This window comes from Bacteroides sp. LFL-34, from assembly GCF_027257075.1.
Lineage (GTDB): Bacteria > Bacteroidota > Bacteroidia > Bacteroidales > Bacteroidaceae > Bacteroides > Bacteroides ovatus.
This window is the reverse complement of sequence record NZ_JAPQKZ010000037.1, coordinates 1-57,671: the sequence shown is the minus strand read 5'-3', so window position 1 is coordinate 57,671 and position 57,671 is coordinate 1. Positions and strand designations below refer to the sequence as shown.

General features: G+C 41.3%; 34 protein-coding genes, 1 tRNA gene and 1 pseudogene (1 of these 36 running past the window's edge). 6 read left to right on the top strand and 30 right to left on the bottom strand.

Translation table 11 applies throughout. The annotated features are described in order from the left end of the window. The 6 genes from N5O98_RS19780 to N5O98_RS19755 all read right to left on the bottom strand — a co-directional run. Positions 1-712, bottom strand: partial view of a SusC/RagA family TonB-linked outer membrane protein gene (locus N5O98_RS19780; RefSeq protein WP_004304364.1) — the start only. 2,609 nt of this gene lie to the left of the window's left edge; only the first 712 of its 3,321 coding nucleotides appear in the window; it begins with the start codon at positions 710-712; its stop codon lies beyond the left edge, outside the window. 31 nt (positions 713-743) lie between these two features. Then, positions 744-2,384: a glycosyl hydrolase family 18 protein gene (locus N5O98_RS19775; protein ID WP_004304365.1), complete on the bottom strand. Its 1,641-nt coding sequence runs from the start codon at positions 2,382-2,384 to the stop codon at positions 744-746. Positions 2,385-2,669: 285 nt separating this feature from the next. Continuing rightward, positions 2,670-3,092, bottom strand: coding sequence for a hypothetical protein (locus N5O98_RS19770; protein WP_008648815.1), 423 nt, complete (start codon positions 3,090-3,092; stop codon positions 2,670-2,672). A gap of 809 nt (positions 3,093-3,901) precedes the next feature. Beyond that, complete coding sequence (locus N5O98_RS19765; RefSeq protein WP_118161347.1) at positions 3,902-5,884, bottom strand: hybrid sensor histidine kinase/response regulator; 1,983 nt, start codon at positions 5,882-5,884, stop codon at positions 3,902-3,904. A 108-nt stretch (positions 5,885-5,992) separates the two neighbouring features. Next, on the bottom strand, positions 5,993-6,742 hold the full coding sequence (locus N5O98_RS19760; RefSeq protein WP_004311428.1) for a nucleotidyltransferase family protein: 750 nt from the start codon (positions 6,740-6,742) through the stop codon (positions 5,993-5,995). Between the two features lie 36 nt (positions 6,743-6,778). Continuing rightward, positions 6,779-8,209: a RapZ C-terminal domain-containing protein gene (locus N5O98_RS19755; protein WP_004300822.1), complete on the bottom strand. Its 1,431-nt coding sequence runs from the start codon at positions 8,207-8,209 to the stop codon at positions 6,779-6,781. 508 nt (positions 8,210-8,717) lie between these two features. On the opposite strand from N5O98_RS19755, the gene N5O98_RS19750 reads away from it, so the two are divergent. Beyond that, a complete protein-coding gene (locus tag N5O98_RS19750) occupies positions 8,718-12,665 on the top strand; it encodes a hybrid sensor histidine kinase/response regulator transcription factor (RefSeq protein ID WP_004300823.1) in 3,948 nt (1,315 codons plus the stop codon). A 107-nt stretch (positions 12,666-12,772) separates the two neighbouring features. On the opposite strand, the gene fsa is transcribed toward N5O98_RS19750, so the two are convergent. The 8 genes and pseudogenes from fsa to N5O98_RS19705 form a co-directional block, all read right to left on the bottom strand. After that, a complete protein-coding gene (gene fsa, locus N5O98_RS19745) occupies positions 12,773-13,429 on the bottom strand; it encodes a fructose-6-phosphate aldolase (protein ID WP_004300824.1) in 657 nt (218 codons plus the stop codon). Positions 13,430-13,496: 67 nt separating this feature from the next. Beyond that, on the bottom strand, positions 13,497-14,549 hold the full coding sequence (locus tag N5O98_RS19740) for a class I fructose-bisphosphate aldolase (RefSeq protein ID WP_004300825.1): 1,053 nt from the start codon (positions 14,547-14,549) through the stop codon (positions 13,497-13,499). Positions 14,550-14,576: 27 nt separating this feature from the next. Beyond that, positions 14,577-15,323, bottom strand: coding sequence for a 2,3-diphosphoglycerate-dependent phosphoglycerate mutase (gpmA, locus tag N5O98_RS19735; RefSeq protein WP_004300826.1), 747 nt, complete (start codon positions 15,321-15,323; stop codon positions 14,577-14,579). Positions 15,324-15,629: 306 nt separating this feature from the next. After that, positions 15,630-18,133: pseudogene (locus N5O98_RS27515) on the bottom strand (zinc-dependent metalloprotease). A gap of 19 nt (positions 18,134-18,152) precedes the next feature. After that, a complete protein-coding gene (locus N5O98_RS19720) occupies positions 18,153-19,580 on the bottom strand; it encodes a RagB/SusD family nutrient uptake outer membrane protein (RefSeq protein ID WP_004311426.1) in 1,428 nt (475 codons plus the stop codon). A gap of 20 nt (positions 19,581-19,600) precedes the next feature. Continuing rightward, the gene (locus tag N5O98_RS19715) at positions 19,601-23,197 is read right to left on the bottom strand and encodes a SusC/RagA family TonB-linked outer membrane protein (protein ID WP_004311425.1); all 3,597 of its coding nucleotides are present in this window, start codon (positions 23,195-23,197) and stop codon (positions 19,601-19,603) included. A gap of 19 nt (positions 23,198-23,216) precedes the next feature. Continuing rightward, entirely contained in the window at positions 23,217-24,284 is a 1,068-nt protein-coding gene (locus N5O98_RS19710; protein WP_061447815.1) for a FecR family protein, read from the bottom strand. Between the two features lie 66 nt (positions 24,285-24,350). Further along, positions 24,351-24,854, bottom strand: a complete 504-nt coding sequence (locus N5O98_RS19705) for an RNA polymerase sigma factor (protein ID WP_004300832.1) — start codon at positions 24,852-24,854, stop codon at positions 24,351-24,353. 492 nt (positions 24,855-25,346) lie between these two features. On the opposite strand from N5O98_RS19705, the gene N5O98_RS19700 reads away from it, so the two are divergent. Next, positions 25,347-27,167: a PAS domain-containing sensor histidine kinase gene (locus N5O98_RS19700; protein ID WP_182423465.1), complete on the top strand. Its 1,821-nt coding sequence runs from the start codon at positions 25,347-25,349 to the stop codon at positions 27,165-27,167. Positions 27,168-27,202: 35 nt separating this feature from the next. Here the strand turns inward: N5O98_RS19700 and N5O98_RS19695 are convergent, their stop codons facing one another. From N5O98_RS19695 to N5O98_RS19650, 10 genes are all read right to left on the bottom strand, one after another. After that, positions 27,203-28,657 (bottom strand): ATP-binding cassette domain-containing protein, encoded by a 1,455-nt coding sequence (locus tag N5O98_RS19695; protein ID WP_004304375.1) that lies wholly within the window; start codon positions 28,655-28,657, stop codon positions 27,203-27,205. A gap of 107 nt (positions 28,658-28,764) precedes the next feature. Continuing rightward, positions 28,765-30,903, bottom strand: coding sequence for an alpha-glucuronidase family glycosyl hydrolase (locus N5O98_RS19690; RefSeq protein ID WP_004311421.1), 2,139 nt, complete (start codon positions 30,901-30,903; stop codon positions 28,765-28,767). A 37-nt stretch (positions 30,904-30,940) separates the two neighbouring features. Continuing rightward, positions 30,941-31,918 (bottom strand): glycoside hydrolase family 43 protein, encoded by a 978-nt coding sequence (locus tag N5O98_RS19685; RefSeq protein WP_004311420.1) that lies wholly within the window; start codon positions 31,916-31,918, stop codon positions 30,941-30,943. A 26-nt stretch (positions 31,919-31,944) separates the two neighbouring features. Beyond that, the gene (locus N5O98_RS19680) at positions 31,945-33,075 is read right to left on the bottom strand and encodes an endo-1,4-beta-xylanase (protein WP_004311419.1); all 1,131 of its coding nucleotides are present in this window, start codon (positions 33,073-33,075) and stop codon (positions 31,945-31,947) included. A gap of 39 nt (positions 33,076-33,114) precedes the next feature. Then, positions 33,115-34,530, bottom strand: coding sequence for an MFS transporter (locus tag N5O98_RS19675; RefSeq protein WP_004311418.1), 1,416 nt, complete (start codon positions 34,528-34,530; stop codon positions 33,115-33,117). A gap of 16 nt (positions 34,531-34,546) precedes the next feature. Continuing rightward, a complete protein-coding gene (locus N5O98_RS19670) occupies positions 34,547-36,205 on the bottom strand; it encodes a sialate O-acetylesterase (protein ID WP_004304379.1) in 1,659 nt (552 codons plus the stop codon). A gap of 332 nt (positions 36,206-36,537) precedes the next feature. Then, a complete protein-coding gene (locus N5O98_RS19665) occupies positions 36,538-38,760 on the bottom strand; it encodes an endo-1,4-beta-xylanase (RefSeq protein ID WP_118161346.1) in 2,223 nt (740 codons plus the stop codon). A 24-nt stretch (positions 38,761-38,784) separates the two neighbouring features. Then, positions 38,785-40,161 carry a glycan-binding surface protein gene (locus N5O98_RS19660; RefSeq protein WP_032844685.1) on the bottom strand — a complete coding sequence of 459 codons (1,377 nt, stop codon included), beginning with the start codon at positions 40,159-40,161 and terminating at the stop codon, positions 38,785-38,787. Between the two features lie 41 nt (positions 40,162-40,202). Continuing rightward, on the bottom strand, positions 40,203-41,849 hold the full coding sequence (locus N5O98_RS19655; protein WP_004300844.1) for a RagB/SusD family nutrient uptake outer membrane protein: 1,647 nt from the start codon (positions 41,847-41,849) through the stop codon (positions 40,203-40,205). Between the two features lie 19 nt (positions 41,850-41,868). Continuing rightward, positions 41,869-45,042, bottom strand: coding sequence for a SusC/RagA family TonB-linked outer membrane protein (locus N5O98_RS19650; protein ID WP_004311414.1), 3,174 nt, complete (start codon positions 45,040-45,042; stop codon positions 41,869-41,871). Between the two features lie 395 nt (positions 45,043-45,437). Here N5O98_RS19650 and N5O98_RS19645 point away from each other — a divergent pair, with 395 nt between their 5' ends. After that, positions 45,438-49,571, top strand: a complete 4,134-nt coding sequence (locus N5O98_RS19645) for a hybrid sensor histidine kinase/response regulator transcription factor (RefSeq protein ID WP_061447808.1) — start codon at positions 45,438-45,440, stop codon at positions 49,569-49,571. 80 nt (positions 49,572-49,651) lie between these two features. On the opposite strand, the gene pulA is transcribed toward N5O98_RS19645, so the two are convergent. Genes pulA through N5O98_RS19630 form a run of 3 tightly spaced genes read right to left on the bottom strand, consistent with a single transcriptional unit; the run spans position 49,652 to position 52,575 of the window. Continuing rightward, entirely contained in the window at positions 49,652-51,658 is a 2,007-nt protein-coding gene (pulA, locus tag N5O98_RS19640; protein WP_061447807.1) for a type I pullulanase, read from the bottom strand. Between the two features lie 51 nt (positions 51,659-51,709). Continuing rightward, the gene (gene ruvC / locus N5O98_RS19635) at positions 51,710-52,276 is read right to left on the bottom strand and encodes a crossover junction endodeoxyribonuclease RuvC (RefSeq protein WP_004300848.1); all 567 of its coding nucleotides are present in this window, start codon (positions 52,274-52,276) and stop codon (positions 51,710-51,712) included. Next, the gene (locus N5O98_RS19630; RefSeq protein WP_004304386.1) at positions 52,273-52,575 is read right to left on the bottom strand and encodes a DUF4286 family protein; all 303 of its coding nucleotides are present in this window, start codon (positions 52,573-52,575) and stop codon (positions 52,273-52,275) included. The genes ruvC and N5O98_RS19630 overlap by 4 nt, the downstream gene beginning before the upstream one ends. A gap of 115 nt (positions 52,576-52,690) precedes the next feature. Here N5O98_RS19630 and N5O98_RS19625 point away from each other — a divergent pair. From N5O98_RS19625 to N5O98_RS19615, 3 genes are all read left to right on the top strand, one after another. Then, positions 52,691-52,764, top strand: a tRNA-Ala gene (locus tag N5O98_RS19625). Positions 52,765-52,861: 97 nt separating this feature from the next. Next, a complete protein-coding gene (locus N5O98_RS19620) occupies positions 52,862-53,860 on the top strand; it encodes an AAA family ATPase (RefSeq protein WP_004311410.1) in 999 nt (332 codons plus the stop codon). A 1-nt stretch (position 53,861) separates the two neighbouring features. Beyond that, entirely contained in the window at positions 53,862-54,281 is a 420-nt protein-coding gene (locus N5O98_RS19615) for a hypothetical protein (RefSeq protein ID WP_004304388.1), read from the top strand. A gap of 55 nt (positions 54,282-54,336) precedes the next feature. On the opposite strand, the gene N5O98_RS19610 is transcribed toward N5O98_RS19615, so the two are convergent. The 3 genes from N5O98_RS19610 to N5O98_RS19600 form a co-directional block, all read right to left on the bottom strand. Continuing rightward, positions 54,337-54,549, bottom strand: a complete 213-nt coding sequence (locus N5O98_RS19610; protein ID WP_004304389.1) for a hypothetical protein — start codon at positions 54,547-54,549, stop codon at positions 54,337-54,339. A gap of 128 nt (positions 54,550-54,677) precedes the next feature. Then, positions 54,678-55,544, bottom strand: coding sequence for a hypothetical protein (locus N5O98_RS19605; protein ID WP_074705423.1), 867 nt, complete (start codon positions 55,542-55,544; stop codon positions 54,678-54,680). Positions 55,545-56,435: 891 nt separating this feature from the next. After that, positions 56,436-57,452, bottom strand: a complete 1,017-nt coding sequence (locus tag N5O98_RS19600) for an energy transducer TonB (protein WP_004304392.1) — start codon at positions 57,450-57,452, stop codon at positions 56,436-56,438. Positions 57,453-57,671 lie beyond the last annotated feature (219 nt).

Sequence of the window (57,671 nt, the reverse complement as noted above, 5' to 3'; positions counted from 1 at the left end):
TGGTAGTGACGATAACCACACCATAGGCGGCACGTGCACCATAAACGGCAGCAGCAGAAGCATCTTTCAAAACACTGATGGTTTCAATGTCGGCAGGATTCACATTCTGCAAACTTTGCTCCACTCCGTCTACCAATACATAAGGTTCGCCTCCATTGATAGAACCGATACCACGAATATTGAATTTAATTTCGGCACCGGTCTCACCGCCTACCCCATTAGCAACCGCATCAGAAGAGAAGTTTAAACCGGCTACATTACCCTGAAGGGCACTCGTGAGGTCAGTAACCGGACGGTTGACAATAGCATCGGAACCTACAGTAGCCACCGCCGCCGTAATGGTGCTTCGTTTCTGTTTATCCATACCTACTACTACCACTTCATCCAAGACTTTTGTATCCTCTTTTAACGTAAATCGGTTGCCTTCTGCTTTTGTCACCTTTATTTCAAGGGGAGTAAAACCGACATAAGAAATAACCAATGTGTTACCTACTTTCCCTTTCACGGAAAAGTTACCGTCAATGTCAGTCAGCGTCCCATCTTTAGAACCTTTCACCATCACTGTGGCGCCGATAATGGTTTCACCTTTATCATCTACCACTTGTCCTTTTATCATTTGTTGCTGTGCCAACGCACTCAAAGGAAAGGATAGCAGGAGTATCAGAAACAGAATCAAAAATTTCTGTACTCGCATGAACTTCTTTTTTTCCATAATATTGTATTTGATTAATTTAGATTCTCTTTTATTCCGTCGGATTCGCATAATATTCAAACTCTTCTTTTATGGCCTTCAACAAAGACTTATTATTGGTTACGTCAATATCCGTTGCCAAATCCCAACTCATAATACCTGCAAAGCCTTCTTCACACACATATCTCGCTTTCTTGCGAATCGTTTCTACACTGTTGAAAGTATATGTATTTCCTTTATATGTATATGTATCCTCAATCGTAGTAGCCAGACCGTCATTCACGAAATCATAATAGGCAGCAATCAGACTACCCGTAGAACCATAGAAAGGGACTCCCATCACTAGTTTATTCTTAGGAATTCCATATGTTATAGCCATTTCTCCATCTTTTACAAATTGCTCATAAGGAAAACGCATCACTGCAGGGCCATAACATTGATAAGAGATAAAATCCAGTGCATCAATAGCTTCCGGAGATATTTTAAAAGAAACCGGATGCAAAGACGCAGTGAAGTAAACATACTTTCCTAATGTAGAACGCATTTGGATAACTGTTGCACTATAATTATTAAATTCATTCGTATTTGTAGGCCATTCAAAATCAAAATCAACTCCATCAAAATCATATTGTTCGATAATCTTCTTCACCTCGGAAGCAAATCTTGTGCGAGCAGTGGCATCAGCCATCATCTTTTTCCATTCTCCACCGGCAATGCCCAAGCGCAATCTTCTATCTCCCTGTTGTCCCTGTAAAGCGGTACGTATATTATTCAAACGCCCCAGCCAGGAATGTGAATCCTTGCCAGGTTTCGTGGCATCATCGTATTTCCAGTAAGCAAGTATTTTGGAATTATTCCAATTGTCAAAGGTGATAGGATTTCTACCTGATGTACCTACTACCAGACTGCTTACAAAAGTTTCATCTAAATAACCTTTAAATTTATCTCCAATCAAAAAATCAGTACGTGTATTAGGTACTTCATTAGGGAGAGCACCTACAAAACTTATTGCAGTATTGTTTGTATCCACATAAAGTTTCGCCGTTCCCTGTTCATAAGTCAGCCCAATATAGTGCCAGCCTGTTGCCAGATCAGGAGTGGTAACGGTTGCAACCGAACTTCCAATAGACAGTTTCAAACTATTAGCTGTCGCACCCATTTGAAAAGCAATGATCGTGGAGTTTCCATCCATTTTCTTAAAGAGAAAAGCTCCGTCCACCCATTCACTTATATATATATAGGTACCAAAGGTGAATTTATTAAAGGCCCCATCAGCAGAGTGAAGTAATCCATCACCACCATTCATAAAACTTGTTCCTTCAAATTTAACCACTCCATTACGACCTTGAAAAGTGCCTGTATGAGATACGTTTGTCATCGTCGCATCATTCAACGGCAATTCAAAAGCTACCTCACCATTTGCATAAGGACGCGCTGCCAAATAAATCAAATCCGTACAAGCACCCATACTGGCTGCCGAAATACGGTTTATTTCAAAAAAATCCCCCCGAATGTAAGAGCAATTAATGAATGATTTTACAGTAGGATCATCCGGTTCTTCCGGTTCACCAGGTTTTCCTGTGATTGCACCTTCAGGAGGAGTACCAGTTGGAACGTCTACCCATTTTGTGTCTTTACAAGCTGTCAACGTTCCAAAAAGGAAGAGACAAAGAAATAGGAATTTGTTTCTCATAAATTTAATAATTAAGATTAGCTTTATTTAATAATTGTGCTGTCCCTTTTGACAATCACGATCACAAATGTAGGCTATATTAAAGGCAAAGAATGTTCTATTTTAGCTACGATTCTTCCAAATTTGTCTAAAATCGTCCATTTCATCGATATATCTAAACATCATAGACATTGTTGGACATCTTACGAATCAAAAAAAGAAAGCGGAAGTATTCATTCCTGAATATTCCCGCCTCTTTTATATTTTATCCTAATATAACTACAACAATTTTCCTACGAAGATATATTATAGGTTTTCTATATCAGAAGATTGAAGACCCGTGTATTTGATAATTGTATCAATGGATATTCCGTCCTCCCTCATCTTTCGAGCAATTTCAATTTGCTTCTTTTGCTCTCCTTTCTCCATCCCTTTCTCCATTCCTTCCTTTATTCCTTCTCTTATCCCTTCCTTTAGCCCTTCTTTCATCCCTTCTTCAGCCGCTTTTCTCCGCATCTCTTCGTTTTTGCGCCGTTCATCCTCCTCTACGATTTGATTGACTCTATATCGATCTAATGCCTTATCATAAGCGATACGATTTTCTTCCGAAAGATCGGCAACTGCTGCCAATCTCGCCAGATGTTCAAACACTTGTTCTTTAATTGATTGATCACAACCATGAAAGCCAACAACAAGATTAGAACGACGTGAGTATAATGTTTCTTTCATCTATAAATTTTGGTAAGTTCACCTGATTTAGAGACTATTCCAGCTTTTTTTAGAAAAGATTGGGCATTCCTTTTATTAGCTGTAATTTTCTTCACTACCTCAACTCTAAGTTCTTCCCGAGTTTTTATTTTCTTTGTAGCAGTCATTATATACCTCCTTTCTTGTACAAAGATAACTATTTAAATCCATAAACATAAAAAACAATCCCAAACTTTACGGATTTATAGCCTTTTATAGTAAGCCGTCTCCCTTTCAATTCCTCCAAACAAACAAGAGAAATGTTCTATTTTTCAGATTAAGAAAGAAAACAAAACTATTGAAGATGGTAATCCGGAATTAAAAGCATCCATATTATCACATATATATGCATATTACTACCACAATACAGCATATATTTTCAGATGATATGCGTTTTCTTTAAAGAAATAAATGATTTTCCTCGGTGAGCAATAAGCCATTCCTCGGTGAGGAACACATCCTTCCTCACCGAGAAAGCCTTCCATACTCACCGACCAAGTTATAAAAGCCCTCGGAAAAGCCTGTTTATAGGCTAGTTCATCATCATATACGCACCAAAAAAGAATGATAAAACAAACTACATACGGGCAAACAGTAAGCATATAGATAGCAATACAGAGGAATTATTTATTTTTAGACAGGAATTATCCAGGATAACAAACAATCCTACATTCTTTCATCCAAAATGCAGAGCGTTTTTTCCTTCACCACAAACAAGTGACTGATATATTAAAAACAGAAAGAATAGAATATACCCTTTTTCAGATCAGCACATTTCTAATCCCATCCTTTCAACAACCATACTCTTTCAGAGTCTGCATCAACTTCGCGCCATTGATCGGCTTCACCAGATAATCATCACAACCGGCTTTCAACGCAGCTACCCGGTCAGCATCAAAGGCATGAGCAGTCAGGGCGATAATTGGAATTTCAGCATTGAACTTCCGGATCTCCGAGGTTGCAGTACGTCCGTCCATAACAGGCATCTTCATATCCATCAGTACCAAATCCACCGGTTGGGTACGGACAATCTCAACTGCCTCCAGTCCATTCGGTGCGTGTAACAACTGGCATTTGTTTTTCAAGATAGAAGATACCAAAAAGAAGTTACTTTGTATATCTTCAACGACCAGTACTCTTTTAGGTACTTTTTTTGTTTCTTCGGAGTCAAGAATATTTTCTTTATTCGCATCCTTCTCATTGTTCCGACGTGAAGAAGTCGGTTCGCTGTTAACCGATTCGAACTGGCATGGCAAAACCGCCCAAAATAAAGACCCTTTATCAAATTCTGACTCAAAGCCTATCTCTCCTCTGCAAGCCTCAACAATGGCTTTACAAATGGACAATCCCAATCCGGTTCCCTGTGCAAATTCATCCAGTTTCTCAAAACGATGAAATACTTTATCTTTTTTATCCTCCGGTATGCCGATACCTGTATCGCGAACGTAAAGACGAATATTTTCGTCTATCTTCTCATACCCCATTTCAATAGTTCCTTTGGAGGTATATTTGATAGCATTAGTTACAAAGTTAGTGAGAATCTGCGCTAACCGGTTTTTATCCAAACGAACGGTACAGGCTTCATAAGGATTCACGGGAACTAACCGAACCTGCGGATTTACTACACGACGATGCATCGAAGCAGCTAATTCGTTGAAATAAACAGCCAAATCAAAATTTTCGTATTTCAGTTCTACCGAGCCGGCTTCTATTTTCGAAAGATCCAGTATGTCGTTAATCAGCTTCAAAAGCAACTCATTGTTGGCATTGATAATCTGAATAAATTCTTCTTTTTCTTCTTGATCTTCCGTCACCATCAATAAGTCGGAAAAACCAACGATAGCATTTAACGGTGTACGAATTTCATGGCTCATATTTGCCAGAAAGGCGGATTTCAACTTATCGGATTGTTCAGCGCGGCTCCTTGCCTTTTCAAGTTCACCAATCATGTGCTGCCGCTCGGTAACATCATCTACACGAATCACGACACCGTCAACATCTCCCTGTTCATTAAATATGGGAGTAGCAAAGACTTCTATGACATGCTTGTTATCCAGATTAAACAAGATAGACTCTACCTGACCGGATTTCTGGGCACGTTGCATCACACAATTCTCACAAGGAGTGGTGCGATTATGGGCTGTCAGATAGCAAGGTTCTCCTTTTTTGTAAGCCTCATAAGAAAGGCTTTTACTACAAAGCGAGATATTCTCCCATTGTACGATATAGTCGTTCGCAATATATGCCAATCCCGAATTAATATTGTTCAATACCAATTCATTCTGACGAATCAAATGGATCATTCTTTGTTCGCTCTCAAGAAGTTCTTTTTTCGAACGCACAACCTCTTCGTAAAGATTGTCATATTTGTTTTGCCACAAAACACGTTCGGTGATATCTTGAGTTATCACCATATAATTGGTAATTTCAGACTTATCATTATGTACAAAAGAAACGGTAATCTCGAAGAATTTTATACCGGACAGATTAGTAGGAAAAAGACGGCACAAGTCATCAAAATCATATTTTGCCATGAAACGCACTGTTTCTCCTTTTCTGATCTGTTCCTTGATTTCATCAGAGAAACTGGTGTAGTTGAATAGATTATAGCCCAAAATATCCTTTTTGTCTTTTATCCCCATTGATCTCAACCGTGAATAATTGACATCTATCATGAGACCGTCCTTATCATACAATTCCAAGCCTACAGACAAGTCATTAAAGATATTATGCAATAAGTTATCAGCTATCCCATTTACCAAAGTCTGTTCCATGCAGCAAAATTTGTATAGTATTACAATATTGATTGTTTATCCAAGCAAAGTTACTTTAATATTTTGTTACATAGAAAGAAAGAGGCCTTTTAGCCTCTTTCAGTATCTTTATTTCGCATTTTGGTATAAGAAGCCTTCTGCTTTCGCTAATGTTTCCGGTTTGCCTATATCAATCAGATGCAACTTTTCTGTCAAGTAACCACCATAGTTTACTTGCCGGCAAGTGGCAAGATAGAAATCCATGATAGAGAATTTTCCATCCCATGAGGGAGAGGTCATCCATTGAAAAATAGCGGGCGAAAGTACATGGATGCCACTGAATGCATATTCCCGATAAAGGGAAGAATCATACTGAAAACCTTCCGGTTTCACTTGTTCCGTATCCTTGTTTATCCATCCGCAAAGTCTCTTATCTGTATCAAAAAGAAGATAGCGGGAGGTTTTACGTTGGCTGGCCAGTAAAGTGGCAACAGCACCGCTTCGTAAATGGTAGTCATATAATTCTTTCAGATTCACGTCTGAAAGAATATCGACATTGTGTATCAGGAAAGGCTCATCGGAGTTTTCAAAGAAAGAACGGGCTTTCTTAATTCCCCCACCGGTGTCGAGCAACAGATCGCGTTCATCGGAAATATGTATGATAAGCCCAAAATTCTCATTGGCTTCTAAGAAATCAAGTATTTGTTCGCCAAAATGATGGATATTAATCACTATTTCTGTGAATCCGGCAGCTTTCAGTTTTAAGATCACATGTTCCAACATCGGATGTCCGGCTATGGGAACCAAAGCCTTCGGCATGGTATCGGTGAGCGGCTTCAGCCGGCTACCCAAACCGGCTGCAAATATCATTGCTTTCATTCTTTCGGTTACTTTCTTCTTTAATATTTACTCTTCTTAGATTGTTGCCTCAAACGTATGTTCGATATTCTGTTCCCGATGCACCAGTTCGACTTTCACACCAAATTTCTGATTCAGGTGCTCTGCCAGATGCTGGGCAGAATAAACAGAACGATGCTGTCCGCCGGTGCAACCGAAGCAGACGGACAAATTGCTGAATCCGCGTTCCATATAACGTTGCACGGAGGCATCCACCAAAGCATAGACATGATCGAGGAAACGGAGTATTTCTCCATCTTCTTCCAAGAAAGTGATTACAGGTTCATCCAGTCCGGTGAAAGGTTTGTAACGCTCATACTTACCGGGATTATTCACGGCGCGACAGTCGAATACATAACCTCCTCCATTGCCGGTAGAGTCATCAGGAATTCCTTTCTTATAGGCAAAACTCATTACTTTGACGGTTAACTGCCGCTTTTTCAGATCGTCCGTAAATTGTTTCAGTCCGGTAAGCTCTCGCAAAACGTTACAGAGATACGGATATTCCGGATATTCTTCTTTCAACAATTCACGCAGGTTTTCGATGGCATAAGGAACACTTTGGATAAAATGCGGTTTCTTTTCAAAGTAACCACGGAAACCATAAGCTCCCAGCACTTGCAGCGTACGGAAAAGGACAAAGTGACGAAGCTGGCTATAAAAATAGGATTCGTCAATCGGTTGGTATTTGCGAAGAGCTTCCATATACTCTTGCAGCAGTTCTTTACGAAGACTATCGGGATATTTCGCTTTCGCTTGCCACAGGAAAGAGGCTATGTCATAATAGAACGGGCCTTTGCGTCCGCCCTGAAAGTCGATAAACCATGGTTCGCCATCTTTTATCATCACATTACGGCTCTGAAAATCACGATACATAAAAGTAGCGGAAGAACTACGAAGCAAGACATCACTCATTTTCTGGAAATCATCTTCCAGTTTATCCTCCTGAAACTCCATACCGGTAGCTTTCAGGAAGCAATATTTAAAGTAATTCAAATCCCACAAAATGGAACGTTGATTGAACTCCGGTTGAGGATAACAACGGGAAAAATCAAATCCATCGGCCCCGGCAAACTGAATGGCAGGAAGCAAACGAATCGTTTTGCGAAGCAACTCTTTTTCCTCTTCTGAAAAGACGCTGGTAGCACGTCCTTTCTCTATGGCATGGAACAACAGAGTATCGCCCAAATCCTCCTGCAAATAATAGGTCTTATCTTCCGAAACGATGCGCACTTCGGGAACAGGCAGTCCACATTTGTGGAAGTGTCCTGCCATATAAAGAAATGCTTCATTCTCATCGATAGAAGCTCCGTAAACTCCAATCAATGTTTCTATACCCGTCAGCCGAAAATAACGGCGGTTGGAACCGGAAGACGGTAATTCTGTTATGTTTTCAGCGGGAACGCCCGTATATGACTGATAAAGTTTCTGTAGTTCTTCGGTAATCATAGTCGTATATTTTCGAGCAAAGATAGAGAATCTAGCTAAATAATACTATCTTCCCGCTGATAAAAACCGGCTACTTTACCTAATCTGCTGTGTACAGGCCTTTACTTCCAATAAGCCGGTTATTTAAAAAAGTTGTTGGAATGGCTCCCTATGAATATAAGATGAAGAATTAGCAATTCTCATTGTATTCAAGGATTTTCAGTGCAGAGATTAAAGATTTTCAGTACAGAAATTTATAATAGTTTATGCAGTCGAGTAGTCATCCCCTTATAAGGTGACAATAATCATTTTGTAAAGTGATAAATAGCACCCTATAAGATGACTATTATCCCATTACAAGGGGACAACTTATCTTTAGAAGGACGGAAAGCTTTAAAGATACAAAATTAAATAGAAAAAAGCAACTATATATAACTCTTTTACCTGAAGGAATACAAAATAAGTTTGCTTTTCAACAAACATTCATCCGAATGTATTATCTTTGTTTTAGTTTAACTGACCTAATCTCATGAGAAGAAAGACCTTTTTACTACTATGCATCGCATTTATCGCACTGTTTATCGGCATCTCCCCTCTTCAAGCCGGTCATTATTACTATAAGCAAATCTCACTAAAAGACGGACTGCCTTCTACCGTACGATGCATCTTAACGGATGAACAAGGTTTTGTATGGATTGGAACCCGCTCCGGACTGGGACGATATGACGGACATGAACTTAAAAAGTATGTCCATCAGTCAAACAACCCTCATTCCATTCCTCACAATTTAATCTACCAGCTGATAGAAGATGTACAAAACAATATATGGATTCTGACAGATAAGGGAGTGGCACGTTATCAGCGGCAAAGCGATGACTTTCTTATACCGACTGATGAAACAGGAAATAATATCATCGCCTATTCCGTCTGCCTGACTGATGATGGAGTGTTATTCGGTTCGAAAAATAAAATCTTTTTCTATAATTATCAGGATGCCACTTTCCGCCTCCTGCAAACGTTTGACCTAGAGCCCAATTATAATGTGACTCTGCTAAGTCTATGGGATAAACGAACATTACTTTGTTGTAGTCGCTGGCAAGGACTACTCCTGCTCGACCTGAATACCGGAAAATGCCGCCGTCCTCCTTTCGATTGCGGAAAGGAAATAATGAACGTACTCATAGACTCACAAAAAAGAATCTGGGTAGCCCCTTACAACGGAGGGCTGAACTGCCTGACACACGACGGTAAACTACTGGCTACATATACTACCCACAACTCTTCTCTAAGTAACAATGTTGTACTAAGTCTCGCCGAACGGGAAGGAGAAATCTGGATTGGAACAGACGGAGGAGGCATTAATATTCTCGACCCGGAAACCGGACATTTTTCTCTGCTGGAACATGTGCCCGGAAGTGACAACTATTCACTTCCCGCCAACTCTATCTTATGCCTATACAACGACTACAACAACAATATATGGGCAGGCAGCATCCGCAACGGACTAATCAGCATCCGGGAAGTTTCCATGAAAACATATACAGACGTACCACCCGGCAACGACCGGGGACTTAGCAACAATACCGTTCTAAGTCTTTTCCAGGAATCTCAAGATCAAATCTGGGTAGGCACGGACGGAGGAGGTATCAACAACTTTAATCCGCTCACAGAGAAATTTACTCATTATCCCTCAACCTGGGAAGACAAAGTTGCCTCTATTTGTCAGTTTACTCCCGGTAAATTATTAATTTCTATTTTCTCACAAGGAGTATTTATTTTCAATCCGGCAACTGGAGAAAAACAACCTTTCACCATTGTCGACGCTGAAACAACAGCACTCTTATGCAATCGAGGCAAGGCTGTAAATCTACTCCGGAACACTCATCACAGCATTCTGTTCCTTGGAGAACATATCTATATATATGATTTGAATACACGTACTTTCAGTACCGCTATAGAACAGGAAGAACAAGATATTATCGGTGCTCTCCTGCCAATCGGCAATTATAGGAACACCACTTATCTAAATGATACGAAGCACATATATGAACTGGACAACCATACAAACCGGCTGAAAGCCCTATACAGATGCTGGAAAGACACGACCATCAACTCCGTTTCAAGAGACGAAGAGGGAAACTTCTGGATTGGGAACAATTACGGATTGGTACACTACAATCCCGCCACCAAAATACAGACTCCGATCCCGACCTCTCTATTTAGTGAAATCACTTTGATCGTATGCGACCAGCAAGGAAAAGTATGGATAGGAGCTGACAGCATGCTTTTCGCTTGGCTTATCAAAGAAAAAAAGTTCGTTCTATTCGGCGAATCAGACGGCGTAATCCAGAACGAATATCTTTCCAAACCCCGCCTGTTAAGTATGCAGGGAGACGTCTATATGGGTGGAGTAAAAGGTTTACTGCACATTAACTGCAAAATACCATTAACAACTTCTGAACTTCCCCAACTCCAATTATCCGATGTCATCATCAATGGAGAATCCGTGAATAACGAATTAACCAATCGACCAACAGGGATCTCCGCTCCCTGGAACAGTAATATCACTATCCGGATCATGTCGAAAGAGAAGGACATTTTCCGACAGAAAGTGTACAGATACCAGATAGAAGGGCTGAATGACCAGCAAATCGAATCGTACAATCCCGAACTGGCTATACGTTCACTTCCTCCGGGAAGTTATAAGATTATGGCTTCATGTACAGCTAAAGATGGCAGTTGGATTCCCAGTCAGGAAGTACTGGAACTAACCATTCTCCCTCCCTGGTATCGGACATGGTGGTTTATTCTTAGCTGTACCGTTCTTACTGCTGCCGCTATTATTGAAACTTTCCGAAGAACTCTAAAGCGTAAGGAAGAAAAACTGAAATGGGCAATGAAGGAACATGAACAACAGGTATATGAAGAAAAAGTACGTTTCCTTATTAATATCAGTCATGAGCTGCGCACACCTTTAACGCTCATACACGCACCGCTTAGCCGGATACTGAAATCGCTTTCTGCCGAAGATACACAATATTTACCTATAAAAGCAATCTATCGCCAGTCACAGCGAATGAAAAACCTTATTAATATGGTACTCGATGTACGCAAAATGGAGGTTGGGGAAAGTAAATTGCAGATACAGCCGTATGCTCTCAATCAATGGATTGAACATGTATCCCAAGATTTCGTCAGCGAAGGTGAAGCTAAAAACGTCCGTATCCGCTATCAGCTTGACCCACAGGTCAATACTGTAAGTTTCGATAAAGATAAGTGTGAGATTATTCTAAGCAATCTGCTTATCAATGCCTTGAAACACAGTCCACAAGATGCAGAAATAACAATTACATCGGAGTTGCTTTCCGAGAAAAATAGCGTACGTATCTCCATCATTGACCGGGGAAACGGATTGAAACAAGTAAATACACAAAAACTCTTCACCCGTTTCTATCAAGGTACAGGAGAGCAAAGCGGCACAGGTATCGGATTATCTTATTCCAGGATTCTGGTAGAACTACACGGAGGCTCCATCGGTGCACGGGATAATCAGGAAGCTGGTGCAACATTCTTCTTTGAACTACCCTTGAGACAACAATCGGAAGAGATCGTCTGTCAGCCGAAGGCATATCTGAACGAATTGATGAACGATGATAGCAAAGAACAGTTACCGGAGGAAAATACGTTCGATACGAGTCCTTACAGTATTCTAGTGGTGGATGACAATCCGGATTTGACGGATTTTCTGAAAAAGTCACTGGGAGAATATTTCAAACGGGTAGTGATTGCTTCCGATGGTGTGGAAGCCCTTCAACTGACCAGAAATCATGCTCCGGATATTATCGTCAGTGACGTGATGATGCCGAGAATGAATGGATATGAACTTTGCAAAAATATAAAGGAAGATATTACGATCAGTCACATTCCTATCATTCTGCTGACAGCAAGAGATGATAAACAAAGTCAGTTGAGTGGCTACAAGAACGGGGCGGACGCTTATCTGACTAAGCCCTTTGAGATAGAAATGCTAATGGAAATCATTCGCAACCGATTGAAAAACCGCGAATCTATCAAGAAAAGATATTTGAATACAGGATTAGTCCCTGCGCCGGAAGAGAGCACTTTCAGCCAGGCAGATGAAACATTTCTGCTGAAACTGAATAAAATTATTCAGGAACATCTGGATAGCAGCAATCTGGACGTCACTTTTATCTGCAAGGAGATAGGTATGAGCCGGGCTTCCCTTTACAATAAGCTAAAAGCTCTGACCGATATGGGAGCCAATGATTACATTAATAAATTCCGGATGGAGAAAGCGATCACATTAATCACCAGTACGGACATGTCGTTCACGGAAATTGCCGAGAAGGTCGGCTTCACTACTTCACGCTATTTCAGTACGGCTTTCAAACAATATACAGGAGAAACGCCAACTCAATATAAGGAGAAGAGAAAACAGGAACGGAAAAAAGAGTAATGAGCAGCTACCCGAAAAAACAAATATTCTTTAGGCACGGAATTCTAAGACCTGAGCAAATAATCCGTGCCTAAAAATTTTAATATACTGCAAGTTTCATTACTTACTCAACCATTGACTTTTTTATAGTCTTCCAGAAACTTCTTCAATCCCGAATCCGTCAACGGATGATTCAATAAACCCTTGATAGCACTCAACGGACAAGTAGCAACGTCTGCTCCCACTTCCACACATTCGATAATATGTTTCGTATTGCGGATAGAAGCAGCGAGCACTTGTGTCTTGTAATCATAGGTACGATACATACGTACAATATCTCCCACAAGCCCTACTCCATCTTCACAAATATCGTCCAGACGACCGACAAAAGGCGAAACATAGGTAGCTCCGGCTTTAGCTGCCAGTAATGCCTGTCCTACTGAAAAGACTAATGTACAGTTAGTACGGATTCCCTTTTCCGTGAAATGTTTGATCGCTTTAATGCCATCGGCAATACAGGGGACTTTTACTACAATATGCGGATTGAGCGCGGCAAGTTCTTCACCTTCACGAATCATTCCTTCATAATCGGTTGCTATCACTTCGGCACTGACATCTCCGTTGACAATCTTACATATCTTGATATAATGTTCACGCTGATTCTGCGTTCCTTTGATACCTTCTTTCGCCATCAGCGAAGGGTTGGTAGTCACTCCGTCAAGTACTCCGAGGTCATAAGCCTCCTGAATTTGCTCCAAATTAGCTGTGTCAATAAAAAATTTCATATTCTTAATTTTTAATGGTTAACGATCTAATAGTCAAAGATAATAATTTATTTCCATTCATCTCTGATTATGCAATCGTTATTGACGAATCAAGATATACATCCTGAATAGTATTCAATAATTCCACCCCTTCGTTCATTGGTTTCTGGAACGCTTTACGTCCGCTAATCAATCCCATACCTCCTGCACGTTTGTTGACTACAGCTGTAATGACGGCATCACGCAAATCGGAAGAACCGTGAGATTCTCCACCGGAGTTAATCAAACCAACGCGTCCCATATAGCCGTTGGCTACCTGGTAGCGGCAAAGGTCAATCGGATGTTCGGAAGCAAGTTCGGTATACATACGCTCGTCGATCTTTCCGAAACCGATAGCTTTGAAGCCACCATTATTAGTCGGAAGTTTCTGTTTCACAATATCAGCTTTGATAGTCACTCCCAAACGGTCGGCCTGTCCTGTCAGGTCGGCGGCAGCATGATAATCGACAGCACCTTTCTTGAAATCATTATTGCGCAGGTAACACCAAAGAATGGTTGCCATCCCCAGTTCGTGAGCATATTCAAAAGCTTCGGCTATCTCCACGAGCTGACGGCGACTCTGTTCCGAACCGAAATAGATAGTGGCGCCTACCGCTACTGCTCCCATATTCCAGGCTTCTTTAACGGTACCAAACAATACTTGGTCGAAACTGTTAGGATAAGAAAGTAATTCATTGTGATTCAACTTAACGATAAAAGGTATTTTATGGGCATATTTACGTGCTACGGATCCAAGAATCCCAAAGGTAGAAGCTACTCCATTACAGCCTCCTTCAATAGCCAGTTTTACGATATTTTCCGGATCGAAATAGATCGGATTGGGGGCAAACGATGCTCCGGCAGTATGTTCGATGTCCTGATCGACAGGAAGTATAGACACATAACCGGTATTTGCCAGGCGGCCATGTCCCAACAACGTTTGCAGACTGTTCAATACTCTGATGCTCCGGTCCGAATCAATCCAGATTTTATCTATTGTATCGGGAGACGGAACATGAATCAATGATTTATCAATGGTTTCGCAAGTGTGGTCCAGGTAATAACAGGCCTTATCTCTTAATAATTCTACTACTTTACTCATAACTTCTTTTTTTAATGTGTAACTTTTCTATTTTTTCTTTCCCTGATTGGCTACTGCTTCCATCAGTTTTTTGATCTCTTCCGGGTTTCCCAGGAAATAGTCATTAGCAACGTTCAGGTTTTCATCAAACTCAAATACGTAAGGCACAGCCGTAGGTAGATTCAGCTTGACAATATCTTCATCGGAGATGTTTTTTAGATGCTTGATGATGCCTCTCAAACTATTGCCATGAGCGACCACCAACAGCGTATGAGCTGTTTTCAGACTAGGAAATATATCACTTTCCCAATAAGGCATAATACGTTCAATGGTATCTTTCAACGATTCAGTACGAGGCAACTCCGCATCGGGTACTTCATGATAACGGTAATCAAAACGGGGATTTCTCAAATCACTTTCTGAAAGAGGATGGGGAGCTATATCATAGCTACGACGCCACACTAGCACTTGTTCTTCTCCATATTTCTCGGCAGTCTCGGCTTTATTCAATCCCTGCAATTCACCATAATGCTTTTCATTCAAGCGCCAGCTTTTCTCTACAGGTATCCAGTCCAGATTCATCTTATCGAGAACACAGTTCAAGGTTTTCACCGCACGCTTCAAATAGGAAGTATAAGCCTTATCAAAATTGAAACCATATTCTTTCAATGTCTCTCCGGCTTTTTCAGCTTCGGCAACTCCCTTTTCTGTCAGATCTACATCTGTCCAGCCCGTAAAACGATTTTCTTTATTCCATGCACTCTCTCCGTGACGAAGTAATACTATCTTTTTCATTTCTAAAATTCTCCTTTCTTCTTTTTATATATACAACAGATTGTTTCTTCACAAAGTTCACTAGAAAATAAATAGTTGTCAATACCCAGAAATAATGATTCTTTCTACAAAGAAGCGGGATGCAGTAATCAGGGATATAAAAAAATACCCTCCTCTAATTCTAAGCTTGCATTATGGATGATGATTCATCAAAGCAAGGTTATCATTAGAGAAGAGTAAGTCTGTAAAAGTAATAAGAGAGAGTTTATATATACAAGAAAATCTGTTCTACTTTTCTATTTTTTCTATTCTTCGTTTTCCTCAAAGCTATTTATCAGAAGACCGCGTATCAGCATCTTTTCCATAATATCCTTCTTTTATTTTCTGAACGTTGCGCAGCAATGCCGCATAATGCCGGTAATTGAGATCTCCCTCCTTAGAAGCAGCAAGTTGCTCTTTTACTGACTCTTCAATCTTATCTAAATGCTGTTCTACAAAAAGCTGAATATCAGAACGGCTGATTGCCAGATTTGCATTGGCACCATCTTTGCTACTAGGTTTAATCATTCCTTCGACAAACCCCAGATAAGTCCGGTGCAACTGACGGCGGAAATTATTCTCCAGTTCACTGGGATCATTCAACGGTTTCCATATTGCAGTAAATACATCGTTCAAATAATCATCGAGTGCATACGATTCCGAAGAACACAATGAGGTTGAGTAAATATTATACAACATTCCCGGTGCAAGTAGCAAAGCTACAACAGAGCTTTGGCGGTCACGAATCTCATCCACCGGCTTGACTCCGGTACGACTCACCACTTCATCAGGATAGAGCCAGAGCGGAGCTACAAACAAATTGCGTCCCAACCATTCAACAGCTTCTTTCTGCAAACTGCGTGGCAGATAATCATGCACTTTGAGATCCGGCAAATTATTGGTATAGCGTCCTCCTATGTTCTTCTGCACTTGCAGGGTATACTTCAGATGTTGGGCACGAACCGAATTATAAATGGTGGTTAAGTCAGTGTACTCTCCGTCAGGCTGTGCTGTCCAGGTCAGTATGTTTTCCATCACTCTTTTCAGGTTCTTTATACCGTATTCATTGGCTTTCATATTATTGTCGCCCAAGTCCTCACTCTGGCTACGGGGATCAAATCCCTTTCCTTCATCACCAACAAACCACAAGCGATGATCTCCCCGCAGTTTTTTGGTTACTTCGGCACGTAATACGTCTTTTCTTTATAAGGATCCTTAAATTCCGGACGATAGCGATATCCCCATTGGATAGCCCATTTGTCATAAACACCGATACGAGGGAACAATCCTTTTTCGGAAATCCGATCTTCCGGTTGGGCTACATAATTGAACCGCGCATAATCCATGATTGATACCGTATGACCATTGGCTTCTACCCAAGCTTTATCACGCAGTTTCTCTACCGGAGTAGCCGAACTGGCTGCCATATTGTGCCGTAAGCCGATACTATGCCCCACTTCATGTGAAGAGACAAACTGAATCAGACTGCCCATTAATTTGTCGTCAAAAGTCATCGTGCGTGCGCGCTTATCCAGTGGCCCGCACTGCACCATATACCACTTTTTGAGTAAGTTCATTACGTTGTGATACCAACAAATATGACTTTCCATAATTTCTCCACTACGCGGATCGACAATACGCGGACCGTAAGCATTCTCCGTTTCGGAGGATAGATAACGTATCACACTATAACGCGCATCGTCCAAACTCATATTGGGATCGTTCGGCCATTCTTTAGCTATTATAGCGTTCTTGAATCCGGCAGCTTCAAATGCTGTATTCCAGTCTTCGACACCTGCTTTAAGATAAGGTATCCACTTCTTCGGTGTTGCCGGATCAATGTAGTAGATAATGGGATTTTTCGGTTCGGAGAGTTGTCCCCGACGGTAACGTTCCGGATCTTTCGGTTCCAACCGATAGCGCTGGATGATGGCTCCACGATCGGTAGTCTGCTGGTCGTCCGAAAATTCGGTCAACGAGTTTTGGAAAAATCCCACCCGGTCATCGGCAAACCGTGGCTGCATCGGTTCTTTGGGTAACATCACGATGCTTGTATTCAGTTTCACAGTCACCGAACCAGTCTGTGCAGCCGGTAGTCTACCAGCACTAATACTATAAGTACGCAAAGTCACTGCCTCCACGTTGATAGGATAAGTTTTTATCGTATCCATAAATGTGCGGTCCTGGGCTAAAGTACCGATGCCAAGAATGGAACGGTCGCTTGAGGTAAAGCCACACAATTTATTATCACCTAAAAAGAGTTTTGATACATCAATGAGCTGTGCCTGAGTCTCCGGATTTCTACCGATTACATCAAATTTATAGATTACAGGATCTACAGTCGATTGTTTCAATGCCTCGGCAATGTTATCACCCGGACGGGCAAACTGTGATTGCACATATTCGCGTAAAAAGAGAGTCTTATCATCATGCTGTTCCCAATAAACAACGCTCCGGTTCACCTCTTCTCCGCTAAGCATTTTGAAACCCTGTGGCACTGCTTTAAACCGGGTCACAGCCAACAACAACCGTCCTAAAAGAGTATCCGGCACTTCAAAATACCAGTTATCTTTGATGTGGCGTACCGTAAACATACCCTCACATTCACTTCCTCCATCTTTCAACAGTTTTTCATAAGCCGTTACTTTCTTAACAGTGTCTTTCTTGACCGTATCTTCCTGTGCTACCAGTTTCTTCTTTCCACTTTCCAGAAGAGATATACCACTGGCACGAGCTCCCACACCTTGCAAGGACAGGAACGCCAACACAGCCATCATCAAAATCTTTCGCATAGTTTTCTCTTTATTTTTTTTATTCGTTAGTGTTCATTGTCAGGTTCGGATTTTTTTCACGGGCAGCCAACGGGAATGGAATGATATACAACCGTGAATCCGGCTTCAACGTATATGTCTTTTTCTCGACATCCGTAGATACCAGCGGAAAAGTACGGGTGATTGTCTTTGCGTAATCAGCTTCCGTATTGTATCGTTTCAAATCCCAGAAGCGACTAAATCCGGAGATTAACTCCTTACGGCGCTCATCAATGACTGCCTGCACCATCGCACGTTCGGTAGCAGGTTCCGGCAATACAGCTTCGGCTCCCTTGATTCGTTTTTCACGCAACTGATTCAATGTTTGAACAGCTCCCGGTATATCTTTCAGCCGTGCTTTCGCTTCTGCCAGAATCAGGTAAACTTCGGCAGTACGCATTCCCACAGACATAGGCTGAAACTTAGAATAAGTAATCGAAGTATTCCACAAAGCAGCTCCTGAACCTTCGTCAAAGTAGTATATACTGTTGTCACTCGTTTTAAAGAATTGGTTCAAACGTTCATCATTCTGCCCGAAAAGTTGTACCATCTCCGGGCTAAGCATACCATAACAAAAGGCCAAAACTTCAGTAGGACCACCCATATAAGCATAGTTCAGCACTTCCGGGTTACCGCCTTTGGCATAAGTAGTAACCTTAGTCGGACCTCCTTTAGCTCCCAAATCAATATAATCAATCAGGGTATTATTCAACTTCAATGATTCTTCGGCAGCTTCTTTCGCTTTTTTCCAATCTCGATGGAACAGATAAACACGGGCAGCCAACGCATATCCAAAAGCTTTTGACGGATGATATACATTCACCGGCTCTTCCTGTAAATAAGGAAGCGCTTCTTCTATATCCTTAATAATAAAATCGTATACTTGAGCAACCGTAGATTTGGTTGGAGTAGCCTCCAAATCATATTTATCAATGATAGCAACTCCACCGTCAGTGGCTGCAGTTTCCGGATTATATGCTTTCGCAAATGTATTTATCAGAATAAAGTGATCCCAGGCACGCATGATCTTTGCTTCCGCTTTTGCCAATTCCTTAACATCTTTATCACCCAGACTAGCATCAACCAATGAAATTACGATATTTGACCGTAGGATATATGTATAACAATTTTCATATAAATTGTTATCACTTAGCTCTTTCCGGTTAGCTGCCTCATTAAAAGTCATGTTAATACCATCCCATGAAATAAATTCATTACCTATGATATTCGATTCTTTCGACCAGACATTATCGCTCAACAAGGCAAAAGCTGCCGGATGGTAGGCCCGGTTGGGCAGGGCTATCAATTCATAATAAGTATCAGTAGAATCCACCGTTTTCTTGCCTGTAGGAGTAATATCCACATAGTTTTCACAGGCTGCAAAACCCAATATGAGAATAACTGGCAATATATAAAGTAATTTACGCATATCTTATATCTTTTAAATGGTTAGAAACTTGTTGATAATCCGATGGAGTAAGTCTTGGGAGAAGCGATGCCACGTGTACCGTCATTCATTCCATAGCTTTCCGGATCAATATCACTTCCTGCCTTACACCAGGTAAACAGATTATTTACCTGCACTTTCACTTTCAGAGAAGAGAGGCGGAGGTGTTGGCAAACCGTAAACGGTAAGTTATACCCTACACTCAAGCTACGCAATTTTACATAACCTGCATCTTTCACATTGATGTCACCGTATTGCCACCAATCTTGGAAAGTGCTGGCATAAGTTTTCACCTGTGCCGGTATATCGAGGCACATACGTACCTGTGCATTCGAATCATCCGCAGTCCAACGGTTGGCAATTCCTTTCAAGGTTTGAGTACCTAACTGGTCATCCATTTTTAATACACTGTTACGCAGCTTATTACCACCAGCATACACAAAGAATGCATTCAAATCAAAATTCTTATAGTTGAATCTTAACCCCACTGACCCGCTGAATTTCGGAGTCAGCGAACCAAGGTTCACCAAGTCATCAGTACCTTTGAGCGAAGAACCAGAAGTGATACTGGCTACCGTGCCGTCTTCATTAAATTTCACCAGATCATTTCCATCTTTATCCACTGCTACCGGATATCCATTCTCGATACGATGTATACGGTAAGCCCATAACGTATTATAACTAGTACCTTCCATAAAATAATTCAGCGGACTCTTTATAAAGAGGCTCGCATTATCAGATTCACTATGATCGACTTTCAACATTTTGTTCTTATTATAGTCAAAGTTAAAATCTACAGCGAAGTTCCAGTCTTTCTTACGTATGATATTGGCTGAAAGGGAAAGCTCTACACCACGATTACGCATCTCACCATTATTTACTACACGTGAGCCAGCTCCTAAAGTCGGATCCATATATCGGCGTACCAACAAATCAGATGAGTGACGATTATAATACTCCAGAGTACCACTTATCAGATTCTTGAAAAGACGGAAATCTAATCCTATATTGTAAGTAGCCGTTTTCTCCCAGCGAAGCTTCGGATTCGGCAGATCATCATCCTCGTAAGTCAGATAAGTCGTTTTGATGGGATTGCTCTGTGTTTTTTTCTTTACAACAAAATAGGTAGTCGAAGCTTGATCTACATTACCGTTAATACCGTACGTCATACGTAGTTTAAGGTAATCCAGCCAGGAAATCTCTTTCATGAATGATTCTTCCGACAGAATCCAAGACGCACCGACTGACCACAAAGGATGGCGCTGATTACGTATATCGAGCCCGAACAAATCGGCTTGATCCCAACGAATACTTCCGGAAAGATTATAACGTGACAGATAAGAGTATCCTGCATTTGCATAAAAAGACGCATAACGATGGCGTGACTCGTGCAAAGTAGCAGACAGCCCCGATAAAGTAATCGTTCTGTCAGAAAGAGCACTGGTTCCTACACCGTCACGATAGGCTTGCCAATTCATAAAATCAGAAGTTAATGTTTGCGGATCGTAGCCATACAACAATTGGCGGGCAGGTGTCGGAATCTTATTTTCACGAAATTCCAGACCGGCAATGGCAGTTACTGCATGGTCCTTCCAAGTTTTATCAAAGTCTATTTGGTTTCGTACCGTGTAACGCTTACTTTCAACTTCTGTCTGAGAAAAACGTCCCCCTTGCGGCAATTGTGCTTTTCCATTTGTATCAACCATACTGTTATGTAGCATACGCATTACATAAGTATTTTCCGACTCAAATAGTTCACTCTTATCTTTATTCCATTCATACTGATACATGAAGTTGTATTTGAACATTTTCAGGAAACGAGCCTGTAAACTTACAAACGGACGAATACTAACATCATGTGACTTTGTTATGCTTTCCTCCAATGCATCAAGTACATTGAAACCAAACGTTCTATAAGGTGAGACACCTTCAGCTTTTCTTACAACACTCCCATTATAGGAAGGAGATGTATCCACATTCACGTAAGGAGAAGTATAATGGTTACCATCGGCATCCAATATCCGTTCATATCGCTGTTGCAGGGTGTAGCTAGTATAACCGCTATTCGGGGTATAACTACGTCCCATACGTACATCCACTCCGGCATTCAGGTTCAGCCAGTTTGTAACCGCATAATTCGATTTATAGTATAAAGAAATTTTATTACTTTTGCCACTGATAACGCGCTGACTATCCTTTTCATAATTGAAAGAAAGGAGATGGTTGCTATTTCCGGCTTTCTGTGATACGGTTACATTATAGCGCTGGGTTATAGCCGTACGCCAAGCGTTATCACGATATTCTTTATAATAATCATTATTGCGCCATTGCCTCAACGTAGCATTTACTTCACCACTGGTAATATCCCCATTGGCCTGATCCAGATAAAGCTGAAACAAGGGATTGTAATAATTATACTCAAAAGAAGATAAAAAATTCGCCGCACTTCCTTTTTCCGCTACATTGGCATCAAAAACAGCTGTCTGATAATCAATAATATCACTTGTTGAAGCTAAATTCAAACTCTTGAAATTTGGTTTGGTAGTGATAAACCAGTCTGCATTAATGCTCACGTGCGCACCTTCTTTTTTAGCCCGCATCGTGGCTACCACAATAACGCCATTGGCTGCCAAAGCACCATAAATACTGGCAGCGGCAGCATCTTTCAGAACAGTGATACTCTCTACATTATACGGATTTATCTCGCTCAATCTCAAATTGGTTGGCATATCGTCCACAACAATCAGTGGTTCTGTTCCCACATCATGCGAGAATGTACCTACCCCACGAAGAATAGGACTCATATCACCCGTATTCGAATTGATATTCATACGCAAACCAGCTACTTGCCCTTCCAGAGATGAGGCCAGATCACTGTGCATCTGTCTGTTCAGTTGCTCGGAATCAACAAAACCGAAAGCGGCAGTAGAACGTTCACGGCTAATACGCTGATAACCAGTCACAATAACATCACCCAACTGTTGCTTGTCCTCATGCATTATCACCCTGACGTTGTTACGGTCTTTAACAGAAACCTTTTCCGACTGCATACCAACGAAAGACACTTCCAATGTATGTACATCGACCGGAACTCTACAAGTAAAGTTTCCCTCTGCGTCCGTAATAGCACCAAAGGGACTGTTAAGCACCTTTACATTTGCTCCCGGCAAGGGATCACCACTTTCATCCACTACCTGACCTCCAACATTTCTGAACTTGCCTGAAGCAGTTGTCGAGGTAGTTTTCACTTTACGGACAGTGATGAAATTTTGTTTCACATCATACTCAAAAGGCTTTCCTTCCAGCATCTTCTGAAGTGCTGCAAAAGGAGACATCTGATATATACTCACAGTTACACGATAGGGTGCAACGTCTTCACTGGGAAAATTCACCTTATAACCAGATACATTGCTGAACTGCTTCAAGGCCGAACCGAGCGGTTCGTTTTTCATCTCTAAAGAAATCTGCCTGTTTTCTGCATTCTGCGCCCATCCTTGCAAGGTTGCTGCTGTGAGCACCAGCAATAGAAAGGCAGTTTTCATCCATACAAGCTTTCTTTTAGTTCTTTTTTCTAATAATGTAATTTGTTGCTTTTTCATAAGAGTTGTATTTGTATAGTTAAATCTGTTTGATCGTAATGGTTCCGTCCTGATAGTCTACCTGCACTTTCTCCAACTTATTCAGCAGTTCCAATGCTTCATCCAAATGGGTATTTTTATTAGCCCAGAAGTTCAACCTGATATGATACAATTCGCGCCGCTCGAAATCGATATTCACATTATACCATCTTCCCAAAGCACCCATGATTTCTTCCAACGGCACATCCTCAAAGTAGAACATTCCCTCTGTCCAGGCTGTATATGTAGCGATATTCACTTCTGATACTTTTTCCTCTCCGGTTTCCGTATAGGTCAAATCCTGTCCCGGACGTAATGTTACCGACTTATTGTTAACTGTGTTTGTAACCTGCACCTTACCATTCACCAAAGTTACATGACGATCTTCAACAGTATAGGAACGCACGTTGAATTTAGTTCCCAGCACCATGGTATTCATGCCATTAGCACATACAATAAACGGATGTTCGGCATCTTTTGCCACTTCAAAGCAAGCCTCCCCTTCTAGTTCCACACGTCGTTCTTTTCCATGAAATGCCACAGGGTAGCGCAAACGACTTTCAGCATTGAGCCATACCTTAGTCCCATCAGCCAGTACCAGCAGAAAATCTTTTCCACGTGGTGTAGTCAAAGTCTGACAGCATACAGTGTCTGCCGAGACAGTTTTCCAGTCTTTCACATCCATCACACTGTCTGTCAATAACTGCTGTTCACTACGACCATCCATTTGTAGGACCACATGTTCATCATTGTTGTTCGCAGCAAAAAAACGTATCGGCTGTTCTGCAGGTAAAGAAGTGGAAGGAAGCAAAGAAGGAATCAGAAAAGCCAGTATCAAGACAGCTGCAGCAGAAGAAGCAATTGCCAAGATACGCATTTTCTTTCTGTACTTGCGTTTCCGTTGCAGATTCTCACGTATCACAGCTTCCTTACAAGCCATTAATTCCAAGAAAAGTTCTTTATTTTCAGGTATACCTATCCACTGAAGAAATTCATCAGTTTCTCTTAATTGTGGATGTTGTATGGCACGAAGTGCATAATCTAATTTTTTATCTGAATGGTCTATCATAGTGTCAATAGTTTCATTAAACACGTAAAGGTTACTGAAACTGATGACACCCCGATAGGATTTTTTTTAAAAAAAGATGGTTAATTGTTTTCGGAGTATCTTTAAAGCTCTGGCAATGTGCGTTCTAACGGTATTATCACTAATACGTAACTTTTCACTGATTTCCGCACATTTCTTTTCATTTAAGAAGAATTCTTCCACTACGGTTCGCATTTGTGGAGCCATCTGGCGAATACTCTCCTGCATCCGGTTTATCTTGTCTTCATACTCACGGTATTCTTTCACAGTCCAGCCACTGTAAAGTTCTTCCAGATATCTTTCCGCATTTTTATGCACCACGTTCTGATGACGTATTTGGTCAATACAACGATTTCGCACCATGACGAAGAATAACGGCAGCAGATCCTCTTCCGTTGTCAACCGTTCGTTGCTCTCAAGCACCGAACAAAAGACATCGTTCACCACATCTTTTGCGCTTTCCTCATCATTCAGCAGATTATATGCATGAATATAGAGTTTTTGCCAATGTTCCCTGTATATAACAGTTATAGCATTTTGACTATTATTCATGTATTTATAGTTACTTTTTGCGTTTCATAGAGCGCAAAGATAACCAATTGGAGCAAAAAACACTCTATTTATTAAAAAAGATTATAATTCATATAAATACATTTGTTGTTATAGACATATTCTATTCCCATCGTCTGACTCTTAATATTTTGACACTATGTTTCTCTCCAGAAAGATACGATTCACAACTATATCCAGCCGTTTCCATTCATCTGGACATTGATTTAATCTTCGCTTTATCTTTACGCGTACAGAATGCTTCGATTACTTTTTTTACACGAAGATAATTTATTGATACTCTGCTCATATATGCCCATTTTCTTTGTAATACATACTTTCCTTGTGATACAATCATACTATCTTTTACTTTTTTAAGGTGGAATTCAACAAAAATGATTATTTTTACGAGCAAATTATTGTCTAACTACCTGATAATACAGACATACCTTGAAAATAAACGAACAAAACGAAAGCGAATTCCTACAAAAGCTTATGAACAAAGCGAATATAGGATGGTGGGAAGCTGACTTGAAAGCAGAGACTTACAAGTGTTCGGAACTTATCTCCCAACTACTCGGAATAGGAGAAGACGGGCTCATCAGTTTCGAAGATTTCAACAAGCGTATTCTAAAAGAAGATCAGGGATACGCAACTTTTCCATCTTTTGACAAAGTACAACAGACTGTAGAAGAAATATACTTGTTTGATACTCCCAAAGGTCATGTATGGATTCGTAGCAAGGCATGCTTCCAGGAAACAGACGAAAATGGTAACACCAAAGTATATGGAATTGCCGAAACCCAAGAGGGAATTCATATAGCATCTGCACACCAGGCTCTACAAAATAGCGAGCGGATCCTTCATAATATATATAAGAATCTTCCGGTAGGCATCGAATTATATGATAAGGACGGTCAAATGGTCGACCTGAATAAAAAAGATATGGAAATGTTCCGTATTTCCAATAAAGAAGATATTTTGGGAGTCAACATTTTCGAGAATCCTATATTGCCGGAAGAGATAAAACAGAAAATAAAAGACAATGAGAACGCAGATTTTACATTCCGGTATGACTTTTCCAAAATCAACAAATATTATCAGCCTAACAGTACAACCGGTTTCATTGACTTAACAACCAAAGTCACCACTCTATACGATCACAATCACGAACCTATCAACTACCTCTTAATTAATGTAGACAAGACCGAAGATACAATTGCTTATAATAAGATTCAGGAATTCGAGAGTTTTTTCGACCTGGTAGGAGATTATGCCAAAGTAGGTTACGCGCACTTCGATGCTTTGAGTCGGGATGGGTATGCTTTGAGAAGCTGGTACAGGAATGTAGGTGAAAAAGAGGGTACCCCATTGCCGGAAATCATCGGCATTCATTCCCATTTCCATCCAGAAGATCGAGCTGTGATGATCGACTTCCTGGATAAAGTGATAAAAGGAGAAAGTTCCAAGCTATCCCGCGATGTCCGGATTCGCAGAGCAGATGGAAATTACACTTGGACACGGGTTAACGTATTAGTAAGGAATTACCAGCCCCAGGACAATATCATCGAAATGCTGTGTATCAACTTTGATATTACCGAACTGAAAGAGACAGAGCGGATGCTGATTGGCGCCAAAGAGAAAGCTGAAGAAGCCGACCGGCTAAAATCTGCTTTTCTTGCGAATATGAGTCATGAGATACGTACCCCGCTCAATGCGATAGTAGGCTTTTCCAGTTTGCTTGAGGAAGCGGAGGATGCAGAAGAAAAACATCTGTATGCAACGATTATTGAAGAAAACAACAAGCTCTTGTTACAACTGATCTCGGATATTCTTGACTTGTCAAAGATTGAGGCAGGGACTTTCGACATTATCCCAGAACAAGTGGATGCACAACAACTTTGCAACGAACTGCTACAATCTATGCAGGTAAGGGCTACAGAGCAAGTAGAGATTCTCTTAGCACCGGAACTGCCCGAGCTTACTTTTACCAGCGACAAAAACAGGTTGTATCAGGTATTGCTGAATTTTGTAACGAATGCTCTGAAATTTACTTCCGAGGGCAGTATTGTTATTGATTACCGAATCAACGGAAATGAAGTCAGATTCTCGGTTCAAGATACGGGAATGGGCATCGAACCGGAAAAGCAGGAAGCTATCTTTACCCGATTCGTGAAATTGAATAATTTTATTGCCGGCACAGGGCTGGGACTCCCTATCTGTCAAAGTATCGTCACACAGTTAGGCGGCAAAATCGGAGTGGAATCAGAACCGGGGAAAGGTTCTTGTTTCTGGTTTACGCATCCGATTAACTAAAATCTAAATTCAAAATAAATATCAGAAAACAATGTTTACCGGTTTCTCTTTAAGAAAATACGATCTGTTATAGTGTTGGGAAGTTCCGATTCATAATGTGTCACCATAATCATCGTCTTATCTTTGCGTCGGCAGAAAGCCTCAATCACTTTCTTTACCCGTCGACGATTATAAGTATCCAAGCCATGAAGCGGTTCATCCAGAATCAGCAGTTCCGGGTCTTTGACGAAAGCTCTTGCCAACAAGGACAAACGTTGTTCTCCACTGGATAGTTGCAGGAATGGTTTATCTTTCAAATCTGCAATGCCAAATATATCCATCCACCACTCACAGATAGCCATCTGTTCCGGTTGAGGACGTTTATACAGACCGATACTGTCATGCAAACCACTGGCTACAATCTCAATAGCGGGCAGATTTTTAAGATAAGCACGGTGCATCTCCGGACTTACGTAACCAATATGTTTCTTGATTTCCCAAATACTTTCTCCCGTCCCTCTTTTCCGTCCGAAGAGACTGATGTCACAGGCATACGATTGCGGATTGTCTGCACAGACAAGGCTCAACAGAGTCGATTTCCCAGCACCGTTCTCACCACTCAACGCCCACTTCTCACCACGACGGACTGTCCAGTCCAGTTCTTTCAGAATAGTTCGGTCGCCATAACGGATACTGACCTTATTAAGTTTTACTACTTCCTCCGAATCGTAATTGTTGCCATCAGATGGCAAATCTATAATCCGTTGCTGCAAATCATCCAAAGCGGTAACCACATCTCTACTGCGGAAAGCTTCCAGATAGGCTTCACGTTCCATTTTAGGAAAGACCTCCATTTTGTCCACAGGAATGACATGAGTGATGAATGAAGGTATATCATCGAGCATGGAAAGTACCAGAATGATCTGTACGGACGACATTTTTGTCAGACGTTCGAGCAAAGAAAACAACAGTTCACGCGTAGGAGCATCCAGTCCGATAAACGGATTATCCATAATCAACACGCGGGGAGCAGTCAACAGGGTTTTGGTTAGCTGGAATTTACGTAATTCACCGCTGGAAAGGAGAATAATTTTCTTGTCGAGCAACGGTTCGATACGGAAGAGTTCAAACAGTTCGCGTTGTAGTTGCTCGTCCTTGATTTCTCCCAACATCTCACGAACATCAGGAGCTTCATCCTGATCGTGAGCATTCCAACGCTGCTGGTAGTAGTAATTGGCATCGGCAGCTCCATAGGTATCACGGAAAGCAATGTATTTCACATTATCATAAAGAGTCTGGGTGGCAGAGGGGGAAAAATCATATTGTACGGTTCCTTCACGCAATGGATATTTTCCGATCAGGGTATCTACAAAAAGACTTTTACCGCCACCATTGGGACCTACAATAGCTATGTGTTCATTCGCTCCGATAGTTGCCGTGATGGGTTTGGCTAAACGCACAAGCGGGTTGCGTGCTACGCCCCCCGCCATGCAGAATGTATTTTGGTTCATATTCTTTTATTCTGTTTTATTATTGCCCGCAAAGGTAACAATTTTATCATAAAAGACGCCAAATTGCAAACATATTCTTATTCGTTCCGTAGAAGGAATATCTTTATTTACTTACTAAACCCATAAGGTGGACATTCAAAATTGGTAATATCCAATTTGTATTCCATCATATCTTTCAACTCGTGTATGGGACGTTCCAATTCGTAAGGTATCGATTGTCTGCTGAATTGCTGGAAGTAAAGCAAACAAGCATCCCGCCACCAGACAGCATCCCGTGCCTGAATCTTCAGGCGGTGTTGCACATCACGAAAACGTTCGGAATCAATATACGGTTCCATCCTGTCCCACACATTTTGAAAGTTTCTCACTTCGTTTACACCACGATCATACGCGTAGCACAGTTCTGCCCAAAGTGTACGTCCGCTCTTCATCTGATGATTCCAAGGGACATGGTGAAACCAAAGGAGCAGATTCTCCGGACAAGTATTCACATTGTCCAGTTGCTCGCATAATGGAGAATGGTATTGTCCGGTAGCATTACTTCCTGTACTGCTGCGGTCGAAACCTATTCCCATGTTGTCGGCACGGTGGTAATAAGGAGGCAGCCAATCCGGGCGGGCATCGGGAATATCACACCAGGGTTCCGGTCCGTAATGATGTCCCCATGCAAAGATATGATGCAAGCCGAGAGGCATCATGTAGTCTACTACTGCTTCTCTCGATTTTTGAAGCACTTGGAAGTTGAGAAGGGAGAGTTCAGCGTCGACCTGCTCTTTTTGAATGACTTCTCCTGCCGGAGTATCGGTTTGCGCACCGGTAACGGGAAGAAAAGTTTGTTTCAACCATTCTTCTCCTATCTGTTCGGAAGAGAGCGAATGTTTCCATGCCAATCGTCCGAAAGCATACCAGTTGGCTTGAGCAAAAGGATGTCCACACCAATTAGTATCATCACCGATGTTTGCCACTCCGGAAATAGCCGTGAGCGGATGAAAGAATAAAGAACCATCTGTCACACGGGCAACGGTAGAGCCTTTGCCTTGCAGATAAGTATCACTGTCTAAACACTCTTTCCACATAGGAGCAAGGAATGCAAGATGATTGGAAAAACCAAGATACTCTTGTGTGATTTGAAATTCGGGCATAACTGCCGTCTTTTTCATGGCTCCGAACAGCGGGCTGAATGGTTCACGGGGTTGGAAATCTATCGGACCGTTCTTGATCTGCACAATAACATTATCCCGAAATTTATCATCCAAAGGTTCAAATTCAAGATAGGCTTGTTTGGCACGGTCGCTGTCGGTAGGAGAATAAACGAAAGCGCGCCACATCACAATGCCATGATAGGACCTCAACACATCGGCAAACATATTGGCTCCTTCGGCATGAGTCCGTCCGTAGTCACACGGACCGGGCTGCCCTTCGGAATTCGCTTTCACCAGAAAACCTCCGAAATCGGGAATCAGAGAATAAATCTCTTTGGCTTTCTGCTTCCACCAGTTTATCACTTCTTTATTCAACGGATCGGAAGTGGATAAACCGCCTAAAGCTGCGGGAGAAGAGAAATTGATAGAAAGATATATTTTCAAGCCATAAGGGCGGAAAACGTCGGCCAAGACTTTGACTTTCTGCAAATAATCATTAGATAGTATCTTAGGACTTGCATTGACATTGTTTATTACAGTGGCATTAATGCCGATAGAAGCATTGGCACGAGCGTAGGCTTCATAACGGGGAGAGACAACAGACGGAAGTTCGTCCCATTTCCAAAGTGAATGTCCGGCATATCCGCGTTCGATTGTACCATCCAAGTTATCCCAATGATTCAGGATACGAATTCGATAATCAGGTCGTTCGGAGATATTGAGGGATTGCAAAGCTGATTCCGGTAGTTGTCCGGTAGCTTGCAGACGGAGTAAATGATACGTTCCATAAAGTACTCCTTGTTCACCGGAAGAAGCTATCGTTATTTGACTGCCACCTTTGGAGGTCTGAATCGTATATCCCTCATTTCCAAGTGCACGAAGTTCTTTATTGTTCCGGACCTCCAAAGTAACCGGGATTCCTCCCTGCCAGAAGTTCTGTAATTCGGAAACCGCAATACGTAATGTAGGTGATTGTTTCTTGCTGGTAATTTCCGCTTTCGCTCCCGATGCATAACGAAGCCACAAGGCACTTCCATCTTCTGCCCAAATAGAAGAAAAGCAAAAAAGGATAGTGAATATCAATGCAAATATATTTCTAGGCATATTTTTCAGATAGAAGCGGTAGTTTTAATGTATTCTATTATTCATCTTTTCCCTCGATAGTAATGATTCGCCCGTCTGCATCATACTGAAGTTCACAGACTTTTAGGCTACGGAGCCAAGTCTTTCCCTCTGATGGTACACAATCGTGATGAAACAGATACCACTTACCTTTAAACTCTACAATAGCATGGTGAGTAGTCCATCCTACCACCGGAGTCAGAATGACTCCCTGATAAGTAAACGGACCATAAGGGTTATCACCTGTTGCATAGCAGAGCAAATGAGTGTCTCCCGTAGAATAGGAAAAATAGTATTTACCATTATATTTATGCATCCACGAAGCTTCGAAGAAACGGCGTTCCGTATCCCCTGCTGTCAATGGCTTACCGTCTTCATCCAGAATTACCACTGCACGGGGTTCTTCGGCAAACTCCATCATGTCTTCACTCAAACGAGCAACACGCGACGGGATTGCCTCCTCCTCTCCTTCCGGCAAAATGGCAGATTCCAAGGCTTTATTATTACGGTAACGTTGAAGTTGTCCACCCCACAATCCACCGAAATACATATAATAGTTACCATCTCCGTCATCCCATACAGCCGGATCGATGCTGTAACTTCCCTTCATCGGATTAGCTTCCGGTATAAAAGGACCATAAGGTTTATCACTCACAGCTACCCCGATACGAAATATATCATTCTGATCTTTCAATGGAAAATACATATAGTACTTACCATCTTTACAAACCACATCACAATCCCATAGTTGACGGCCCGCCCAAGGAATATCCTCTGTGGAAAGCACCACTCCATGATCTTTTATTTCACCGTTCATCACATCATCCATAGAATACACGTGATAATCTTTCATATTGAAATGATCGCCATTATCATTTTCAGCAATACCACTTTCCCAATCGTGCGAGGGATAAATATACAGTTTGCCATCAAATACATGTACGGCAGGGTCAGCCATATAATCACTGGGAACTAAATATCTTTTTTCTGTTTTCATGCTTTTTCGGTTTTTCTGTTAGAAACTTATTTTGTTTTTTCAGCCTCTTTGATAATCAGGTCGACTACCGGCTTCGGCTGATAATTGCGATCAAAAAGTAACGGATAATCCGTGCGGCCTCTCATCGGCCAGTCATTACGCCAAGAGTTCTGATCGGCTACTCCCCAAAGAGTAACCCTGGTGATAAGGTTATGATGTTTCAGGAACAGACGGAAAAAGTCATTCATTCTTTCAGTCCATGCTTTCGATACCTCTTCCGGTAATCCATCCGGATAAGGATTCATCTCTTTCTTATATTCAAAGGAAGCGGAAACTTCTGCACCTACATTGGGATTCGGTGATGGTATCACCGTCAAATCCAGTTCTGTTATCATTATCTTCACTCCTGTTCCGGCAAAGGCCAGCATACTCTTCTCAAATTCACTGATTTTCGGGTAGTCCATGCCGATGTGTCCTTGCATACCTATGGCATCAATACGGATTCCACGTTTTTTCAAATCGTTCACCATTTTCACGACGGCTTCTCTTCTCCCCGGTTGGGCCATTGAGTAGTCATTGTAGTAAAGTTCGGCATCCGGATCGGCCTCGTGTGCATATTGGAAAGCCAATAGGATATATTCTTCCCCCAGAATCTCATAAAACTTTGTCTTGCGATATGCTCCATTATCTTCAATCGCTTCATTTACTACATCCCAGCCTTTGATACGGCCTTTATAGCGTTTCACGATGGTAGTGATATGGTCTTTCATCCGTTTCTTCAGGACTTCCGGAGAAACATTATTCCCGTCCTTATCTACGCAAAACCAAGGAGCCAATTGTGAATGCCAAATCAGGCAGTGACCAATGATAGCCATTTGATTGCTCTCACCAAAACTGACAAATTCATCTGCCTGCGCAAAATTATACTTATTTTCTTTCGGATGAATGACAGAAGACTTCATGCAGTTTTCCGCCACGATGGAATTAAAATTCTTCTTTACAATTTCAACAGCTGCGACATCCTTACCGGAACTTTGATGTGTGTTCACTGACACGCCAATCAAAAACTTGTTTTTCAAAGCCTTTTTCAGCGAATTTCCATCTTTCGCAAAAACTTCTCCATAAGAAAAAGAAAACATCACTGTCAATAATAACAGAATTATTCGTTTGAGTTTCATACGTTATATTTTTGAGTAATAAACATTCTACTATCTTATCTATTCGCCTTTTTTACAGCGCGATTCTATCTCCTCATTTATATTGTCAATCACATTATCTTCCAATTCATATTTAGAAATAATGAACATAGCGACCAAAAGCAACAACGCCGGAATAACGGCTACGAGCCACAGTATTCCCTGTTCGGCAAAAGGTGATTGTGACACTTCATTTGTCTGGTCGAATCCGACAAAAGCCATAACAAGTCCCGGTACAACTCCTCCAAGAGCCATTCCCGCTTTATAGAAAATACCAGTCAAAGCATTGACTATACCCGAAATACGTTTACCATGAGTATATTCGCCATACGAAATTACTTCGGGAACCAAAGCCCACATATACCCTGTCGCAATAATGACTCCCGTCGATTTTATGAACTGCGCCACAAAGACCAACCATATCTGCGTTTTGAGTACCGGAACCACAGAAATAATATACAGCAATGCCATACCCAATATAGCGACTGAAAGGAATACATAAAACATTTGCTTTTTTCCAATGGCACGTTTAATGGCAGGTACCATCGGCATGAAAATGAATGCGGGTATCGAGCCCAAGGCCATGAAATAAGGTAACATCTCCGGTGCACGTACATTATAAATCATATAATATGAACCGGCAGAATTACCAATCGCCATCATTGCAAAAGCAGTAATGAAAAAGAACGCCAAAATACGCAAAGGTTTATTTCTACAAAATTCTACCCACAAGTCGGACACTTTTACTTTAGATGTCTCCTCCTGATCCATAACCACACGCTCCTTCGTCTGGCTAAAGCAGAACATCAATAACGCCAATCCGATAACAGCATAAATAGTCATCGTAATAAACCATGCGTTAGCAGATGCAGTAGTATTGATTTTACCATCGGGAGACAACACCTTCACCAGTATCGGAATACCGTATGCCACAGCCAAACCACCCAAATTGGCAAGAAACATACGCACTGACGTCAACACCGTGATTTCATTCGTATCGCGGGTAAGTGACGCATTCAGTGCTCCATAAGGCACATTAATCAATGTATAACACATGGATAATCCAACGTAAGTGAAATAGGCATAGAACAGTGAACCCGAAAAGCCGTTCCAAAAACAAAGAATAGCAAAACCAGTCAGCGGAATTCCTCCCCAAATAAGATATGAACGGTATTTACCTAGTTTAGGATTGTGTTTATCGACGAAAGCACCCACCAGAGGATCCCAAAGGACATCCACTATCCTGACAATAAGAAACATCACGGCTGCCACTTCCGGTTTAAGTCCATATACATTGGTATAAAAAATCAGCAGATACATACATACGGTCTGGTAAATAAGGTTTTGCGCCAAATCACCGGAACCGAATCCTATACGTTGAAGCCAAGAGAGTTTATAGAAACCTTTCGCTTCATTGGTCTTTATTGTATTCTCCATAAAATAGATAAATTGGTCATTTTCTGTTTTTCGTATTCATTTCTATCAAGATAGCTGCTGCCACTCGTTGCCCTAGCGTCTTTTTATCCAATGGATGAATATCATTCCATTCTCCTAAATCACTATTTTTAATCAGAGTAACATTTTTATTTGTATCGGCTACTTCCGCCTGCGCTTTCCGGAATTCCGCCCAGGCAGTGCGTCCTCCTTTATCTGTGGGTGAAAGGAAATCCGCCAGCTCAATGATATAGAAAGGCATATCCGACTTATTCCATCGTTGTCTCCAATCGCTAATCATAGCCGTCAACAAGTCTTTATACTCATTTCTGCGTGAGACATTCGATTCTCCCTGATACCAGATGACACCGGATACCGTATAGTTCAGCAAAGGAGCAATCATTGCATTATACAGTCCTGTGGGTTTATAATGAAAAGCCGTTTGTCCCGGAGCAGCGGGCATAGGAGCACCGAGATGATATTTCCAACTCCCCTCCAAATTGATCTCCGATTCTCCTTTTTCCGGCTGACCTTTTCCGAAAAGGATTTTATAAGGCTTTTCCTTTACAAATTGAGGACGACCGCCATAACTGAAAAGGCGTATGGTTATTGTATTTTTTCCGGCTTTCAACAATCCGGCAGGAATGGTGTAGATACGGGGAGGATACTGATAAGAGACAGTCCCCACAAATGTGCCATTTACATAGACCGAATCTGCATCTACGATGCATCCCAAACGAAGAGTCGCTTTCTCTCCCGCCTGTTGTGCAGACACCTGAAAGTCTTTACGGAACCAGTGGGAGCCATTGACGGTATTCAGTCCGTTTGTTGCCCAGCCGGAAGTAAACAAATCTGTTTCTGTCCAATTGCTATCATCATAATCGGCAGCATACCAAGGGGTAGCCTCATGCATCCCTTTATCTCCCTGAAACAACGCCACATTCCAGGCATGACTTTTCTTCCTCTCCTCTTTTTTCATCGACTCCATCAAATCGTCTGACTCATAGATACGCTTTTCATTCAAATAAAATGGAAAAGGCTTCAACCCTCCCTCACTGATCCACGCTTCTACCGGTGAACCTCCGACACTGGAATTTATGATTCCTACCGGAACCTTTGTCTTTTGATAGACATCTTTAGCGAAGAAATAGGCTAAAGCAGAGAAAGGCATCACATTTTCAGGAGTCATCGCTTGCCAGGAAATTCCCGGAATATCTGCCTGCGGAGCATGAAAATTATAGAGCAGAGGTGTTTTTATATAGCGTACCATCGGATAGTTACTGTCCGTAGATATTTCATCGCGAAAACGATCTGTAACCCGTGAAACAGGCAATTCCATATTCGACTGTCCCGAACATACCCAAACATCACCAATAAGAATATCCTTTAATTCGATATCATTAATGGCCATCGTATAAGGTCCGCCAGCTTTCAATATAGGCAAAGTCACTTTCCAGTTACCTTGTACATCAGCAACAGTCTTATATTTCTTTTTCAGGAAAGTTATATCAACGGTTTCATCAGGATCAGCCGTTCCCCAGATATTGACAGGTTCCCCACGCTGAAGTACCATTCCGTCGGAAACAAGAGTCGGAAGTTTAACCTTTGCTCCGCCCAACAAGGCGAAGCAAAGGAACACAACTACTAACCCTACCTTATAAAACCAATACTTATTCATTCTGTCTTTTCTTTTATATGTCTTTATTTCATGATAATTTAGCAAGAGAAGAAATCCATCGGGATTCCACTTTGCAAACTTAGGAAGTTTCTTCCCACTTACCCAGAAATTCTGATTCAAATCATTACTCGCTTGTTACATCATCGTTTACGTATGTTACAAAAACTTGTTGCAATGTTACATTCAAGCTGAAACCACCGATGAACAGGAGGAAAACGAAAGTTTTAGAAAGAGCGGATTACAGTAGTTATTGTTATTCATTCGATCCGCTCCAGGATGATAACAACTACTGTAACCCTCACTCTCCCCCTCTTTAATTATTATAAAATCATTTATTCCAAATCTCCGGTAAAGTCTTCGCTGACATCCTTACCAGCCAAACCATCGGCTACTCCCTTATAAGCATGTTTACGTGCATAATTAGCATCCCAAAGGTTCGGAGCGTCATTCGGTATCCAATTCACATGTTCTTTTTCATTGTCCGATACTCCCCAGATGGTAATACCATATTGTTTATCCACCGGAATATACTTCTTGTACATATCAATAACATACTGATACATTTCTGCCTGTTGTGCCAGATTTTCAGTAGTAGGCGACGAGGTGTTAACCTTAATATCCAACTCGGATACTTTAATCAACTTGCCGGTAGCACCCAGTTTCTGGAACATTTGAGCAATATTGTCTTTATTGGAATCAATAGCAATATGCATTTGTGTACCAATACCATCCACTATGGCCCCTTTGCTTTCGATGTATTCCACATATTTAATCAGACCGTCACACTTATTGAGGTTATATTCCAGATTATAATCATTGATGAATAGTTTATCATCCGGATTTCCATACTGACGGGCAAGTTTGAAAGCTTCTACTGCATAGTCTTTCGGAGTCAGGAAATAATCTTGCCAGTAGAATTCATCAGAAGCCAGATCAGTTTTGCCTTTACCAGTCTTAATGTCTGATGTTTTTCCGTCATCCATTGGTTCATTGACTACGTCCCATGCATGAACATAAGGTTTGCAATGGGTAACCATCTTTGAAATCCAGTCTTCCATAGCATCTCTGATAATCTCGGCTTTTTCTTCGTCGGTCTTCTCAATGATAGTAGGACCGGAAGCGCGAGTGACTGCACGTGTCTCCACCACTTTCTCCGACAATACGATATTATCTATATAATAATCGCCTGCACTAACTCCGAAATTGATACAGAATCGATTCATATCCTCTTTAGACACTGTAAATTCTTTCTTAAATTCTGTCCAAGTCGTACTCACATTTCCATCTACATAGCATTCACCTGCATAACTCGTTGAGTTCTGAATTTGAATTTGGAAAGTAGTTGAGACACTTGCTTTAATCATAGCAGAGAACTCATAGGTCTTGCCGACTTCCAAAGGAGTATCAAAGCCATATCCAGCCTGTGCCTTATATGCATTGCCCGCCCCTCCGTCAACAGAACTAGTCAGCTTCATCGAATATGAACTTCCATATCCTTCACCTTCTTCCGAAATCGCGGCTTTTCCACTACTCCAAGCTCCCCAAGGAGTAATAGCTTTGCTTTCAAAATCTCCGTTAGAAATCAGATTAACCACAGTAGGATCGGCATCTTTGTCTGTCACAACAATATTATCTACATAATAAGTCACATCCGGCAAATAACCAAATTCAAATGCAATCTGAAATGTAGTACTAACAAAATCATTCACTGTGATCTTCACCTGCTGCCGTTGAGACGTTGTCTCAAAAGCTTCCGTCCAACTGCCACCTGTAGCATACCAGTCTTTATATGGATAATTATTTCCTAACCCAGCGAAAGTCAACCGGGCTTTACCAGCTTTATCCGAACGGACAAAAAATGAAATTTCATAATTATGCCCACTTACTGCTGAAATGTCAGGAGTATATAATTGCACAGAATGAGCAGCCGTTACAGAAGATCCTACTGTAAATTTCAATGCTTTGGAAGTAGTTGTCAGTCCTTCCCCTTCCACAATGGACATCGCATCACTTCCATTTTTACGATTCCAGCCATCAAAGGTTCCATCTTCAATGCCTGACAGATCCAACAAATTACTGCCCGCCGGTCCCGGAATAACTTCCGGTGCAATCAGACTATTCAGATAACTCGCATTCTGATTAGTGTGCCAAATCAGACAGTGTCCATAAATGCTTATACCCGCTTCTGTAGTCTTTGTAAACAATTGATCTACCTTATCAAATTTCAAATTCCCTTTAGAATCGACCATAGGACCGTGCTTCATGGCATATCCTATCGTCAGATCATTAAAGTTCTCATTCACAATGGTAGTCGTTGTCTCGTCACCAAGATATTCATCCATCCCCACTCCGATACCCAACTTAAAGTTGGGATCGGATAAATATTCTTTCAACGGCTTGTAACGGGAAATCTTTTCAGCCAACTGTAAAGGCAGTTCGGAAGAAGTAACCGCTCCATGTGTAGGGTCTTTATACCACTCCATCTTATTATCGTCACACGATGTCAATATCAGCACCGACAAGGCAACAAACGGAAGCATATTTCTGTATTTCATAATCTTTTCAATTTAAAGTCATTATTATTCTGCATCCTCTTCTTCGTCCGGGAAATCGGTATATTCCGGCTTCGTCAAAGGTACGACACGCCAGTTATCAATATAAATCTTCACGGAAGTTGCTTTGGATAGAAACTCTGTTTCTTTATCCGAGCTCGCACCTGTGATCTTATCCAATGTAATATCAGAGTTCTCAAAATAGAAACCGAAGTTGGCATAAGAAGCAGATGCACGGGTAGCGGCCACATCGGCAAAAGTGGTCCAAGCTCCGCTGGATGCTTTCGATTTGTAGAATTCACTAAACGGAACAGTTACAGTCTGCCAACCGGTTGTCTGGAAAGGAACAATCTTTCCGTCTACAAGCCACGGTACGTAATTATAACAGTCTCTCTCCCATTCTCCACCGTTGAATCCGTTCTGACCACAAATCTTCAGGAATCCGGATTCAGACCAAGGTTCGGGCACATAAATTTCAAACTGAATAGCACATTCGGCAACAGGAGTTTCAGCAGGGACACCCAGCGTCAACCAGTCAGGATCAGTGCCATTACCAGCTGTCCAAACTTCAGCACAACGATTCTTCGCTGCTGCCACCGGCAACTGTCTTTCTAATGGCAAACGACAGTAAGCACCTTGCGACACATTACCTTCACCAATCGAAGCTGATTCCAGTTCGGTTGTTTGAATCATACTTTCAGAATCGCCCCATGCCCCTTGTGCACCCACTCCGTCGAAGTTCAACAACAAGCCTTTCTTATAATTGAAATAGGCAGGAGAATAAGCACCACCATTCGAACCTTCTACGAAAATAGAACCGCCCTCTTCAGAAACTCCGGCAGGCATATCCACCATAAAATATTCACCGTCAAGATCAGAAATAATACCTTCTGTCACCACCACATTTCCGGGGAAAACGACTTTTGCTATTTCCGTCAATCCACTTCCATAAACAATGATAGGTTCACCTACATTCGGCATACAGTTGGAGATTTTCGTTATAGACGGTGCAGCAGCACGAATCTGGAAATCATAAACGTATTCACCGCCATCTTTTACCAAACGAATTGTATTACGTACATTCTCGTCTGCTTCTGTAGTCGGAACTTTACTGTTCACACTAACCAGAAAAGATTTATTCGAAACAAATACCGGATTAAAATAACAGTTATATCCATTAATATACACTTTCTTCAATCCGTTGAATCCTTCACCTTCAATTCGGATCAGTTGTCCCAAACGGGCAAAATCAACCAAACGGTCAGGAACATTCGACTTCGCGTCTTCCAGATAGATCCCTGTTATGTTCATCACAGAACTTCCGCCATTATCGTCATCGTCGTCACACGAAACAAATGAACAAGAGCAGATGAGCAGACTCACCAATAAGCCAAATGCTTTCATACTATTTTTATATATCAAGCTTTTCATTCGTATTCTCGTTTTTAGTTAAACAAATCGGTTATTCTGTCTTCCTTAAATGCATAAGGCATAGGATCCGCTTTCAACAAAGGATTTTGCACAGTCTCCGATTCCGGATAAGGAAGAAGGAATATACTGGAATCGACGTCACCTATGGCACGCTTCGTTTCATCCGAATCCTCGTCTCTCTTCAAAGTCTGTGTATCCGCATCCCATACTACAGGAATAGCAGTACCCCTATCCTGTCCGGTGATATAATTGAGTACTTCCTGTTGTTTATAATAAGCTCTACGTACCAAGTCATACCAATACTGTCCTTCCAGACAAAGTTCCAGTCTACGCTCACGACGAATATCTTCGTAAGTAATCGAATTTTGGGGTTCCAAACCGGCACGCTTGCGCACTTTGTTAAAGTATTCCATTGCATCGGCATCATCTGTTGAAGGATTATTTCCCAATATAGCTTCTGCATAAATCAGATATACTTCTGCCAGACGCAACATGTAAGTATTGATAGGAGTACTTCCGGAAGTGATCTTCGCATTATCTTTGCTAGAACCACAAACATATTTCTTACAATAAATTCCGGAAACAGTACCCGATGCTTTCTTCTCACAAGTATATCCTCCGTTTGCTTTCTGTATTTCAGGATAATGATCGCCATAAGCCATCCAAGTCGGCTGACGCCGTTTATCTCCTTTTTCATACTCCCAAATCACGTCCGGTTGTGCAAAAACATAACCGCCCCATGCACGGTCATTACCGGTAATAGCCGACTCACAAGCAAAATAGTCCTGTATCGTATTACATTCCCCATACGTACCATTACTAACCCATTGTAAAGCAAATAGTGTTTCCGAGTTGTTATTTTTATCAATCATAAACAAATCGGCATAATCAGTCATCAGTTCAAAATTTCTGTTTTCTATCACTTTTAAAGCCGCTTTCTTTGCCAAATCCAGATAGTCCTGATTACGGGTCGCACTATTAGGGTTACTACTATAACCGGCATACGTCAGATAAACACGCGACAACATGCCAAAGGCACTGTATTTATTGACACGTCCGGCAGCAGAAGAAACCTCCGGCAAATATTTTGCCGCAAATTCCAAGTCACGCATCGCAAATTCATAGACATCACTTACCGGGCTAGTATTGACAATTGGATTAGCCACCAGTTCATCCGTATCCTCATTTATAATAACATTTCCCCATAACATCGCCAGATAGGAATAAGCAACTCCACGCATGAACCGTGCTTCAGCAATATATGGGTTCTTCACTTCTTCGCTATTGGATGAGTTACCTTTGATCCCGTTAATAATCTTATTAGTTTGCTGTACTATATTGTATAATGAGCCCCAAGCCGAAACTAACGGCCCCGTCAATCCGGTTTCGGTCAAATCGGCAAAAGGATAGATATAATTAGAGGTTGTCGCACAAAGGTTGAATCCGCGTCCATCACCCAGTCCATAATAGAACTTATCGTTAAAGTCGAACCACACCTTATTATACAAAGGAGCTGTTGCTGCCCGGAAATCATCTTCCGTTTGATAAAAGTTATCTCCTGCGATATTGGAGTTATCTTCAGAATCGAGGAAGTCACTGCATCCTGCAAACGCCAAAGCTACAGCCAACATGAAAGAGTATATATATTTACTTGTTTTCATATTTAGTCACTTTAAATGATTAAAAGGTTAAATTCAGACCGAATGTATAAATTCGCGGAGAAGGATAACGATAGTTATCAAAGCCTGTAAGCAAAGCGTCCTGATTGGCAGAACCTATTTCCGGGTCCATCCCTTTGTATTTTGTGAATGTATATACATTCTGTAGGTTACAATAAAGTTTCAGATTCTGAATACCAATCGGTGCCAACCATTTACGCGGGAACGTATAGCCGAAAGAGATAGACTGAATACGCAGGAAAGAACCATCTTCCACAAAGCGGTCACTGAAACGATAATTGGAATCATCTGTCCCTTTGGCAATAGCCATACGGCAAGCATAAGGGTCACCGCCTACAATCTGTATATTCCGATAATCATCCGGACCATTCGGATCAATCAAAGCCAGTTGTGCATAATCCAACGCCGATTTCAGGATATTATTATTGCCCCGTGGATTTTCAAGTTCACGACGCCCCCAGTTTACAACTTCATTTCCCACCGATCCGGTCAGGTTAATGCTCAAGTCGAAGCCTTTATAAGAGAAAGAGTTACCGAAGCCGAAAGTAAAGTCCGGTTCAGGATTACCGATATAAGTACGGTCCTGTTCATTGATAACACCGTCTTTGTTTACATCTTCAAAAATATAATCACCAATCCAGATACTATTCTTGGAAATCGACATACCTTCAGGCAATGCTACCGGCTTAATTGCTCCGGAAGCATCTTTATAGTAAAAGTCAGTAGCCTTTTCAAAGCGGCCAATCACTTTATAACCATAAAACTGTCCGATAGGGTTTCCTACTGATGTACGTGTCAGTACGGTTATTGTTTCGCCTGTCTGATTACTCTTATCTATCAGGCTGGTTGCCGTATCCAGCGATTTTACTTTATTACGGTTCATAGAGAATACCACGTTACTTCTCCATTGAAATCCGCCTTTATCAATATTCACTGTATTTAAAGTCAACTCAAGTCCTTTATTCTCCAAAGAACCCACATTCTTCCAGGGTGCGGAAGTAGAGCCCTGACCTGAAGTTCCCACATAAGCAGGAAGAGGCACTTGCAACAACAAATCATTTGTTTTCTTATAATAAATATCGGCTATCAATTCAATCCTGTTCTGGAAAAGATTAATATCAAGTCCCAGATTACTTGAATAAGTAGACTCCCATTTCAATTCGGGATTCGGAGTATTGCCAGCCAGCAATCCTGTTCCCCAAACGGTAGCAACAGATGAATAAATGGCTTTATATGCATTATTAGGCACATTCTGATTACCTACAACACCCCATCCTAAACGCAATTTCAGATTATTAATAATATTGTTGTCTTTCAAAAAAGATTCATTGGAAACCTTCCAAGCCAAAGCAGCCGACGGGAACCATCCCCAACGATTATCTTTGTAGAATTTGGAAGAACCGTCGCGACGAAGAGTAAATGTCAACAGATATTTGTCATCGTATGAATAGAACAGACGGCCGAAATAAGATAAAATCGAACTTTCTCCACTATTACCATTATTCTTGGCTGTTGCGGCATCTCCCAATGTCAGATCGGTTGCAGCATTGGACAAATATCCCATACGGCTTCCCATCAGATATTCCCATTTGCTCTCCTGCATTTCCTGGCCAATCATTGCATTCACATTGTGCACTCCAAAAGTTTTCATGTAATTCACGATATTTCTCCAACTCCAGAACTTATTATATGATTTGGAGAAAGTCCCCTGACGGTCCGTATTTTCAATCGCACCAAAAGTATATGAGGGATCAAATTTATAAGTATTAGTTACCCCATAATCGAAAGACAATTCCGTTTTAAACGTCAGTCCGTCAATGATAGTAGCTTCAGCATAGGTGTTTGCCCGAATACCCATTTTCTCGTTGCGGTTATCCTTAATCATGGCAAGACCCACCGGATTCGTTTGTACCCATTCGTCCGTATCCGGTCCGTCAAATGTGCCTTCAGCATTACGAACAGCCACACTCGGACTCTGCAATAAAGCAGTTCTAATCAACGACTCGTCAGATACAGTCAATTTCTGACGGGAATTACTAAACGCAAAGTTAATACCCATTTTTAAATAGCTCTTCACCTGGGCATCAAAACTACCTCGTAAGTTCAGACGCCTGAACCCTGAACCAACAGCAATACCATCCTGATTGAGGTAACCTGCTCCCAATGCATAGTTACTTTTATCAGTACCTCCGGTCACAGAAAGATTATGACTGGTCATCATAGCTTTAGAGAACATCTCATCCTGCCAGTCTGTACCCTCACCTAGTAAATCCGGACGAACAAAGTTATTATCCTTGTTCACTATTCCCCAATCATTTCCCGAATAGTCTTTTCCTGAACGAACATTCTTATGCTCCGCATATTCACGCAGATTCAGCATATCCAGTTTTTTAGGCATTTCCTGCCATCCTATATATCCGTCATAAGTTATTTGCGCCTCACCCTTCTGTCCACGTTTGGTAGTAATCATAATCACACCGTTTGCAGCTCGCGCACCATAAATAGCAGTGGCGGAAGCATCCTTTAATACGTCCATAGAGACGATGTCCGAAGGATTGATAGATGCCAGTGCATTATCACTTCCCGAACCTGTGGAACCGTCGATGATAACACCGTCAATGACAAAGATAGGTTCATTGGAGGCATTCAAAGAGTTGATACCACGAATACGGATGGAAGAACTACCACCGGGCATACCGCTATTAGCCTGTACCTGCACACCAGCAGCACGTCCTTGCAGTACCTGGTCAACGGAAGTCACTACAGATTTCTTAATGGCTTCATCGTTGACCGATACAACAGAACCGGTCAGGTCACTACGTTTCATCTGACCATATCCAACTACAACTACTTCGTCTAATACTTTTGCATCTTCTTTGAGGGTAATATCAAACTGCTTTTTCCCGGCTACAGGAATCGTTTGTGTCTGATATCCGATAAAAGAAATCTTCAAGCTACCTTTGGCTGATACATTCAACTTAAAATTACCATCCAAATCGGTAACTATACCATTGGTAGTGCCAGCTTCTACTACACTGGCTCCGATAATCGGTTCGCCCGATGCATCTTTGACCATCCCCGTCACGGAAACAGTCTGTGCCAATACCCATACAGGGAAGAGGCAGAAAAGAATGATAAGACCTAACGGTCGAAAATAATGATTTGTGCTTTCCATAAAATCATTTTTTTAATTAATAATGATAGTGGTTAATCCAAGTTATAGGTTTTTCTCTTCTTATTTATAATAAGGAATAGAGTAAGGAATTCATGTTTCCATAAGCAGTTATTATTTTAAGGTGTCCGACAATTCATTTTTTTGGTTAATGCAAATTTATGGATAATATATCAAGCATAGGTGGAGATTTTGTTTCAAGCAATTGACAGGCGGTTACATACACTTGCATGTACGTTACAAGCTATTGCACACCCGTTACATACCCCTCCCAGAAGCATCCCTAAAGGGTTTGCACGTAACATCAGTAAAAGGAAAAGTAACAAAGCTAATGCTATTTTAATTTAATATAGTATCTTTGTCTATATAAAAAGCACCAATAAACCCTGCTTATATTAATGAGTATGAAAGCACAAATCCTATTCCTTTTTTCCATATACTATTTCCTGATAGGAAGCACTCCTGTTATGAAAGCACAGACCGGCAAATTCTATTCAACAGACAAAGAACTTTCCAACAGTCTGATCAATGCCGTATATCAGGACCGGAAAGGATTTATCTGGATAGCTACCGAAAACGGACTTAATAAATTCGACGGGACACGTTTCTCGATCTATCGACATAATGCTACGGATAGCACCAGTTTGAAAAACAACTATGTACGGACATTATTCGAAGACAGTCGCGGTAATTTCTGGATCGGATGCATCAATGGCTTACAGCGATATGACCGCGCCACAGACAACTTTCACGAATTATTCATCTCTCGGAAAGACGGACGAAAGAATCCTCATATCACTTCCATTATTGAACGCCGGAACGGAGATCTTTGGATAGCAACTTCCGGACAAGGCGCCATATCCCTAAAAAAGAACAGCAATCCCGCCTCCTTCCATATCGAAACCGAACTGACAGACCGGATAGGTAGTAACTACCTGAATGTCATTTTCGAAGATTCCCGGCAAAATTTATGGATTGCTACAGAAGAAAAAGGACTTTACCGTTATTCTCCGGAAAATAAAGAGCTTAAAAGCTATAAAGCACCTTATCATATAGCAGGTGATGACGTTTCTGCCATTTGTGAGGATGCACACGGACAAATTTTCGTAGGAACCTTGACAAAAGGTCTTTTCAGACTATCATCCCGGCAGGAAGGAAACTTCGAACCTGTCCTCTACCAAAACCGGATGAATTTGAATATCCGGACTCTCATCATTGATACCCGTGGAAAACTTATCATAGGAACAGACGGTGAAGGAGTAAAAGAATATCAGCCTCAACAAGATATTATTGTGGACAGTGAGATTAATGCGGGTCCCTTTGACTTCTCCAAATCCAAGGTTCACTCGTTAATCGAAGATAAAGATCACAATTTATGGCTGGGCATTTTTCAGAAAGGTTTGATACTAGTGCCCGGCATTTCAAATAAGTTCGACTACTACGGCTACAAATCAATACACAACAACACCATTGGTTCCAGCTGTGTTATGGCTATTCATACAGATGAACAAGCTACAATCTGGATAGGTACGGATAACGACGGATTATATGCCATAAACGATCAGGGAAAACAATTACGCCATTACACCCATCAGGCAGGTAATCCCCAATCTGTCCCCGGCACTATCCTATGTCTCTATGAAGATTCCAATCAGGAACTTTGGCTAGGATCTTACTTCAATGGTCTGGCACGGATGAACAAACAAACCGGAACATGTCAAGATGCCACCTCGCTTTTACAAGGAAATCTTAACGCAGGCAAGCCCAAAGTTTCCTGCATCATTGAAGACAAAAACAAGAATCTCTGGGTGGGTACTTATGGTTCGGGCTTATACAAAATCAATTTACCAACTCAACATGTCACCTATTACGAATCTACCCGCAACGAAAACGATGACTGGAGCATCAACCGACTTCCAAACGATTGGATCAGCTACCTACTGGAAGATAGAGAGGGAATGATATGGATCGGCACTTATAAAGGTCTGGCCGTACTCAATCCTCAAACGGACAATTTTATCAATTATAAAAAGCAAAACAATCTCCTCCCCGGGTATGTCGTTTACAGTTTATTGGAAAGTAGTAATGGAGAGATCTGGGCTGGTACTTCCGAAGGATTGGTCTGCCTGAATAAAGACAGACTAACACCTGTACTTTTCACTACTGCCGATGGACTCCCCAGTGATATTATTTGCGGCCTGGCTGAAGACGAGAAAAAAAATATATGGATCAGTACCCATCAGGGAATCTCCAAACTGAATCCTCCGGAAAAGAAGTTTATCAACTATTATGCAGGCGACGGTCTGCAAGGAAATGAGTTTACGCGCACTGCTGTATTTAAAGATAAACGCGGCAAGATATTTTTTGGAGGTACCAATGGAGTAACAGCTTTCTACCCCCAGGATATCACCGAAATCAAAAAAGAAATGAATGTATTGATTACCGGCTTTCACGTTGCTAACCGCCCTGTGAAAAAAGGGGATAAATCCGGCAACAATGTCATCACTGATACTGCTGTCATGGATACCGAGCAATTTACACTGGCATATAATGAAAATACATTCAGCATTGATTTTTCTGTTTTGGAATTCAGCAATCCCGACCGGATTAGTTATCAATATAAGATAAAAGAATTAGGCGATGAATGGATCAGTACGCAACCGGGAACAAACCGGGTGACTTATAGCAGTCTGAAACCGGGGAAATACACTTTCTCCGTACAGGCACGCGACCATAATAATTTCTCTAATATCCGCACAGTTACTATTGCCATCACTCCACCCTGGTACCAGACCTGGTGGGCAAAAGTAATCTGGGGATGCCTCGGAGCATTACTAATCTATGCTCTTACCATGTATATTCTGTCACGTATCCGCCACCGGCAAGAAGTGATGCGACAAAAACACATGGAACAGATTAACGAAGCCAAATTACAATTCTTCATTAATATCTCACATGAAATACGTACCCCGATGACTCTTATCATCAGCCCGTTAGAGAAACTGTTAGCCGAACATTCCGAGAAACAACCGGTTTATCTCATGATTTACCGGAATGCCCAACGTATTCTACGTCTGATCAATCAACTGATGGACATACGAAAACTGGACAAAGGACAAATGCATCTGAAATTCCGGGAAACAGACATCGTAGGATTTATCAATGACTTGATGCAAACATTCAATTATCAAGCGCAAAAAAAGAACATCACATTTACTTTCGAAAAAGAACTGGAAGGTGCTGATTCTCTGAAAGTATGGATTGATCTAAATAACTTTGACAAAGTATTGATGAATGTCCTTTCCAATGCTTTCAAATATACACATGAGGGAGGAAATATCGAAGTGTCATTGAAAACCGGTCACAACGATGCCTACCGGAGTGCTTTGAAAGATTATTTCGAGATAGATATCACCGATAACGGAATCGGTATTGACAAAAACAAAATAGAACAAATATTCGAACGTTTCTATCAGATTGACAACGACATGACACAATCTAATTTCGGTACAGGAATCGGACTGCATCTTTCACGGTCGTTAGTGGAACTGCACCACGGCATCATCAAAGCAGAAAACCGCGAAGACGGACAAGGAACCCGTTTCATCATCCGCCTGCCGTTAGGTAGTAATCACTTGAAAGCAGAAGAACTGGAAAATCCTGAAGAAACCGGAAGCGAACCAACAATCTCCCAACTTCCCAAAGATTCGATCTATGAAACGGAAGAAGAAAACAAAACTAACGAGTACAGGAAACCCAAAGCAAAAACACGTTATCGCGTCTTAATCGTAGAAGATGATGAAGAAATACGCCGCTACATACGTAGCGAACTGGATAGTGATTTCCGTATCTATGAATGTACAAATGGACGGGAAGGACTGGAAACCATTTTGAAGGAGAAACCCGATCTCGTCATCAGTGATGTTATGATGCCCGAAATGGATGGGATCACTCTCTGCCGGAAAATAAAACAGAATATCAATATCAATCATATACCGATTATATTATTAACCGCCAAATCGAAAGCCGAAGACCAAATCGAAGGGCTTGAAATTGGAGCAGATGCTTATATCGTAAAACCATTCAACACTGAATTATTACGAACTACTATCAGTAATCTGATAGCCAATCGGGAAAGACTGCGCGGCAAACTGGTAGGTGAACAACAAGTAGAAGAAAAAATAACAAAGATAGAAATGAAGTCCAATGATGAGATCTTGATGAGTAAAGTAATGAAAACCATCAATGACCATCTTGCCGACCCTACCCTTAATGTAGAGATGCTGGCAGCCAACGTTGGAATGAGCCGCGTACATATGCACCGCAAATTAAAGGAGTTGACTAATCAGTCAGCACGAGATTTCATTCGTTCTATCAGACTGAAACAAGCTGCCAATCTGCTACGTGAGAAGAATCTAAGCGTTTCGGAAGTTGCATACGCTACAGGCTTCTCCAACCTCTCTCATTTTTCCAATACATTCAGAGACTTTTACGGAATTTCACCGAGTGAATATAAAGAACAACAGATGTAACAAACAGAATTAGACTTGTTACAAACAAGAATCTAAATTAGAAAGAAAGCCGTTATTGATATGACAAATAATGACTAAAGCTACTTATACATAATCAATGCAGACTGTCCGGGAATAATTACTTCCGGTCCGATCTGCGTACCTAATCCACGCACATCTATCACACCATCTTTGCATACCACTGTATATTTACCAACAGGCACTTCCAAACGCGCAGGAGTCATACGGGAATTAAAAGCCACGATAATATCTTCCCAACTATCTCCGTTCGCATGATCCTTCAGGCGGAATGCAATCAGGTTTTGTCCTTCCACCGGAAGAAACTCCAGATGCTTCCGAACCTTTTCCGCATCTCCCATACGGAAAGCGGGATGGGACTTACGCAGATCTATGAGTCGCTTATAATACATGAAAACATCTCCGTTCGTCGTTTTACGTCGCCAATCGATAGCATTGACTGCATCCGGACTCTTATAACTATTATCCACCCCTTGTTTATCGCGCATCACTTCTTCTCCCGCATAGATAAAAGGAATACCTTGCGAAGTGAAGACTACCGTCTGCGCAAGCTTATCAAGCCGGACCAGTTGCTCGGGAGTAACGCCCGGCATACTTGCTTTCAAGCGATCAACAAGGCACAAACCGTCATGGCAGGAAACGTAGCTAATCATCTGGGTAGGCTGCTCCGCCCACGGTTTCTGACTATAATTAACAGAATCACACCGTACTTGCGGATGCTCAATAGCACCCACAATTCCGAATTTAACACTCATTTCTGCTCCCGGAACTCCGGCGAGGAAAGCCCCTTTCTCCTTTTTCCACACAGGTCCGCAAAGCCCATCACGCAATTCATCCGAGAATACGGCAATTCCCGGCATGTGGGAAACATTCCCTTTCATTGCCAACGAATCTGCCGGATATTGGGGAGTGTCGGCTGCCCAACCTTCTCCATAAATACAAATGGTAGGATCAACCTTGTTCACCGCTTTCCGGATCTCATTCATGGTTTCAATATCATGCACTCCCATCAAGTCAAAACGGAAACCGTCAATATGATATTCTTTTATCCAATAAAGAACGGACTCTATCATAAACTTGCGCATCATAGGGCGTTCACTTGCCGTCTCATTACCGCATCCGGAACCATTTGCCAATGTCCCGTCTTCTTTCTGACGATAAAAATAACCGGGAACAGTACGTTCAAAATTACTTTCAACGGTATTAAAAGTATGATTATAAACCATATCCATTATCACACGGATACCAGCTCTATGCAGTGCTTGTACCATTTGTTTGAACTCTTTCACACGAGTGGCAGGTTGATAAGGGTCAGTTGAATAAGAGCCATCCGGCACATTATAATTCGCCGGATCATATCCCCAGTTATAGTGGTTTTCTTCCAGTTTTGTTTCGTCGATAGAAGCATAATCAGAAGAAGGAAGAAGATGTACATGTGTCACTCCCAGTTCTATCAAGTGATCGATACCGGTCAATAACTTATCTGAATTCATGGTCCCGTGTTCAGTCAATGCGAGGTATTTACCTTTATTCTTAATTCCCGAAGTAGAATCAACCGAGAAGTCACGATGATGCATTTCATAGATAATCATATCAGCAGGAGATTTCAGAGAAGGACGTCTGTCACTCTCCCATCCCTCGGGATTTGTAGTCTTCCAGTCAATAATGGCAGCACGTTTCCCATTCACTCCGACAGCATGGGCATTGATTCCCGGCGTGTCTCCCTGCCATTTATCATTGATTTTTACATTGAAGGCATAGAATTTGCCAAGCAGGTTCTCATCTACTGAAGTTGTCCAGGTTCCATCTTCTGTGGGCTCCATCTTTACTGTTTCATAAGCATGTCCGCCTTCACCGGCATCATATAGCATCAGGCGTACTTCTTCTGCAGTTGGTGACCAAAGATAAAATTTGGTTGCCAACGGCGTATATTCCATTTCCGTAAGACTTCCCGTACGAACCGGATACAGCTCAAAAGAAGCATATTCCTTTTTCGCAGGGGAGCAGCTCATTACTGTTGTCACTGTAGTCACCCCTAATATTGCTAAATAATTACTTCCCATCTTCATTTAAACCTCCCCTAGATATTTCCTTTATATCTATCCCTATAATCAGTCGCTTTACTTCACCTTATCCGGATTCTTCGCTATAAAATCCTTCCAGCTATTATAACCTTTTTCCATGGTCGGCCGCCCCATTTGCAGGAAATGACAATAGGCTGCTGCCAATCCGTCTGTTGCATCCATAAAAGTAGGCATATCCTCTTTGGGAAAGCGCAACATCCGCTGCAACATATCCGCTACCTGTTCTTTGGATGCCTGCCCGTTTCCGGTGATAGCCATCTTTATCTTCAAAGGAGCATATTCCGTAATCGGAATGTCCCGGCTCAACGCCACTGCCATCGCTACCCCCTGTGCACGGCCCAACTTCAACATCGATTGTACATTTTTACCGAAGAAAGGCGCTTCAATAGCCAGCTCATCAGGCAGATAACTTTCAATAATACTCAATACCCGTTCATGGATATGGCGAAGTTTCAGATAGTGGTTGGCAAATTTACGCAAGTCGATAATCCCCATCGCAATCATTTCGGGCTTGGTTCCTTTCACTCTTAGAACACCGTATCCCATGATTGTCGTACCGGGGTCAATCCCCAGGATTATCTTTTCTTTTACCGGTTGAATCACTCTATCACCTCCATCAGGGTCGGAAACCCGATCACTTTATCTTTAAATATTTTTGCCAGTTCGTCATTTAGCCGCACTCCCTGTTCCAGATGCCAGCGATGTAGTAATCCACTGCTTTCCACCTCCCATTGCAAAGAATACGCACTTCCTTCTTCCCGATGACTTAATATCCGGCAAATGCGGGGTGCCTTCAACGCACCGTGTTTCTGTACTTCAGGAATATAACTCTCTTTTATCCAAATCATGAAATTGTCGTGAACGTCATCGTCCACTTGAAAAGTTGTATTATAAATCAGCATATCTTAATTTCATACTATTATTTACCGCAAACATAGCAATTATTTCAGAATAATGCATTATATTTGCGGCAACAAAAAAGATTCGTTTACAAACGTTATCATATAAGATAGAAAAGGGGCGTTAGCTCATCTGGCTAGAGCGCGACACTGGCAGTGTCGAGGTGATCGGTTCGAGTCCGATACGCTCCACTTTTTAAAAGAGCAATTTCCAAAAGAGTTGCTCTTTTTTGATAGCCTTCTTGAAGTAATTATATTGTACGAATCAGAACCAAGTTATTTGATAATTATGGAGCGCAAACTTATCATTCGTAATTTTGGAGCTATCGCTTCAGCAGATATTGCATTGAAAGACTTCAATATCTTCATAGGTGAACAAGGAGCCGGAAAGAGCACAGTGGCCAAACTAATTACTATCTTCGAGAATAGTAGGGATAAAGTTTTGAAGGTTGATTCCGACTATTTAATGACTAAGTTCTCCGAGTACAATATTATTTCGTATTTTAATCCGGACAGCTATATTAGTTATTCTTCAGAACAAGGAGATATCACCTACGAAGATGGTTCCTTCAATTTCACTTTTTCGTACCATTCGACAAGCCATAATTTATACATTCCGGCAGAACGCTTCTTCATTAGTACATTCTCCCGCTCCATAGCTACTTTGGTGTTGTCCAAAGCACCTATACCAGTCACATTGTTGGAATTTGCCTCTTTCTATGAAAAAGCAAAGAACCTATTCGTAAATTATCAAGTTCCTATTTTCAATATAATATTCCAAGTCCGTGAGGCTAGTGAGAATCTAGTTTTAAGCAATTATGATAAAATCATTCCATTCAAAGACGCATCGTCGGGTATTCAATCCGTCGTACCCTTACTCATGGTTATTGATTACATCACCAAGGAGCAATCGGACACTCACTTCGTAATAGAAGAACCGGAACTTAATCTCTTTCCTGAAACTCAAATTGCTTTGCTCCAACACATAGTAAAAGAATGTCATCAGCTGACAATAACAACTCATAGCCCATATCTACTGTCGGCTTTAAACAATATGCTAGAAGCCGGTAACGTATCTAAGTTACACCCGGAAAAAGAAGAAGAGATTGCAGCACTCATGCCTAAAAGCAGTTGGGTTGACTTTAATAAAATTACTGCCTATAAGATAGAAAAAGGACATATCATTTCTATCTTAGATAAAGAATATAACATCATTGTCGCCGACCAAATAGACTCTACTTCAGATGAACAGGGAAGGATTTTTTCTTCATTATTAGATTTAGAATAATATGGCAATATTCAAACAAGCCTGCACATGGGAAGTAACAGATAAGTTGCTGGTAGTAAAAGAAAATAAATGCAAATGCGTTTTCTCAAATCCCAATCAGCATCTACTCACAAAAATAAAGGTTGATGGTTGCCAAATTACTGATGGCATCAGATGTGACTACCTGATACTCGACCATTGTCACAACGAATATTTTGTTGAATTAAAGGGGAAAGATCTGCCTCATGCTGTTGAACAACTGGAAGCCAGTATCCAGCAATTATCAGCCCCCAACCATACAATTAAAAAAAAGGCTATTATTGTATCAAGCCGTAATCCCTCCAATGACACTTCGGTACAAAGAGCTAAAGCTATGTTCAAGAAAAAATATGGAGTAGAGCTTATACCCAAGAATATACAAATAGAAATTACAATCAAATAATATCCCGACAAATCAGACTTCCTTTTTTTTTGCATAAATAGCAAAAAAAGGACCTTTATTCAAGGTCCTTTTTAATCACTTCGTCCATTTCTTTTATACGTTTCTCACGATCTTTAATGGGACCGTCTTTCTTGTCATTCTTAAATGCGTCATCGGCACGGTCGGCAACCTCGCCGCTCCATTCCTCAAACTGGTCCTTAGCCGGACGACCATTCGGCTCGATATTTTCCTCGGCTATCGAATCATGCCTGTTAATCATATCATCCATAAGTTTTCGTTTTAAAAGTTTATGGCTATAAGACAATACAAACGAAGAAAAGTTTTCTATTTTAATGATTTTTGAAGAAATCAGCCATGTTATTATACTATCAAAGAAACACTCCAGCCCAATCTGTGTCATTCATCCAGATACCTATATAAATTGCAGTTGCCGGCAACGTCCAGTACATTCAGCTCTTTCAAGCGTTTTTCCACTTTCTTTTGTGAAACCAGCCCGAAATTCCGTAACATATCACGCAACTTCCTAAACCCATATTGAGAAGTGATTTGTAGCAGTTCTCGAAGTGTTTTTATATCAGCTTCAGAAATGATCCGCTGCGACCGAATATCGAATTTCAATTCTGTGATAGGAGTATCAAGTAAAGCCTTTGCCGCTTTTATATCTTCGGGAATAAAAATTTCCGGATTCGTTTCTTCCGCCTCTCTCATGAACATATCATTATCAAAGCCATTTTGGCGGAATTTCATTTCATACGCCCGTACTGTTGCTTTAAGACGGATATTTTCTTCTTTATACGTCCTAAGGAATCCCGCTTGAGATTTTATTTCCTGCACAAGTCCTTCAAATGCCTTCTGTGCTTGACGATATTTCATACGTTTCCGGATACTAAAATCCTTAATATTTCCTTGTAAGACGGTATAAAGAAATAGTTGCCGTCTTTCATCATTCCTTATCATTCCGGCAAGCTCCTTTATTATTAACCGGATCAATGGGGTTAACTCTTTCAGTGATTGAAGTAGAAAAAATTCCTCTTCATTTTCCTTCATCTTCTCATCCATCCGGCGTTTGTGTTCTTCTTCGGAAAGACTGAACCGAATATTTCGTTCAAGACAATCCGTCAGACTGTTTTCATCAAGCATTAGATAATCGCCGACTTCTGAATAAATAATCTCTTGCCTTTCACACCAAGTAATAATACGTCTGGTAGATACCTGATACTTGGTTGCCGCTTCTTCAATACCAATCCATTGTTTTGTTGTCATACCTCGTTTTATTTTTAGATGTATGCGTCGCAACCAGATATAAAAAAAGGTGCGAACGATACATGTATTTCCTAGTAGAGGTAGTCGCATACCCATAGATGAAAAATACAGTATGCCCGCACCAGAACTTATATATCGATAGGGATATAAGCTTGGCACGGACATTTGATTTATCATCTATTCGAAAATGCGACTTTCCTACTAATAAATTAAATGTCCTATAAATACAAGTCCGGCTGTCAAAGGTCCGGTCCTTGATTGCAAATATACTTCTTTTTTCTGAAAAGAAAGATAATAAATGACAAGCTTTTTAGTTACAATAGAATTTTATATAAGACAAATAAGTAAACAACTACACGGGAGAATAGTTTCATCGGTGAGAAACTAAAGTTCCATCAGTGTGAAACTATAGTTTCATCAGTAAGAAACTAATAGTTCCAAGCAAGAGAAACTAAAGTTTCAAGGCGATGAAACTGTAGTTTCGAACCGCAAAACCAATAGTTTCAAGGCTTGAAACTATCGGTTACAAGGCAGGTCCCGCCCCGTAAGTACAGGGGTAATAAATAAAATAGCTTATCTGCCTGTGGTTAATACTATTCAGGCAATGAAACTTCATCTGTGATTTTTACTTGATTTGGGTATGCATCTCTACCATACCGTCTTTGCAGTGCGTTTATCTCTTCTTAGCTTTGCAGTGACAGCATTATTGCCGTCACAGTGCTGTCACCATGCTGCTGTCACGCCATTAACTTTTCATAATCAAACAGTTAAGTTACAATCTGTGACAGATGACAGCAAATTTATTTTTTTTTATTTATTGGAGAGAGTATAAGTTCAACTTATAAATGCAATATTTCTTTTTTATTAATCGGACTTTAGATGCAAAGTTGCTTATTTATTCCGATAGAGTTGCGGACGGAAAGGAACATAAAGAGTGTAATTACTATCCGCCGGCTTTCCTCCCACCAATGCAGGTGACCATTTCGGCATTCCTTTGACAATGCGGAGAGCCTCCTCTGCAAATTCCGGATGAGTGGAACGTAGAATATGAGGACGAAGGATAACCCCTTCTTTATCAATAGTAAACTCACATAAAGCATAACCCGAAACATTCTTCTCCAAAAGCCCTGACGGATAAACCATTTCACTGGCAATATATTCTTCCGGAGCCATCGCAGAGAAATGAGCAGGTTCCTCCACCTGTCTTCCGGAAAGTGTCTTTGAACGGGGACCCACCGGATAAATTCCGATATACATCGGCCGCTTATAAGCATCCGGCTCTTCCTTGGTGCGCTGTTGCAATGCTTTTAATAAAGCAGCGGCCTCCACCGCCAATGTCTGTTCCGAAATATTCTCCCCCCGGGATAACATATAAGCCGACTGACAAACCAACACGAGACGTTCCATCAACGTTCCCTTTTCCGGCGACCATTTACGTCCCATCTGCTCTTTACCTTTGGCATCCGTAGAAGAGAAAAAATAAACAATTCCATCCAAACCAGCCGTAGAACCGTCCAAATCCTGTACCTGTTCTGTCACCAAACGAAAGATAGCCCCTAAAGACTGATATAGGGAAGCACTAATGACAACCGATTTAGTATCCACCGTCACCGTCCCCTTCTCTGCCTGCCAATAAGTACGCGATAATGTGTTCGAAACCAGGGTATAACGTCCATTCCTCTTCTCTACCGACATTGCATACTCCGGCGAAAAGGAAGGGATAGCTGCAAAACGCGCATAAGGCTGTTTCTGGAAGCCCGTATTAAGTAAAGAAAACACACTACGATAATATTCGCCTAACTCGCCTGTATAAGTGGAAAAAGGTTTCACCGGCTCCAAATAGTCAATCTGGGCCGCAAGGCGAAAAGAAAAGGTTAAAAGCAGAAGACAGAAAACAATCTTTTTCATAAGTTGCCGGATTTTCGGTACATATTTTGAACAAAGTTACTACAAAAAAGTGAAATGCGGAAGAATATGGTAATGGATTTGATTTACAGGGGTTTCATTAACGCTGCCAATTATTCCGAGAGCCATTACAATCCACGCCGAAGCCAAATCAAGACGGAGCTACGTTACTTGTTCGTAACCACGCCCAATAGGTGACGAAATGGACACGAATAACGAAAC

Coding starts and splice junctions, on each gene's coding strand:
- N5O98_RS19760 (WP_004311428.1), bottom strand. CDS start 6,742: ATGAAAGCAATGATATTTGCAGCCGGTTTGGGTAGCCGGCTGAAGCCG.
- N5O98_RS19700 (WP_182423465.1), top strand. CDS start 25,347: ATGAACAAAGCGAATATAGGATGGTGGGAAGCTGACTTGAAAGCAGAG.
- N5O98_RS19740 (WP_004300825.1), bottom strand. CDS start 14,549: ATGAGTAAAGTAGTAGAATTATTAAGAGATAAGGCCTGTTATTACCTG.
- N5O98_RS19770 (WP_008648815.1), bottom strand. CDS start 3,092: ATGAAAGAAACATTATACTCACGTCGTTCTAATCTTGTTGTTGGCTTT.
- N5O98_RS19695 (WP_004304375.1), bottom strand. CDS start 28,657: ATGAACCAAAATACATTCTGCATGGCGGGGGGCGTAGCACGCAACCCG.
- N5O98_RS19675 (WP_004311418.1), bottom strand. CDS start 34,530: ATGGAGAATACAATAAAGACCAATGAAGCGAAAGGTTTCTATAAACTC.
- N5O98_RS19765 (WP_118161347.1), bottom strand. CDS start 5,884: ATGGAACAGACTTTGGTAAATGGGATAGCTGATAACTTATTGCATAAT.
- N5O98_RS19685 (WP_004311420.1), bottom strand. CDS start 31,918: ATGAAAACAGAAAAAAGATATTTAGTTCCCAGTGATTATATGGCTGAC.
- N5O98_RS19705 (WP_004300832.1), bottom strand. CDS start 24,854: ATGAATAATAGTCAAAATGCTATAACTGTTATATACAGGGAACATTGG.
- N5O98_RS19630 (WP_004304386.1), bottom strand. CDS start 52,575: ATGCTGATTTATAATACAACTTTTCAAGTGGACGATGACGTTCACGAC.
- N5O98_RS19720 (WP_004311426.1), bottom strand. CDS start 19,580: ATGCGTAAATTACTTTATATATTGCCAGTTATTCTCATATTGGGTTTT.
- N5O98_RS19715 (WP_004311425.1), bottom strand. CDS start 23,197: ATGAAAAAGCAACAAATTACATTATTAGAAAAAAGAACTAAAAGAAAG.
- N5O98_RS19655 (WP_004300844.1), bottom strand. CDS start 41,849: ATGAAAACAAGTAAATATATATACTCTTTCATGTTGGCTGTAGCTTTG.
- fsa (WP_004300824.1), bottom strand. CDS start 13,429: ATGAAATTTTTTATTGACACAGCTAATTTGGAGCAAATTCAGGAGGCT.
- N5O98_RS19615 (WP_004304388.1), top strand. CDS start 53,862: ATGGCAATATTCAAACAAGCCTGCACATGGGAAGTAACAGATAAGTTG.
- N5O98_RS19645 (WP_061447808.1), top strand. CDS start 45,438: ATGAGTATGAAAGCACAAATCCTATTCCTTTTTTCCATATACTATTTC.
- N5O98_RS19650 (WP_004311414.1), bottom strand. CDS start 45,042: ATGGAAAGCACAAATCATTATTTTCGACCGTTAGGTCTTATCATTCTT.
- N5O98_RS19755 (WP_004300822.1), bottom strand. CDS start 8,209: ATGATTACCGAAGAACTACAGAAACTTTATCAGTCATATACGGGCGTT.
- N5O98_RS19670 (WP_004304379.1), bottom strand. CDS start 36,205: ATGAATAAGTATTGGTTTTATAAGGTAGGGTTAGTAGTTGTGTTCCTT.
- N5O98_RS19600 (WP_004304392.1), bottom strand. CDS start 57,452: ATGAAAAAGATTGTTTTCTGTCTTCTGCTTTTAACCTTTTCTTTTCGC.
- N5O98_RS19690 (WP_004311421.1), bottom strand. CDS start 30,903: ATGCCTAGAAATATATTTGCATTGATATTCACTATCCTTTTTTGCTTT.
- N5O98_RS19750 (WP_004300823.1), top strand. CDS start 8,718: ATGAGAAGAAAGACCTTTTTACTACTATGCATCGCATTTATCGCACTG.
- N5O98_RS19680 (WP_004311419.1), bottom strand. CDS start 33,075: ATGAAACTCAAACGAATAATTCTGTTATTATTGACAGTGATGTTTTCT.
- N5O98_RS19710 (WP_061447815.1), bottom strand. CDS start 24,284: ATGATAGACCATTCAGATAAAAAATTAGATTATGCACTTCGTGCCATA.
- N5O98_RS19605 (WP_074705423.1), bottom strand. CDS start 55,544: ATGACAACAAAACAATGGATTGGTATTGAAGAAGCGGCAACCAAGTAT.
- N5O98_RS19620 (WP_004311410.1), top strand. CDS start 52,862: ATGGAGCGCAAACTTATCATTCGTAATTTTGGAGCTATCGCTTCAGCA.
- N5O98_RS19610 (WP_004304389.1), bottom strand. CDS start 54,549: ATGGATGATATGATTAACAGGCATGATTCGATAGCCGAGGAAAATATC.
- gpmA (WP_004300826.1), bottom strand. CDS start 15,323: ATGAAAAAGATAGTATTACTTCGTCACGGAGAGAGTGCATGGAATAAA.
- N5O98_RS19775 (WP_004304365.1), bottom strand. CDS start 2,384: ATGAGAAACAAATTCCTATTTCTTTGTCTCTTCCTTTTTGGAACGTTG.
- N5O98_RS19665 (WP_118161346.1), bottom strand. CDS start 38,760: ATGAAATACAGAAATATGCTTCCGTTTGTTGCCTTGTCGGTGCTGATA.
- pulA (WP_061447807.1), bottom strand. CDS start 51,658: ATGAAGATGGGAAGTAATTATTTAGCAATATTAGGGGTGACTACAGTG.
- N5O98_RS19660 (WP_032844685.1), bottom strand. CDS start 40,161: ATGAAAGCATTTGGCTTATTGGTGAGTCTGCTCATCTGCTCTTGTTCA.